71 protein-coding genes and 1 pseudogene (1 of these 72 running past the window's edge) are annotated in these 53,528 nt (G+C 47.7%); 18 read left to right on the top strand and 54 right to left on the bottom strand.

The window, feature by feature from the left end; all coding sequences use genetic code 11:
* Both crtA and ACKFKF_RS13675 read left to right on the top strand, forming a co-directional pair.
* On the top strand, nt 1-40 hold the final stretch of the coding sequence (gene crtA, locus ACKFKF_RS13680) for a cyanoexosortase A (RefSeq protein ID WP_446868207.1). Its footprint begins 773 nt before the window's first position; the window shows 40 of its 813 coding nt (coding positions 774-813); its start codon lies beyond the left edge, outside the window; the stop codon is at nt 38-40.
* Nucleotides 30-686: a cyanoexosortase A system-associated protein gene (locus ACKFKF_RS13675; protein WP_446868206.1), complete on the top strand. Its 657-nt coding sequence runs from the start codon at nt 30-32 to the stop codon at nt 684-686. Before crtA ends, ACKFKF_RS13675 begins: the two co-directional genes overlap by 11 nt.
* A 73-nt stretch (nt 687-759) precedes the next feature.
* On the opposite strand, the gene ACKFKF_RS13670 is transcribed toward ACKFKF_RS13675, so the two are convergent.
* Both ACKFKF_RS13670 and ACKFKF_RS13665 read right to left on the bottom strand, forming a co-directional pair.
* Nucleotides 760-1,257, bottom strand: coding sequence for a transposase (locus ACKFKF_RS13670; protein WP_446868205.1), 498 nt, complete (start codon nt 1,255-1,257; stop codon nt 760-762).
* Nucleotides 1,258-1,956 (bottom strand): transposase, encoded by a 699-nt coding sequence (locus ACKFKF_RS13665; protein WP_446868204.1) that lies wholly within the window; start codon nt 1,954-1,956, stop codon nt 1,258-1,260.
* A gap of 293 nt (nt 1,957-2,249) precedes the next feature.
* Here ACKFKF_RS13665 and ACKFKF_RS13660 point away from each other — a divergent pair, with 293 nt between their 5' ends.
* The gene (locus ACKFKF_RS13660; RefSeq protein ID WP_446868203.1) at nt 2,250-2,540 is read left to right on the top strand and encodes a nucleotidyltransferase family protein; all 291 of its coding nucleotides are present in this window, start codon (nt 2,250-2,252) and stop codon (nt 2,538-2,540) included.
* Between the two features lie 29 nt (nt 2,541-2,569).
* Here ACKFKF_RS13660 and ACKFKF_RS13655 read toward each other — a convergent pair whose 3' ends face one another.
* Nucleotides 2,570-2,929, bottom strand: a complete 360-nt coding sequence (locus ACKFKF_RS13655; RefSeq protein ID WP_446868202.1) for a hypothetical protein — start codon at nt 2,927-2,929, stop codon at nt 2,570-2,572.
* On the opposite strand from ACKFKF_RS13655, the gene ACKFKF_RS13650 reads away from it, so the two are divergent.
* From ACKFKF_RS13650 to ACKFKF_RS13640, 3 genes are read left to right on the top strand one after another with little or no spacing between them, the layout of a single operon-like run.
* Nucleotides 2,929-3,210 (top strand): ISAzo13-like element transposase-related protein, encoded by a 282-nt coding sequence (locus ACKFKF_RS13650; protein ID WP_446868201.1) that lies wholly within the window; start codon nt 2,929-2,931, stop codon nt 3,208-3,210. The two genes, ACKFKF_RS13655 and ACKFKF_RS13650, sit on opposite strands and share 1 nt — an antisense overlap.
* A gap of 22 nt (nt 3,211-3,232) precedes the next feature.
* Complete coding sequence (locus ACKFKF_RS13645) at nt 3,233-3,550, top strand: DUF6464 family protein (RefSeq protein WP_446868200.1); 318 nt, start codon at nt 3,233-3,235, stop codon at nt 3,548-3,550.
* On the top strand, nt 3,516-4,598 hold the full coding sequence (locus tag ACKFKF_RS13640) for a tocopherol cyclase family protein (RefSeq protein ID WP_446868199.1): 1,083 nt from the start codon (nt 3,516-3,518) through the stop codon (nt 4,596-4,598). Before ACKFKF_RS13645 ends, ACKFKF_RS13640 begins: the two co-directional genes overlap by 35 nt.
* Before the next feature lie 239 nt (nt 4,599-4,837).
* Here ACKFKF_RS13640 and ACKFKF_RS13635 read toward each other — a convergent pair whose 3' ends face one another.
* The 6 genes from ACKFKF_RS13635 to ACKFKF_RS13610 all read right to left on the bottom strand — a co-directional run bounded on the left by ACKFKF_RS13635 (nt 4,838) and on the right by ACKFKF_RS13610 (nt 9,673).
* Nucleotides 4,838-5,620, bottom strand: coding sequence for a DUF3598 family protein (locus ACKFKF_RS13635; RefSeq protein WP_446868198.1), 783 nt, complete (start codon nt 5,618-5,620; stop codon nt 4,838-4,840).
* Nucleotides 5,621-5,665: 45 nt separating this feature from the next.
* Nucleotides 5,666-6,025 carry a hypothetical protein gene (locus ACKFKF_RS13630; protein ID WP_446868197.1) on the bottom strand — a complete coding sequence of 120 codons (360 nt, stop codon included), beginning with the start codon at nt 6,023-6,025 and terminating at the stop codon, nt 5,666-5,668.
* Nucleotides 6,026-6,505: 480 nt separating this feature from the next.
* Complete coding sequence (locus ACKFKF_RS13625; RefSeq protein WP_446868196.1) at nt 6,506-6,952, bottom strand: nuclear transport factor 2 family protein; 447 nt, start codon at nt 6,950-6,952, stop codon at nt 6,506-6,508.
* 79 nt (nt 6,953-7,031) lie between these two features.
* Nucleotides 7,032-7,643, bottom strand: coding sequence for an FMN-dependent NADH-azoreductase (locus ACKFKF_RS13620; RefSeq protein ID WP_446868195.1), 612 nt, complete (start codon nt 7,641-7,643; stop codon nt 7,032-7,034).
* An 80-nt stretch (nt 7,644-7,723) separates the two neighbouring features.
* A complete protein-coding gene (locus ACKFKF_RS13615) occupies nt 7,724-8,608 on the bottom strand; it encodes a helix-turn-helix transcriptional regulator (protein ID WP_446868194.1) in 885 nt (294 codons plus the stop codon).
* Nucleotides 8,609-8,710: 102 nt separating this feature from the next.
* A complete protein-coding gene (locus tag ACKFKF_RS13610; protein ID WP_446860293.1) occupies nt 8,711-9,673 on the bottom strand; it encodes a helix-turn-helix transcriptional regulator in 963 nt (320 codons plus the stop codon).
* A 138-nt stretch (nt 9,674-9,811) separates the two neighbouring features.
* Between ACKFKF_RS13610 and ACKFKF_RS13605 the strand changes: the two genes are divergently transcribed.
* Nucleotides 9,812-10,720, top strand: coding sequence for an SDR family oxidoreductase (locus tag ACKFKF_RS13605; RefSeq protein ID WP_446868193.1), 909 nt, complete (start codon nt 9,812-9,814; stop codon nt 10,718-10,720).
* 152 nt (nt 10,721-10,872) lie between these two features.
* Here the strand turns inward: ACKFKF_RS13605 and ACKFKF_RS13600 are convergent, their stop codons facing one another.
* From ACKFKF_RS13600 to ACKFKF_RS13560, 9 genes are all read right to left on the bottom strand, one after another.
* A complete protein-coding gene (locus tag ACKFKF_RS13600) occupies nt 10,873-11,355 on the bottom strand; it encodes a cupin domain-containing protein (RefSeq protein ID WP_446868192.1) in 483 nt (160 codons plus the stop codon).
* 258 nt (nt 11,356-11,613) lie between these two features.
* The gene (locus ACKFKF_RS13595) at nt 11,614-12,111 is read right to left on the bottom strand and encodes a cupin domain-containing protein (RefSeq protein ID WP_446860297.1); all 498 of its coding nucleotides are present in this window, start codon (nt 12,109-12,111) and stop codon (nt 11,614-11,616) included.
* 36 nt (nt 12,112-12,147) lie between these two features.
* Nucleotides 12,148-12,588, bottom strand: a complete 441-nt coding sequence (locus ACKFKF_RS13590; RefSeq protein ID WP_446860298.1) for a VOC family protein — start codon at nt 12,586-12,588, stop codon at nt 12,148-12,150.
* Between the two features lie 48 nt (nt 12,589-12,636).
* Nucleotides 12,637-13,065, bottom strand: a complete 429-nt coding sequence (locus ACKFKF_RS13585; protein WP_446868191.1) for a VOC family protein — start codon at nt 13,063-13,065, stop codon at nt 12,637-12,639.
* A 161-nt stretch (nt 13,066-13,226) separates the two neighbouring features.
* The gene (locus ACKFKF_RS13580) at nt 13,227-13,412 is read right to left on the bottom strand and encodes a hypothetical protein (protein ID WP_446868190.1); all 186 of its coding nucleotides are present in this window, start codon (nt 13,410-13,412) and stop codon (nt 13,227-13,229) included.
* 3 nt (nt 13,413-13,415) lie between these two features.
* On the bottom strand, nt 13,416-13,577 hold the full coding sequence (locus ACKFKF_RS13575) for a nuclear transport factor 2 family protein (RefSeq protein WP_446868189.1): 162 nt from the start codon (nt 13,575-13,577) through the stop codon (nt 13,416-13,418).
* 93 nt (nt 13,578-13,670) lie between these two features.
* Nucleotides 13,671-14,285 (bottom strand): DUF2808 domain-containing protein, encoded by a 615-nt coding sequence (locus ACKFKF_RS13570; protein ID WP_446868188.1) that lies wholly within the window; start codon nt 14,283-14,285, stop codon nt 13,671-13,673.
* A 32-nt stretch (nt 14,286-14,317) separates the two neighbouring features.
* Nucleotides 14,318-14,761 (bottom strand): RICIN domain-containing protein, encoded by a 444-nt coding sequence (locus ACKFKF_RS13565; RefSeq protein WP_446868187.1) that lies wholly within the window; start codon nt 14,759-14,761, stop codon nt 14,318-14,320.
* 59 nt (nt 14,762-14,820) lie between these two features.
* Nucleotides 14,821-15,189 (bottom strand): SDR family oxidoreductase, encoded by a 369-nt coding sequence (locus tag ACKFKF_RS13560; protein ID WP_446868186.1) that lies wholly within the window; start codon nt 15,187-15,189, stop codon nt 14,821-14,823.
* A 14-nt stretch (nt 15,190-15,203) separates the two neighbouring features.
* Between ACKFKF_RS13560 and ACKFKF_RS13555 the strand changes: the two genes are divergently transcribed.
* A protein-coding gene (locus ACKFKF_RS13555; RefSeq protein WP_446868185.1) for an IS3 family transposase occupies nt 15,204-16,408 on the top strand; the annotation gives its coding sequence in 2 pieces (ribosomal slippage) (nt 15,204-15,468 and nt 15,468-16,408; 1,206 coding nt in all).
* Nucleotides 16,409-16,474: 66 nt separating this feature from the next.
* On the opposite strand, the gene ACKFKF_RS13550 is transcribed toward ACKFKF_RS13555, so the two are convergent.
* From ACKFKF_RS13550 to ACKFKF_RS13515, 8 genes are all read right to left on the bottom strand, one after another.
* Nucleotides 16,475-17,023, bottom strand: coding sequence for an SDR family NAD(P)-dependent oxidoreductase (locus ACKFKF_RS13550; protein WP_446868184.1), 549 nt, complete (start codon nt 17,021-17,023; stop codon nt 16,475-16,477).
* A 29-nt stretch (nt 17,024-17,052) separates the two neighbouring features.
* Entirely contained in the window at nt 17,053-18,156 is a 1,104-nt protein-coding gene (locus ACKFKF_RS13545; RefSeq protein ID WP_446868183.1) for an alkene reductase, read from the bottom strand.
* A 57-nt stretch (nt 18,157-18,213) separates the two neighbouring features.
* Entirely contained in the window at nt 18,214-19,233 is a 1,020-nt protein-coding gene (locus ACKFKF_RS13540; protein ID WP_446868182.1) for a zinc-dependent alcohol dehydrogenase family protein, read from the bottom strand.
* 14 nt (nt 19,234-19,247) lie between these two features.
* Nucleotides 19,248-20,357 (bottom strand): alkene reductase, encoded by a 1,110-nt coding sequence (locus tag ACKFKF_RS13535; RefSeq protein WP_446868181.1) that lies wholly within the window; start codon nt 20,355-20,357, stop codon nt 19,248-19,250.
* Nucleotides 20,358-20,546: 189 nt separating this feature from the next.
* Nucleotides 20,547-21,395, bottom strand: a complete 849-nt coding sequence (locus ACKFKF_RS13530; RefSeq protein ID WP_446868180.1) for an NAD(P)H-dependent oxidoreductase — start codon at nt 21,393-21,395, stop codon at nt 20,547-20,549.
* Between the two features lie 48 nt (nt 21,396-21,443).
* Entirely contained in the window at nt 21,444-21,677 is a 234-nt protein-coding gene (locus ACKFKF_RS13525) for a tautomerase family protein (protein WP_446868217.1), read from the bottom strand.
* A 36-nt stretch (nt 21,678-21,713) separates the two neighbouring features.
* Nucleotides 21,714-22,328, bottom strand: a complete 615-nt coding sequence (locus ACKFKF_RS13520; protein WP_446868179.1) for an FMN-dependent NADH-azoreductase — start codon at nt 22,326-22,328, stop codon at nt 21,714-21,716.
* A 30-nt stretch (nt 22,329-22,358) separates the two neighbouring features.
* The gene (locus ACKFKF_RS13515) at nt 22,359-23,297 is read right to left on the bottom strand and encodes an EamA family transporter (RefSeq protein ID WP_446868178.1); all 939 of its coding nucleotides are present in this window, start codon (nt 23,295-23,297) and stop codon (nt 22,359-22,361) included.
* A gap of 104 nt (nt 23,298-23,401) precedes the next feature.
* Between ACKFKF_RS13515 and ACKFKF_RS13510 the strand changes: the two genes are divergently transcribed.
* Entirely contained in the window at nt 23,402-23,857 is a 456-nt protein-coding gene (locus tag ACKFKF_RS13510) for a MarR family winged helix-turn-helix transcriptional regulator (RefSeq protein ID WP_446860313.1), read from the top strand.
* On the opposite strand, the gene ACKFKF_RS13505 is transcribed toward ACKFKF_RS13510, so the two are convergent.
* On the bottom strand, nt 23,806-24,498 hold the full coding sequence (locus tag ACKFKF_RS13505; RefSeq protein ID WP_446868177.1) for a GNAT family N-acetyltransferase: 693 nt from the start codon (nt 24,496-24,498) through the stop codon (nt 23,806-23,808). The two genes, ACKFKF_RS13510 and ACKFKF_RS13505, sit on opposite strands and share 52 nt — an antisense overlap.
* A 91-nt stretch (nt 24,499-24,589) precedes the next feature.
* Here ACKFKF_RS13505 and ACKFKF_RS13500 point away from each other — a divergent pair, with 91 nt between their 5' ends.
* Nucleotides 24,590-25,009, top strand: coding sequence for a transposase family protein (locus ACKFKF_RS13500; RefSeq protein WP_446860315.1), 420 nt, complete (start codon nt 24,590-24,592; stop codon nt 25,007-25,009).
* A 125-nt stretch (nt 25,010-25,134) separates the two neighbouring features.
* Here the strand turns inward: ACKFKF_RS13500 and ACKFKF_RS13495 are convergent, their stop codons facing one another.
* Both ACKFKF_RS13495 and ACKFKF_RS13490 read right to left on the bottom strand, forming a co-directional pair.
* Nucleotides 25,135-25,518 carry a hypothetical protein gene (locus ACKFKF_RS13495; protein ID WP_446868176.1) on the bottom strand — a complete coding sequence of 128 codons (384 nt, stop codon included), beginning with the start codon at nt 25,516-25,518 and terminating at the stop codon, nt 25,135-25,137.
* 414 nt (nt 25,519-25,932) lie between these two features.
* The gene (locus ACKFKF_RS13490; protein WP_446868175.1) at nt 25,933-26,223 is read right to left on the bottom strand and encodes a hypothetical protein; all 291 of its coding nucleotides are present in this window, start codon (nt 26,221-26,223) and stop codon (nt 25,933-25,935) included.
* A 356-nt stretch (nt 26,224-26,579) separates the two neighbouring features.
* Here ACKFKF_RS13490 and ACKFKF_RS13485 point away from each other — a divergent pair, with 356 nt between their 5' ends.
* Nucleotides 26,580-27,275: a helix-turn-helix domain-containing protein gene (locus ACKFKF_RS13485; RefSeq protein WP_446868174.1), complete on the top strand. Its 696-nt coding sequence runs from the start codon at nt 26,580-26,582 to the stop codon at nt 27,273-27,275.
* A gap of 202 nt (nt 27,276-27,477) precedes the next feature.
* Here ACKFKF_RS13485 and ACKFKF_RS13480 read toward each other — a convergent pair whose 3' ends face one another.
* Both ACKFKF_RS13480 and ACKFKF_RS13475 read right to left on the bottom strand, forming a co-directional pair.
* Nucleotides 27,478-28,524 (bottom strand): FecCD family ABC transporter permease, encoded by a 1,047-nt coding sequence (locus ACKFKF_RS13480; protein WP_446868173.1) that lies wholly within the window; start codon nt 28,522-28,524, stop codon nt 27,478-27,480.
* The gene (locus ACKFKF_RS13475; protein WP_446868172.1) at nt 28,521-29,540 is read right to left on the bottom strand and encodes a FecCD family ABC transporter permease; all 1,020 of its coding nucleotides are present in this window, start codon (nt 29,538-29,540) and stop codon (nt 28,521-28,523) included. The genes ACKFKF_RS13480 and ACKFKF_RS13475 overlap by 4 nt, the downstream gene beginning before the upstream one ends.
* A gap of 189 nt (nt 29,541-29,729) precedes the next feature.
* Here ACKFKF_RS13475 and ACKFKF_RS13470 point away from each other — a divergent pair, with 189 nt between their 5' ends.
* Nucleotides 29,730-30,692, top strand: coding sequence for an Rpn family recombination-promoting nuclease/putative transposase (locus tag ACKFKF_RS13470; RefSeq protein WP_446868171.1), 963 nt, complete (start codon nt 29,730-29,732; stop codon nt 30,690-30,692).
* Nucleotides 30,693-30,761: 69 nt separating this feature from the next.
* On the opposite strand, the gene ACKFKF_RS13465 is transcribed toward ACKFKF_RS13470, so the two are convergent.
* The 12 genes and pseudogenes from ACKFKF_RS13465 to ACKFKF_RS13410 form a co-directional block, all read right to left on the bottom strand.
* Nucleotides 30,762-31,232: a TetR family transcriptional regulator C-terminal domain-containing protein gene (locus ACKFKF_RS13465; RefSeq protein WP_446868170.1), complete on the bottom strand. Its 471-nt coding sequence runs from the start codon at nt 31,230-31,232 to the stop codon at nt 30,762-30,764.
* Nucleotides 31,216-31,437 carry a TetR family transcriptional regulator gene (locus ACKFKF_RS13460; protein ID WP_446868169.1) on the bottom strand — a complete coding sequence of 74 codons (222 nt, stop codon included), beginning with the start codon at nt 31,435-31,437 and terminating at the stop codon, nt 31,216-31,218. The genes ACKFKF_RS13465 and ACKFKF_RS13460 overlap by 17 nt, the downstream gene beginning before the upstream one ends.
* Nucleotides 31,438-31,560: 123 nt before the next feature.
* Complete coding sequence (locus ACKFKF_RS13455; protein ID WP_446868168.1) at nt 31,561-31,962, bottom strand: MAPEG family protein; 402 nt, start codon at nt 31,960-31,962, stop codon at nt 31,561-31,563.
* Between the two features lie 36 nt (nt 31,963-31,998).
* Complete coding sequence (locus ACKFKF_RS13450; RefSeq protein ID WP_446868167.1) at nt 31,999-32,757, bottom strand: SDR family oxidoreductase; 759 nt, start codon at nt 32,755-32,757, stop codon at nt 31,999-32,001.
* 97 nt (nt 32,758-32,854) lie between these two features.
* Entirely contained in the window at nt 32,855-33,772 is a 918-nt protein-coding gene (locus ACKFKF_RS13445) for a helix-turn-helix domain-containing protein (RefSeq protein ID WP_446860325.1), read from the bottom strand.
* 414 nt (nt 33,773-34,186) lie between these two features.
* The gene (locus ACKFKF_RS13440) at nt 34,187-34,789 is read right to left on the bottom strand and encodes an NAD-dependent epimerase/dehydratase family protein (RefSeq protein WP_446868166.1); all 603 of its coding nucleotides are present in this window, start codon (nt 34,787-34,789) and stop codon (nt 34,187-34,189) included.
* A gap of 17 nt (nt 34,790-34,806) precedes the next feature.
* Nucleotides 34,807-34,944: pseudogene (locus ACKFKF_RS13435) on the bottom strand (NAD-dependent epimerase/dehydratase family protein); the annotation flags it as partial.
* Between the two features lie 86 nt (nt 34,945-35,030).
* Nucleotides 35,031-35,546 carry a DUF1579 domain-containing protein gene (locus ACKFKF_RS13430; protein WP_446868165.1) on the bottom strand — a complete coding sequence of 172 codons (516 nt, stop codon included), beginning with the start codon at nt 35,544-35,546 and terminating at the stop codon, nt 35,031-35,033.
* 67 nt (nt 35,547-35,613) lie between these two features.
* Complete coding sequence (locus ACKFKF_RS13425; RefSeq protein ID WP_446868164.1) at nt 35,614-36,024, bottom strand: VOC family protein; 411 nt, start codon at nt 36,022-36,024, stop codon at nt 35,614-35,616.
* 61 nt (nt 36,025-36,085) lie between these two features.
* Nucleotides 36,086-36,439, bottom strand: a complete 354-nt coding sequence (locus ACKFKF_RS13420) for a YciI family protein (protein ID WP_446868163.1) — start codon at nt 36,437-36,439, stop codon at nt 36,086-36,088.
* A gap of 3 nt (nt 36,440-36,442) precedes the next feature.
* Nucleotides 36,443-36,934: a VOC family protein gene (locus ACKFKF_RS13415; RefSeq protein WP_446868162.1), complete on the bottom strand. Its 492-nt coding sequence runs from the start codon at nt 36,932-36,934 to the stop codon at nt 36,443-36,445.
* 46 nt (nt 36,935-36,980) lie between these two features.
* Nucleotides 36,981-37,553, bottom strand: a complete 573-nt coding sequence (locus ACKFKF_RS13410) for a dihydrofolate reductase family protein (RefSeq protein ID WP_446868161.1) — start codon at nt 37,551-37,553, stop codon at nt 36,981-36,983.
* A gap of 237 nt (nt 37,554-37,790) precedes the next feature.
* Here ACKFKF_RS13410 and ACKFKF_RS13405 point away from each other — a divergent pair, with 237 nt between their 5' ends.
* Nucleotides 37,791-39,065 (top strand): RNA polymerase sigma factor, encoded by a 1,275-nt coding sequence (locus ACKFKF_RS13405; protein WP_446868160.1) that lies wholly within the window; start codon nt 37,791-37,793, stop codon nt 39,063-39,065.
* Here ACKFKF_RS13405 and ppsA read toward each other — a convergent pair.
* From ppsA to ACKFKF_RS13365, 8 genes are all read right to left on the bottom strand, one after another.
* A complete protein-coding gene (gene ppsA, locus ACKFKF_RS13400) occupies nt 39,007-41,685 on the bottom strand; it encodes a phosphoenolpyruvate synthase (protein ID WP_446868159.1) in 2,679 nt (892 codons plus the stop codon). The two genes, ACKFKF_RS13405 and ppsA, sit on opposite strands and share 59 nt — an antisense overlap.
* A gap of 35 nt (nt 41,686-41,720) precedes the next feature.
* On the bottom strand, nt 41,721-42,173 hold the full coding sequence (gene aac(6'), locus ACKFKF_RS13395; RefSeq protein WP_446868158.1) for an aminoglycoside 6'-N-acetyltransferase: 453 nt from the start codon (nt 42,171-42,173) through the stop codon (nt 41,721-41,723).
* A gap of 7 nt (nt 42,174-42,180) precedes the next feature.
* Nucleotides 42,181-42,690 (bottom strand): GNAT family N-acetyltransferase, encoded by a 510-nt coding sequence (locus ACKFKF_RS13390; RefSeq protein ID WP_446868157.1) that lies wholly within the window; start codon nt 42,688-42,690, stop codon nt 42,181-42,183.
* 149 nt (nt 42,691-42,839) lie between these two features.
* Nucleotides 42,840-43,232 (bottom strand): VOC family protein, encoded by a 393-nt coding sequence (locus ACKFKF_RS13385; protein ID WP_446862603.1) that lies wholly within the window; start codon nt 43,230-43,232, stop codon nt 42,840-42,842.
* A gap of 69 nt (nt 43,233-43,301) precedes the next feature.
* Nucleotides 43,302-44,141, bottom strand: coding sequence for a DUF6597 domain-containing transcriptional factor (locus tag ACKFKF_RS13380; protein ID WP_446868156.1), 840 nt, complete (start codon nt 44,139-44,141; stop codon nt 43,302-43,304).
* A gap of 37 nt (nt 44,142-44,178) precedes the next feature.
* Nucleotides 44,179-44,772, bottom strand: a complete 594-nt coding sequence (locus tag ACKFKF_RS13375) for an AAA family ATPase (RefSeq protein ID WP_446868155.1) — start codon at nt 44,770-44,772, stop codon at nt 44,179-44,181.
* Between the two features lie 144 nt (nt 44,773-44,916).
* On the bottom strand, nt 44,917-45,666 hold the full coding sequence (locus tag ACKFKF_RS13370; protein ID WP_446868154.1) for a class I SAM-dependent methyltransferase: 750 nt from the start codon (nt 45,664-45,666) through the stop codon (nt 44,917-44,919).
* A gap of 54 nt (nt 45,667-45,720) precedes the next feature.
* The gene (locus tag ACKFKF_RS13365) at nt 45,721-46,614 is read right to left on the bottom strand and encodes an aminoglycoside phosphotransferase family protein (protein WP_446868153.1); all 894 of its coding nucleotides are present in this window, start codon (nt 46,612-46,614) and stop codon (nt 45,721-45,723) included.
* Between the two features lie 127 nt (nt 46,615-46,741).
* On the opposite strand from ACKFKF_RS13365, the gene ACKFKF_RS13360 reads away from it, so the two are divergent.
* From ACKFKF_RS13360 to ACKFKF_RS13340, 5 genes are all read left to right on the top strand, one after another.
* Nucleotides 46,742-47,248: a GNAT family N-acetyltransferase gene (locus ACKFKF_RS13360; RefSeq protein ID WP_446868152.1), complete on the top strand. Its 507-nt coding sequence runs from the start codon at nt 46,742-46,744 to the stop codon at nt 47,246-47,248.
* An 87-nt stretch (nt 47,249-47,335) separates the two neighbouring features.
* Nucleotides 47,336-47,773: a LuxR C-terminal-related transcriptional regulator gene (locus ACKFKF_RS13355; protein ID WP_446868216.1), complete on the top strand. Its 438-nt coding sequence runs from the start codon at nt 47,336-47,338 to the stop codon at nt 47,771-47,773.
* Between the two features lie 400 nt (nt 47,774-48,173).
* A complete protein-coding gene (locus ACKFKF_RS13350; protein WP_446868151.1) occupies nt 48,174-48,560 on the top strand; it encodes a DJ-1/PfpI family protein in 387 nt (128 codons plus the stop codon).
* A complete protein-coding gene (locus tag ACKFKF_RS13345; RefSeq protein WP_446868150.1) occupies nt 48,535-48,765 on the top strand; it encodes a hypothetical protein in 231 nt (76 codons plus the stop codon). The genes ACKFKF_RS13350 and ACKFKF_RS13345 overlap by 26 nt, the downstream gene beginning before the upstream one ends.
* Nucleotides 48,766-48,779: 14 nt before the next feature.
* Entirely contained in the window at nt 48,780-48,908 is a 129-nt protein-coding gene (locus ACKFKF_RS13340) for a hypothetical protein (protein WP_446868149.1), read from the top strand.
* 122 nt (nt 48,909-49,030) lie between these two features.
* Here ACKFKF_RS13340 and ACKFKF_RS13335 read toward each other — a convergent pair whose 3' ends face one another.
* The 3 genes from ACKFKF_RS13335 to ACKFKF_RS13325 form a co-directional block, all read right to left on the bottom strand.
* On the bottom strand, nt 49,031-50,005 hold the full coding sequence (locus tag ACKFKF_RS13335) for an iron-siderophore ABC transporter substrate-binding protein (RefSeq protein WP_446868148.1): 975 nt from the start codon (nt 50,003-50,005) through the stop codon (nt 49,031-49,033).
* Between the two features lie 7 nt (nt 50,006-50,012).
* The gene (locus tag ACKFKF_RS13330; protein WP_446868147.1) at nt 50,013-52,538 is read right to left on the bottom strand and encodes a TonB-dependent receptor domain-containing protein; all 2,526 of its coding nucleotides are present in this window, start codon (nt 52,536-52,538) and stop codon (nt 50,013-50,015) included.
* Between the two features lie 143 nt (nt 52,539-52,681).
* Nucleotides 52,682-53,428 (bottom strand): helix-turn-helix transcriptional regulator, encoded by a 747-nt coding sequence (locus ACKFKF_RS13325; protein WP_446868146.1) that lies wholly within the window; start codon nt 53,426-53,428, stop codon nt 52,682-52,684.
* Nucleotides 53,429-53,528: the final 100 nt, after the last annotated feature.

Here is a 53,528-nt window from a genome sequence, read left to right as displayed (position 1 = left end):
ATTCTGCAATTTTCTGATCCCGCAATCTGATGAACACTGACAAATTTCGCACTGGATTATTAATTTCCCTTCTGGGAGGGGTTCTTTTTGTGTTGGGTCAGTCTATTTTTAACCCTAATCAACCCAGAGCCGCCGCAACGCCTTTTGTGTTTCCAGATGTGATCGCTTTACCAGGATGGAAGTCAGCAGGCAACCGTTCTCTAGCTGATCATCCCGTTCGTCGTAACTTCATTGCTGGAAAGGTCTATCAGTATTCTCAAAATCAATCTATTGTTGATGTCGAAATTCGCTACTTAGTCGATACCGATGGCGATGTAGAACACTATCTCAGAGACTATCAAAAGAGTACTACCCACAATCGTTCCAGCATTCGTCATCAGCCTGGAATCGGATTCTACCAAGTATTTTCTGACCAAAATAAAGCTTATCTGAGCGTCTGCATCAATCCCCAAGGCGGCAGCACCGTAACAGGAATTCAGTTTCGGGACAATCGCAATGCTCATGACTTGAGAATCGATCGCATTGCTCCCTGGCTATTTGGGCGCTCAAACCTTCGCGATTTTCGTTGTCTCTGGACTCATCTCTCCACGCCCTTAAAAAACTCTCCAGAAGAAACGTATGCGACTTTGGAATCTGCCTGGACTGTCTGGTACTCATCGTGGCAGTTGCGCTTTCCACAGGAATAGCAAAGCTTTTAACTTCTTCTTTTGGCTTCTTGTCTAATAGACCTGTTGCTTTAGATCAACACTCTGGACAGAATTAGGCAGTGATAACGCCGTATGAGCGAAGACTCTGGTAGTTAGGATGAGATTTAATCGCTTTTGGGGACAGCGCTAACTTTGAGATAAAGAGGTTCAGCAAATGGTCGTTGAGTGCCCGTCGTTTGAGACTCGCCATCGAAAAGACCAGGGGTTGCTTGCCAGCGTCCTGCTGATGGGCATCGAGTTTGGCAAGATTCAGGACGGTAAAGCTGGCATTGAAATGAAAATCGAGCTTTTTGACATCTCGCGCTTGGCAATCACTCAATCCGGTGAACTGCTTGGCATCCCTAAAGATGAATTCGATTTGAAAGCGTAACTTGTAGAAGCGATAGATTTGCTCGGCGGCTTGATGCACATCGGTTGAGAACAGCACGACGTAGCTGGGCTTGTGAGGTTTGCGGGTGTCTTTGAGATAAGCGAGGCGAATTTGACGCTTGAGCGAGACGTGCCAGACGACTTGGGTGTAGAGGTCAAACCCCGGTTGCAGTTGGCACACCTAGGTGAACCGGGTTGAGTCTGCTAAATCGACTTTGCCGTCGTATTTGCGTTTGGCACCTCGTGCCTTCTGCTGCCCCTCAAACACAAAGCGCAGGTTCGCATCGCGCCGCAGGCGACTAATCACCTCCAGCTTCAGCGCCACGACTCCGGTGATAAACGGTTGATTTGCATACGCGCCATCGACCGCAAGATAGCGAATTTGCTCAGGTAGCTGTGGGCGCACTCGCTGAAGTTGATCCAGGTAATAATCCATTCGCGTTAGTTCAGGAAACATCGCCTGCTCAAAGGTCTGCTCGGCTTGTACGCTGTACCCCACTTCTGTCTCAACATTCACCACCGCCACCAACGACACCTCTAACCCTTTTTCGACTCGACCGTGGCTGCCGTTGTAAAACTGATCCAACCCAAAGGTCTGCTTCCCGCTCTTGGCGATGAACGAGCAATCCATCAGGGCGATCATCGCGCCATCCTCTCGCATTGCTGCTCTAATCACTTCCAGGTTGAACCGGGTAAACGGGAACGACTGCTGGAATCTGCGGCGATACGTCTTTTCGCTCAACGAACTGTAGCGGCTCAAATTCGTAAAGTTCACTTTTCCACAGACAATGAGGACGGTGGCGAACAGCGTGGTGAGTCCCTTGATTTGGGGTTTGCTCAACCCGCCCATTTTCTCCAGTAAACTTTGTACAATTTGCATACAGCTATCGGTTTGGTGCTTGTTTTTTCTGATCAGCACCCTAAGGGATCGATAGCTTTCTTGTCTATCCCCTCACCCAAAAACTGTCCGAACCATTGTTATAAGGAAGACTTCCTGAATTTTTTACGCCATACGATTGCGACAGGGCAAACCGCCCAGTTCTCTGATCGTCTGCTGACCCAAGCTCTACTACAGCAACTACAGCCGAGGCATAGCAATGCCTGAGCCGCCTTCAAGAATGCAGCGATCGCAGTACGATGATGGGATAATTAAGACAAAATGGAAAGTTGCTTATGAACATTGGGGCACAGTTGCATGAAAAACGGGAAGTGATTTTAGCAACAGCATCAAAATATGGTGCCTACAATGTTCGCGTCTTTGGCTCTGTGGCACGGGGCGAAGCTGACGCAGACAGCGATGTGGATTTTCTGGTGGAAATGGAGGCAGAACGTAGCCTGCTTGACCTCGGTGGTCTGCTGATGGAACTACAAGACCTGCTGAATTGTCCGGTGGATGTTGTCACAGAAAAAGGACTGCGACCCAGAATCCGCGATCGCGTCCTGAGCGAAGCGATACCCCTATGAGAGACGATCGCAAGAAACTGCAAGATATTTTAGTGGCAAGCAGGCGGGTTAGGGGGACTGTTTAAAGCACCGGGACGGGGGCAAGGTAATCGAGGGCGGTGATGGTCAGAGAGCCAGCAGCGTCGATCGTCGAAGTGAAAGGAACAGCAGCCGTAGCAGTGACGGTGCCGGGTAAACACTGCATAAGCACCGCCTAGATAGTCCTTGGGTAGGTAACGCACCGATCCATCAGCACCCACCGTGACATCTACAGACAAGGTAGCGGCCATGTTAGCGGTTCCGTCGTCGCTAGAGAAAGTTAGAGAGATGTTGTTTTTGGGAGTGATGCCAGGGTTGGCACCGTTGCGCGCTTTTTCAGCCGCATCAACCAACAGAGCCGCTTCAACCAATGCATCCGCCCTATCATAGCAAGTACAATTCGATTGAGCGCTGTTGGGGCATCCTCGAACAGCACTGGAATGGAACGCAACTGAGTGACGTACAAACGATGCTCTCTTGGGCAGAAAGTATGACTTGGAAGGGCATTCACCCGACAGTAATGCTGAACACCCAGACTTATCCAACAGGCATTTCGCTATCCAAAGTAGCAATGCGTGAAGTTGAGCGTCGATTAGAACGCAATCCAGAGCTACTAAAATGGGACATCTTAATTCGACCGCTGAACGGGTAAAATCATTGCTGGAAGTCGCCTTATGCTTGAGATCATTTTGGTTCTGACGATCGGGCTGGCTCCCCCTTTACTGTCTTTTATTTTCTTGCGTCGAGCCGAGGCGCGGGCACAGATTCGTCTACGATCTGCCATGAGAGCGGCGGAATACCGTCAACTTCAGCGGCTTTTGGCGCTCCCCTCTGATCAGCGCTACGTTGAAGGCATGGGGTCTCTAATAGGGGATTTCACCTGTCGATTTAACGCGCGATCGACTCATATTCGCTGTGCTGTTAATCCGTTTGGCCCTTGCAAAGAATGCACCTACTATGAACCAATTTCATCCTTTACAGACCCCTCATAGCGGCTATCACTGGAATGGAAGCAGCCGCAATTTTTTTGAAGGTTGGTATTACCGAGTGACGGTGCCACAGGGTCAGACGTTTGCATTTATGTATTCGATCGAAGACCCCACAGGCAAGCAACCATACAGTGGCGGTGCAGCGCAAATTCTCGGTGCTGATGATGAATACCTCTGTCGTACCTTTCCCGATGTGAGTCGCTTTTGGGCCTGGAAAGACGCGCTGGGGTTGGGTCACTGGGGCAAAACAGATTTGAGTCAGCCTGAATATTTGGAGCGGGAAGGGTTCGATCGTCACGTTCAGGAAGGCTATCAGGCGACGGCCACCTGGCATCAAGGCAAACTGCACGAACCCAACGGCAAGTCTGCGGAATGGCAGTATGAAATTCAGCCTGTATACGGGTGGGCGAGTTCGGGCAGTCCGCAGCAGTCAACGGCGGGTTTTCTGTCGTCGCTGCAAATCTTTGAACCGGGCTGGCAAATTCTCATGGCGCATGGATTAGCCACTGGTTGGATTGCTTGGAATGGGAAGCGATATGAATTCGTGAACGCCCCGGCGTATAGTGAAAAGAATTGGGGTGGAGCCTTTCCGCAAAAGTGGTTTTGGCTCAACTGCAACCATTTTGAGAATGAGCCAGATCTAGCATTAACAGCAGGCGGCGGCAGACGAGGCGTATTGTGGTGGATGGAATCGGTGGCGATGATCGGCATTCATCACAAAGGAAAATTTTACGAATTTGTGCCCTGGAATTCTCAAGTCAGTTGGGACATTCAACCCTGGGGCTACTGGAAAATGGAGGCAAAAAACGCCCAGTACACAGTCACCCTCACGGGCACCACCGACCTACCCGGAACGCCGCTACGCGCCCCCACTGCCACGGGCTTGCGCTTTGCCTGCCGCGACACCATGTTAGGAAATCTAACGTTAGAACTGAGACATCGCTGGAACAACGAATTAATTCTCAAAGCCACCAGCAGCCAGTGCGGACTCGAAACCGGAGGACAACCCTGGGACGAAATCTGGAACTCAAGCTGCGGTTTGAGTAAGTAGAAGTCAACTGCGATCGTCAGCATCACCAGCCAACCGCTCAGTTTACCGATAGTATCAATCATGCGATCGATGTTAGCTGAGAGATTGAGGAGTTGACGAATCTGAATAGGTTTGAGGATAGACAAGGCTGCGTTCTCCCGCAAATTTATTGTGTGTTACACAGTTTCGACAGACTTGCTTCGTGGGTGCATTTTACGACTCAAGCAGCTAGTTTATTAGACCAGCTACCTCAGTCGAGACTAAGATTGTAACGTTGCAGAAACCAACTGCGTGAACGAACCTGTAGTATCATAGTGAGCCGCAAGAAACTGTAATTGATCGTCTGCTATTTGGTGACCTGCTGCAAGCTGAATCGGTTGATTCACATCGACGCTCTCAGAAAACTTGACGATCGTGTTGCCGGGAAGGCGAATGATTTTGTCAGGGTCACTGGTTTGATCAAAGGAGACTTGAGTCTCTTCTTCAGATGAAATGCTCAGGTCAGGAGTCATGCAGCGTTTCTTTCCAATCCAATTTCCTGAAAGTTCTGATAGCTCTTTGCTCAGGAATTGATCAGAGAAGCCGCCCCGGTGTTCTCGAATGTGTGTAATCCGATCAAGCTGACCATTTTCTCCATAGACGATCACAACACTCGATCGCCATTCGTGATTTCCAAAGAAAAGTTCTAGACCACAGGCGTTTCCGAGGCTGAGTTTCTGTGAAAGCCAAGCCGTCGCACCTGCTCCAAATGACAACGTTCGCATTGAGGATGCGGCAGGATGGCTCACTCCATTCGGCTGGTTACAGGTTTCTCGATCGATCTGCCAGCTTGTTTTATCCACAACATTTCCATCATCATCCAGATAGCGGTTGGTGTGAGTAATGACTGTATTATCTACATTCGATCGAAAACTTCTGATTACCTGTTTGCTCTTGATCAACTCCTGCTCAGGAGAGTACGAATTCCACTGCCCATACCAAGCAGTCTCATCGGTCGTATATTCTCCGAACAGGTTGTTCCAATTTCTATCTGAATGATTCATCAATTTATTCCTCTCGTTCCAATAGTGTCGGCACGACTCATTTATCTAATGGGTACTGCGATAAATTTTTATGCAGAAACTGCTCAAATCAATCAGAAATTGTTTGGAGAAATTTCCTAACTGTAGACGCTTGTAGCCGTTTATCGTCAGATTCAACAAACGCCGTATTCCATAGCCCACAATTTCCTGAGCGACGCTACTCGGTTCCTGTGGTTCGCCTACTCTGTTGTTGCGAATGGAAGCATCATGGATCGCCACTACCAAATAGCTTGACGGATCAGCGAGAAGGTCTGGGAAAGTGAGGTCAAATGCCTGCGGGTCAATCACAAATGTTGTCGCTAATCCTTGAGCAAGGGTCAATACAGCCTTCGCATCAATGAGTTGTGCTAGTCGAATCGTTGTCATTTGAAGATCCTACGCGACGGGCAACTTTCTAGGGCGTTGCTGATTGGAGGAATGAATCTGTGGGAAGTGTCCATCTTTTCGCCCCCTAAATCCCCCAAAATTGGGGGACTTTGAACCTTGGATTTCCCGCCGCTTTGGGGCAATTCATCCCCTGATTCAGCAACGCCCTTTCTAGTCAACGTCCCCCAATTTTGAAGGGGGATTGAGGGGGGATCTCTGGCTGTGCCTCCGACGGTGTGATCCCCCAACCCCCTTAAAAGGGGGCTAAGAAAAAGTTGCACATCGCGCGATCCTTCTACCCGTTGTAATTGCATCCTACTTTAATTCCTACTTTAATATTGGTGTTGAGCAATCGCGACTCAATTCAATTCGGAGAACTCCAGAAGAAAACAAGACTGCGAGCAGTTGGCACTGTTGAATCAGTTGATGCTGAGGTTGCGAGAGAAAAGATTAATTCTGTTTCTCTCCCAATCTGCCAATTTAGGGTTTGCCTGCTAAAAATTGCGCGGTTCCTTCGGAGTTGCACAAAAAAGCGCTAATCGCAACTGTATCCGAGTAAAACATTTGGGACTCAATGATTTTTGCATCCCGCATTTTATAAACGCTGACCACGGGCGCATCTAGTGTTCTACCACTACTCGCTTCTAATCCTTTGAGCCGCCATAGCACGACGACGTACTCGCCTGCATCCAGAAACACACCATTCATCTTTCTAGCGGCTTCCGGTTGAAGATGGTTCCAGGCTAGAGCCGCCCCTTCAACGTGTTGTTTTGCTCCTTCTAGACCGTGATGAATGCCACCATAGGGGAGAGATGCAGCATCGTGGATGACAATCTCAGGATCATAAGTGGCAAGCACTCCAGCGACATCGCGTGTTTCAACAGCTTTGAATAGACGACGAGCGGTTTCAATATTCTCATGAGACATGATAATTCCTTCCTTTCGTACAAGTGTTAGTAGTCATGTTTTACAACAGGCACGATCGCCTAAAGAATGTTGTCGTTCCTTACCATTGAGTTGCAAGGGATTGAAGACTTGCTTGAGCTGCTGAAATAGACTGTTCTCGATCTTTGAAAATCAGATTACCTGCATTGACAAACTGAACATCCTTGATTCCAAACGATTTAAACAGCGTCCGAAGATACGGTTCCTGATGATCCTCACCAAAAGTAGAACCCGGAGCATAATTACCAGCGCAGCTCGTAATAAACAGCGCCTTCTTTCCATGCACCAGCCCTTTAACCCCTGCTTTAGTGACCTCATAAGTTCGTCCAAGCCGAATCAAATGTTCAAAGTAGGCTTTTAAAGTTGCCGGAATTGTAAAGCCATACATTGGCACTCCAAAAACATAACCATCAACCGACAAAAACTCTTCTAGCAGTGGATTAGACACTTCCAAAGCTGCAATCATTTCAGGTGTAAGAATTTCGGGTGACGAATGAGTGGCGGCAATCCAGGCTTCGTTAATGTAGGGAACTGGAAAATGCCCTAGATCTCGGTAGAGAACGGCAGCTTCAGGGTGAAGCTTCTTCCAAGCTGTGATAAAGTCATGAGACAAAACTCGTGATACCGATCGCTCCCCACTGTAGCTCGCGTCAATATGAAGGATGTGTTGCATCAGCGAACCTTGAAATCAGCTTATGCACTCAGTATGTGGCAATGTACAACTGCTTTTCTTCAAGGTTCTTGCGATCGTTTTCAACGTTCTTGCGAGCGCATATAAAAAACTTTGGGCGTTACACCCATCAAACGTTTGAAGTGATAGGTGAAATGTCCTTGACTGGCAAAATCAACCATCTGAGCAATCATTGCAAGTGACAAATCTCCCATCCGCATCAATTGTTTAGCCCGTTCAATCCGGCAATAAATTAGGTATTGATGAGGTGATGTATTCGTTGACTTCTTAAACAAATGCGCGAAATGATAAGGACTTAACTGCACGATCGCAGCTAACTCAGTTAGGCTAATATTCTGATCCAGGTTTGCATCAATAAAACTAGAAATTTGCCTCCATTGCTGCTGAGTAAAGCCACCTATGATGGGTTTGATTTGACGGGAACTGCTTGAATATCGGCATAAAAGATGAACAACGAGTGCCTGTGCCATTGAATCAGCATAAAGATTGCTGTTTTCTCCGTCAATTTCCAAAGATGTTTTTAACGCAAACCCCATTTGTTGAAGAAATGGATCGAACAATGCTGCGAGGTGAGGAATGAGTTCGATGCGATCGTTCCCAAATACGTCATACCCAACTTGAGTCAGGAATGTTGGCTCTAAAAACAGATTGAAAAACTCAGTTTCTGTGTCCCAGCCGAACGCCTGAGTTGCATAAGCTGGATAAATCGCTAAATCTCCTAGCACTGAGTCAACGGTTTCTTTTTGTCCATCGACGGCTTGTTCCAGTCGAACGGGTTTACCCGCATTCATACAAATGACATGAAAAGGCAACACCTGCTCCGGCACCTGACAAGGAGATTGCCGAAAATGGGCGAATTGAATGTTTTTCCAGTTCGCGCCATCACTTGCCAGAATTGGCGGCTGAGGAAGAACGAGAGGTAGCTTGTTTTGAGCAGAGTCAGTCATCGTTCCCTTGATGCTCGATCGCTTTGCTACACGGGTACGTGTTCGTCTGCTTAAATTCTATGCCAATCTTGCAAACAGATAGCATCATTGATCCGAGTTGATTCAACGTTCGGTGTAGAACGCGATCGCTTCCTTAGCGGCTTGCAAAACGCGATCGCGTAACTCTAAAGGTTCGATCACTTCCATTTGTGCGCCAAACCCCAATACATACGCACAAGCTGCTTTTTCGATATCAAACCGCAGCAAGACAGGAATCCAGCCTTCAGCATCGGGAGCATCAATCCGTTCAATTCGAGCAAAGTAACCCCCATACCGCAACCAAGACATTGCTTCTGGAGCAACCCGCACTGTCACACGGTAGGCAGGAAGATTTGCCTGGAATTCCACCATCGATCGCTGCCAATAGTCGGCTAAATTGAATTCTGTTGGACGTACACAGTGAAAGTCTGTCAAGGCAGCATTTTGCACTCGTGAAATCCGGTAAGAGCGCACTTCTTCCTCTACCGCTGCGACTAAATACCAGATGCTCCCTTTGGCAACTAATCCAAGAGGATTGACTAATCGTTCAACTTGCTTACCATTGCCGCGCTCATAGCTCAAGTAAACTTGTCGTTCTTGCCAAATTGCAGATTGCAGAACCGGAAAGGCTGACATCTCTTCTTCCCAGTGATGCCATCCGGTTGGGTCAACATGAATCCGTTGGCTCACCACTTCTGCTTGCTGACGATTAGCGGCAGGCAATGCGGCTAGAAGTTTGAGTAATGCGGCTTCAAACGCCTGACTCCAGCCTAAATCGGCTAATAAATGTGTGGGTTTCGGCAAAAACAACGCCTGAATTTCTGCCAGGTTGAGTCCGGTTAATGTAGTTTGATAGTGTTCCATCAAGCCCCAACCTCCGCTCTTGCCGCGTTCTGCTACCACTGGAACCCCCGAACTGCTGAGCGCATCCATATCCCGGTGAATAGTGCGCTCAGACACTTCCAATCGTTCTGCTAGTTCGCGTGTGGTTAACCGAGAATGAACTTGCAGCAACATCAAGATAGAGAGGAGTCGATCGGCGCGCATCACAATTCTCCAAACGCTCGCAACTACTTTCTACTCTATTGCTGAAATATGACAAAGGGTGTCATGAAATGACCTTTATGCTGTCAGTATCAGCGGACAAGCAAGTGTCATTGTCCAGAACAATTTTGAGGAGGCATTATGCAACCATTAAAAGATAAGATTGCGATCGTCGCTGGTGGCACTCGCGGCGCAGGTCGAGGGATTGCGGTCGAACTTGGGGCAGCCGGAGCAACGGTTTATGTGACTGGACGTAGTACTTCTACACAGCGATCAGAATACGATCGCCCTGAAACCATTGAAGAAACAGCAGAGTTGGTGAATCAGGCAGGTGGAAAAGGAATTGCAATTCAGGTGGATCATCTCGACCCTGAACAAGTGCGATCGCTCATTACACGCATCAAACAAGAGCAAGGTCATCTCGACATTCTCGTTAACGATATTGGTGGAGAACATTGGACAGAGTTTAACCAGCCCATGTGGGAGCTTTCTCTAGAGAAGGGATTGCGACTGCTAAAAACCGCGATCGACACCCATTTGATCACAAGTCATTTTGCTCTGCCGCTCTTAATCCAGAAGCCTGGCGGCTTGGTGGTTGAAGTAACAGACGGAACGGCAGACTATAACCAGCAGAACTATCGGCTATCGCTGTTCTATGATCTTGCCAAAACTTCGATTATTCGGATGGCATGGGGATTATCGCAAGAACTTCGACCCTATCAGGGTACGGCAGTGGCGTTAACACCAGGATGGCTACGATCAGAACTGATGCTCGACCATTTTGGCGTGAGTGAAGCGAATTGGCAGGAGGCAACCGCAAAGGAACCGCATTTTGTGATTTCGGAAACGCCGCATTATATTGGGCGGGCGGTTGCCCATCTCGCAGGTGATCCAAGGGTCGATCGCTGGAATGAACAAGCGCTTTCCAGTGGTCAACTGGCGCAGGTTTATGACTTTACTGACATTGATGGCTCTCAGCCGGATGCATGGCGCTATATCCAAGAAGTAGAAGCAATGGGCAAGCCTGCGGATGCAACTGGGTACAGATAAATCAACTTTGCATCGGTGCCTGCGGCTCACGCGAAGGGTGTTCGCCCAACCACTTTATGAGTTGCTCTGCCTTGCCAAACGATCAACATAGCAATGCACCCTAGAAACAGATTAGCTATCACAAAAGGTCGCAGGCTCCCTGCATTCTGGGGTTATGTTTCTATTGGTTCAAAGGGTTTCGCATCGGAGAAATCATAAATTTCGACGGTTTCTCCCTGTCGAAGCATTCGTTTTTTCAGCCGAGGAAAATCAGCAATTTCGACATCCAGATTTTCTCCTCCTGCTAGATACACTAAATCTTCGTTGCCTGTGTTTCTCAAATGATGAGCAACAGAGGGCGTTGGAAATCCCATAAAATCGCCAGCACCAACTTCAAATTCTACTTCATCAATTTCTGCAATGCCAAACCCTGATAGGATGAAAATCCATTCTTCTTCGCGATGATGGGAATGATAGATAAACGATTCTTTACCAGGCGGCACTCGGATGAAATTGACTCCTGTGCGCTGTAGCCCGACTTTATGCCCCAGTTGAGTTCCTGATAGTTCAGAGTTCGAGTTCCAGGGGTGAGAAAAGCTTTGTTGATCGGCAGCAATTTGCTCGGCTCGTAAGATGAAAGCGTTTGGGTTTGTCACGTTGATCATTCTCCAACGATTTTGTGTACCATGTTTTGAGTAGAGTCAGTCACAGTTCCCTTGATTTCGATCGAATTACCAGACTAGAGGAAGAAGTCTACACTTCACTTTGGTTTTGTACGCTTCGTACCCTTCTAATTCTTCGACTAACATCTTTTCTTCTCCAAAAATCCTCGCGACTAGCAGCAGCGAAAAGATAAAAAAATTAGTCATCGATCCACGCTTCAAGTGACACCGTTGCCATATTTCATTGAACAGTCATGGCTGAGATTTCAAGATAGGGGGATCAGGTTCATCCGTCCAGTAATCGGTGTTCTCGAACTTGCCGACTTTCTCGATCGAACTCACCATCCATTTGTCCGAGTCTGGGTAATAACACACCTCGTGCGGCAGATTTTCGCCCACCATAAGAATGTCTACAGGCTCATCGGTGTGATTGTAGAACTGATGAGCCACTCGTTCTCCGCGTGGAAATGAAATCGCATCCCCTTCTTTGACTTCGATCGTTCGATCACCATACCGAAGTGTCGCTTTGCCTTTGAGAATTAGACAAAATTCGTCTTCGTGCATATGGTAATGAAAAGGACAGGAGAGCGTTTTAGGACGCAGCCGATCGACTCTCACCCCAATGTGACCTCGATCGCGATCCATCGCAGGCGAAGATAGTCGCTTTGACCAACCCGTGTAATGTTCAGAGTAATTTTCCTCCTTCCATTCCAGAGCGTTCATGTGGATAATGTTGGGAACGTCAGACATACAACCTCCAAGACTGACTGAAATGACGAAAAGAGTTTAGTGTGACTGATGTGCGAAAACTGCTTCTCGCCTTGCCAATTCCTCTGAAGATAAATCTTCCAAATGAGTGGCAATATACCAGTGATTGCCGACAGCATCTTTCACAGCAGCGCCCCGCTCACCGTAGTACATATCCGTTGGTTCTTGTAGTGAAGTTGCACCTGCTCGAAGTGAGCGCTGATAAACCGCATCAGTGTCGCTTACATAAAGGTGGATCGCTCCAGGCATCGGTGTCCATTCTGCCTTTGCCTCGGATAGTTCAATCATCGAATCACCGATCTTCACTGCTGCATGTCTGATCGTGCCATCCGGTTGTTTCATGCAGAGAATTTCCTCAGCATCAAAGGCAGTCTTCATAAATTCAAGCAGTTGATTCGCGCCTTGGACGGTGAGATAAGGAGTCACGGTATGAAAACCATCAGGAATGAATTTGGTCATAGTTAATTCCTCTTTTACAAGTTGAATGGAATTGTTTAGTGGTTCAGCTTACGCAGATTTGCTGGAGTTCAGTTCTTGCTCAAGTTGTTCATCCCAAAAAGCAGCTTCTACCTTATGTCCATCTGGATCGCGCACAAAGCAACCGTAGTATGGCTCACTGTAGTCGGGTCTGCTACCGGGCGCACCTTCGTCTCTGCCACCTGCTGCGAGTGCTGCTTCGTAGAAGGCATGGACAGCTTCTTTCGTGGGAGCGATGAAGCCGATATGAGTGCCATTGCCAACGGTTGCGGGCTGTCCATCAAACGGGGTTCCCACCCAAAATTCGGGGTACTGTTTGCCATACGCAATCGCACCTGGATGTTCCATCAGTCGCTTGCAACCGAGTGGGGACAAAACAGCATCGTAAAACGCGATCGCTCGTTCAAAGTCGTTGGTGCCGATCGAAACGTGGGAGAGAATACTGGGATTGTTGTCCATGTCTGAACCCTCCATAAGTTGATTTGAAAGCGGGCAGATTAGATTTAGAGCGGTACTTTAATTCAGCTTGGCTGGGAGACGATCATATAATAGCAGTGCAATTGTACTAAATCAACTTGGTTCCTTTTGCCTTTTGTTAAGCTGCAAGTTCGCCACTCAATCTACTGGTCAATTGACTGGATTTCCATGCGCTTGATTAAACCCTGTTCGATCACATACACATGCTGAACCCTTTGATCCACAATCACATTGCCGTCCAAATCACACACCACTTGATGAACATCAACCACCGTTTGCCCTGTCTCATCGGCTGTGAAGCGTCGCGGCTCAACGTGTGGATCAATCAAACTTCACTGACGATTCCAGTAATCACGCACTTCAGCATGTCCATGCACATACCCACCTTCCATGCCATTTGCCCAGGCAACATCCGGATGCAGGAGAGATAGAACGGTATCAATATCACGGGTGTTAAAGGCTTGATATGCCTTGCGAGGAAGATTGTCATTCATGTCAGTTTTACCTCCTGTATCACCGACTCTAGAGCGTTGATCCATTCAAGGTTCAGGCGATGTCGATCGACATCGAGTTTTGTCCAGAACATTTTACTGATTCGAGTAGAAGCTGAAGCGACCAAATCCTAGAAACTGTCCCATCGGATTGCTTCCAGTCGGATAGGCGGTAACACCAATGAGGTAAATACCTTGGCTGGGATTGCGGGGAACATCGATCGCGATCGTCACCGTGTTTCCTGGTTGAATGGGCGGATCAAAGGCAACAACCGTATCTTTAGCATTCGCAGGCTGATTTCCTCCAACTTTTGCCAGTGTTAGTGCTTGCCCTTTCGCTCGATCTCCTGCATAAGCGTGAATATTGTTGACATCAAACTGAACCGGAATCTGATCATCTGAAGACAGCTTGACTGCTTGTAAAGGAGCGCCTGCATTCGCGGAGATGCGGATGGTGAAGGTGTATTGAGATGGCATCGCCTGCTGAGAATAACTTGCTGAAGCCTTGACTAAAGAAGGGGGATTTGTGAAAGCGGTTCTACCATCCATCAGTGTTACTGCGATTCTTTCGGACTTGCGCTCTGCGCTAATCGCATCTTGTGGCAGTTCAGCCGCAGCATTCGGAATTGAGATCGCTCCTAGGAGTAGACTCAGAAACGCAACTTGTACTCCTAAGCCTTGTTGCATTGAACAAAGGATGATTCTAAACATAATTTCACCTCGATTGAATGTGAGCGACATTATCAGCGCCACTTTTGGTAATCGCCGCCGCAAGGATGGGTGTAGACTTGGCGAGCAGCATTGCTGTCTAGACAAAACTTGGTTTGCATATTCCTGAACACGACTGCATTGCCGCGGCGAATGACCTCCCACTTCTGGTAAGCGCCACCGTTACATCCATGCGTGTAGACTCGCCGATTGTCATCGCTGTCCAAGCAAGATCTGGTTGCGACACTCTTGAGGTTCCGCACGTTTCTGCCTTTGGGAATGACCTCCCACTTTTGGTGTTCGCCGCCGCAGGGATGGGTGTAGACTTGCCGAAAATCATTGCTGTCTAGACAAAATTTGGTTACAGCATTCTGGTATGTCTCTACTCGGTTTGCAGCAATAGATGCGGCGGCGATCGCTAAGACGGATGCGGTAATAGCAGAGCCACCGAGAGCAAAAAACTTTCTCGATCGATACATTGTTTTCTCCTATGCGTTAAAAAATTTACGGCAGGCGCTTGAGTAATCAACAAAACGCCTCATTCCTGACTGCGTAAACCCGAAAGCATTGATTCAGACGAAAGAGCATTGTGGGCTATGTCAAGTCTTGTGACAAGCTTAAGGTTGCTAGTTCCATCACCACCCGCAGCAACGCCACCATCAACCGGAAGAACTACGCCAGTCACCCAGTTTGCATTCGCTAGATATAAAACGGCATCAGCAATATCTTTGGGTGTGCCCACTCTTCTAAGCGGTTGTTGCTGTTTCAAGCGAGCCAGTGCTTCATCATCCACATCACCCAATAAGGGAGTCAGAACAATGCCAGGAGCGACAGCATTGATTCGGATATTGTCTGAAGTGGAACCAAGAAACTGGACAGGTGAATAAGCTCTAAACCGCCAACCCATGATAGGAGTGGAAGATGAGCCAAAATAAACGCAAACAGCATAGCGCCCAATTCAAAGCGAAAGTCGCGCTTGAAGCGATCAAAGGAGAGAAAACCATTGCCGAGATTGCGAGTCAACACAGTGTGCATCCGACGATGATCCACGGGTGGAAACGACAGCTTTTAGCGGGCGCGAGTGAGTTGTTTGAGCGTGGGGGCAAAGTGAGCCAAATCGAACCAGAAACGAGCGCTCAGATCGACGAGTTGTATCGGCAGATCGGGCAGTTAAAGGTGGAGCGGGATTTTTTAGTCAACAGGTCGGCACGCTTGGGATTGCTGAGCGAAAAGCCCTGGTAGATCGCTGTCATGGCGAGTTAAGCATTGCTAGCCAGTGTGAGCTATTACAGATTGCAAGCGCTCTTCGAGATACCCGCAAGGAGTCGAGTTTCTATTACCAGGCATTGCCGCCCTCAGAAGAAGAATTAGCGATCATGCGGTTGCTGGATGAGCAGTACCTGGAAACGCCCTTTTACGGCAGCCGCAAGATGACTGTTTTCTTACGATCATGCGGATACCAAGTGAATCGAAAGCGAGTTCAACGCCTGATGCGGCAGATGGGGTTGTTTGCGATCTACCCCAAACCAAACACGAGCAAAGCGCATCCCGCGCATCGGGTCTATCCTGATCTATTGAGAGGACTTGCCATCACGAGCGCCAATCAAGTGTGGTGTACCGACATCACTTATCTTCCGGGAGCCAAAGGGCATTTCTACCTGGTGGCAGTGATGGACTGGTACAGTCGAAAGGTTCTATCGTGGCGCATCTCCAACACGCTAGACGTGGACTTCTGTGTCGAGGCGTTGAGTGAAGCCTTATCGGGCTATTCCTGCCCAGAGATCTTCAACAGCGATCAAGGGGCACAGTTTACGGCAAATGTGTTCACCGACTGCCTGAAAGCAGCGAATGTCCAAATCAGCATGGATGGACGAGGGCGCTGTCACGACAACATCTTTATTGAGCGGTTATGGAGGAGTTTGAAGTATGAGTTGATTTACCTGAAGTCATCTGAGAACGGGCAACACTTGACACAGGAAGTGAAACAGTGGATGAATTGGTATAATCAAGTGCGTCCACATCAAGGATTAGAATACAAAACACCAAACGAAGTGTATTGTGATAATCTAAAGAGTGTGAACACCAATGAATCGAAAGATCGAATAGGTTCTAGATTACCAACGTGATGGATTCATGACCTAGATCTGTAGCTTATTCCCCATCTATCTTTTGTCCAACCCTACGGGCCCACTTCAGTCTGCGGCTAGCTCGATCGCCAAGTTTTTGACCATCGCTGTGATTGCTGCTTTCGCCATGATTGGTGCAGAAGAAGGCAGAGCCTTAATTCCATTGAAAGCAAGAATGGTACTGATGTTGATAATGGCTCCCCCCTCACCTTGCGGTTCCTTCGGAGTTGCGCTTTGCGCTAATCGCATCTGTTTGACGGTTTCCTGAGTCAGTGCATAGGTGCCACGAACGTAGGTCAGAAATTGATCGAGTTCATCGATCGTATAGTCAGTAAAGTGCTTGCTGGCGAATATACCTGCATTATTAACCAGGACATCGACTCTACCAAATCTAGCAACGGTCTTAGCAACAAGCTCAGACGCAAATGCAGGCTCGGTTATGTCACCTGCAACCTGGACGCGATCCACCTGATTCAGTTTCTGGGCTGCAATTTCGAGCTTTGAGAATGTTCTACCATTCAGTACTACGTTCGCTCCAGCGCTGAGAAAACTTTCAGCAATTGCGTAGCCTAAGCCAGTTGCGGCACCTGTAATAATGACAGTTTGAGAAGACATAATTCATTCAGTTTTTCTAGTTTGGAATGTCATGAGTAAGTCGGGAAATCGGTGTAGCCTGCTTTATCAAAGGAGAACCAAACACCGGGGTCGGCGGGTGGATTTAAAGACCAGCCATTGGCAAACCGCTCAACCAAATCTGGATTGCTGATCATCGGTCGCCCAAAGGCAATCAAGTCAGCATTGCCATCTTTAATAGCGGCTGAGGCAGTCTCTTGCGTGTAGTCACCATTCGCCATGATTGCACCCTGAAATACGTCACGAAATTCGCCCGTCACCATCGGTTCTCCTAGCTGATGAAAGCCGTTGAACTCCAGTCCATCGATCAGAGCCAGGTAACTTAGACCATACCGATCCAACTGCTGAGCAACATAGAGAAACGTTTCTCGGAAATCTGGAGAACCCATGTCGTTATAAGTACTGTTTGGAGACAGCCTCACTCCCACTCGGTTAGCAGGAAACACTGTGAGAATCGCCTCGACAGTTTCTTTGAGGAAGCGGTAGCGATTCTCTAGACTACCTCCATATCGATCGATGCGATGGTTGGTTTTAGATTGCAAAAACTCATCGATCAGGTAGCCATAACCTGCATGAATTTCCACTCCATCAAAACCAGCATCTTGAGTGTGCTGAGCAGCCTGCCGATAATCTTCCACGATCAAAGAGATTTCGTTCGTTTCCAGAGCGCGGGGCGTTTCATAGGGTTGCTTGCCAACTGGAGTATGAATGTATTCATCTTTAAGTCTGATTGCAGAGGCAGAAACAGGTAATTGACCATTTTCCTGAAAGCTACTGTGAGAGGCTCGTCCAGTATGCCAAAGTTGCAGAAAAAATGGCGCACCTTTCGCGTGAACTGCATCGACAACTTGTTTCCAGGCTTGCGCCTGTTCCTCTAAGTAAATTCCAGGACTATTCAACCAACCATTTGCTTGTTTCGAGATGGTAGCCCCTTCAGAAATGATCAAACCAACTGAAACTCGTTGAGCATAGTACTCTGCCATCAAAGCATTGGGGAGGCGCTCCTTGCCTGCTCGTCCACGAGTCAAAGGAGCCATGACCACGCGGTTTTTCAGCGGCAGCCCTGCCAAATCAAAGGGACTTAGTAAGGTTTTAGCAAGTGTTTGAGCCGTCATGGGTTTTCACCTAAAAAAGATGCAAGAATCGGGGTTTCGAGAGTTTTTTGAGGTGTGTCAGACTGAAATCACAATTTTCCCCAGTTGCTCGTTCGACTCCATGTATCGATAGGCATCAACAATTTGATCGAGGGTGAATCGTTTTTCAGCAATTAGCGGACGAAAAGCTCCTGACTGCAATCGCTGGTTGACATAGCGAATTCCTGCCTGCAACCGCTCCGGGTAAGCGGTGACATGATAGCCCAGATGAAAGCCTTGTACCCGAAAGCCCTTGACGATCGCAGCAACCACTGGAAAGACGGGCGTTCCTTCAGCCAGCCAACCATATTCCATAATCAGACCTTCCGGTGCAACAATGTCCGCTAATTTTTCCAAGTAAGACCCACTCACAGGGTCAAACACAATCTCTGCACCCTTGCCATTTGTGATTGTATTGACCTGCTCAACCATATCTTCTTTGTCAGTAATGACGACATGTTGAGCACCTACCTGAATTAGTCTTTCTCGCTTGTCTGCCTTGCGGGTAATTGCAATACTTGTTCCTCCAGCATCGTTAACCATTTGAATCGCAGCGATACCCACACTGCTACTGGCTGCGGTAATCGCAACGACATCGCCTTGTTTGAGTTTGCCAAATTCAACCAGTGCTCCGTAAGCAGTCAGATACTGCATCCAAATGGATGTCCCTTCCTCTGGCGAGAACTGTTCTGGATATCTGGCGATGCGAGTCGCTGGCACGATAGCAACTTCACCTGCTACACCGTATTGATTCAGGCTGAATCCGGGGATGGTGCTGACGCGCGCTCCTACGGAGATACCGCAAGGGTCGCCCACCTGAAACTTGGTTACTTCCTCCCCGATCGCATCCACAATGCCTGCTGCTTCGTAGCCAATGCGAGACGGGAATTGGGCTTGCTCAGGGTAACTATTGGTGCGATACATCACCTCGGCGCGGTTAAGACCCAATGCCTGCACCTGAATGCGGACTTCTCCCGCTTGAGGTTGGCGGAGTGGTTCTTCTTCGAGCTTCAGAACATCAGGTTCACCAAATTCATAGAACTTGACAACTTTAGGCATGATTAGATTTCCTCTTAGGATGCGCGATAGGTGGGAAAGTTGGTATAGCCTTCTTGATCGAAGGAATACCAAACACCGGGGTCGGCGGGTGGATTTAAAGACCAGCCGTTTGCAAACCGCTCAACCAAGTCTGGATTGCTAATGATGGGTCGCCCAAAGGCAACCAAGTCAGCGTTGCCAGATGCGATCGCAGACGAAGCGGTTTCTTGGGTATAGCCACCGTTCACCATCATTGGATTCTTGAACACGTTCCGAAATTCGGACGCAACCATCGGCTCTCCTAGTTCATGAAAGCCATTGAATGACAGACCATCGACCAGAGATAAGTAGCCCAGACCACACGTATTCAAATGCTGAGCGGCATAGAGAAAAGTCTCCCGAAAATCTGGAGAACCCATGTCGTTAAACGTGCTGTTCGGAGACAGTCTTACGCCCACTCGGTTAGCAGGAAACACTGTCAGAATCGCTTCTACGATTTCTTTGAGAAAACGATAACGATTCTCCAGGCTACTCCCATATCGATCGGTGCGGTGGTTAGTTTTTGATTGTAGAAACTGATCAATTAAATAGCCATTCGCTGCATGAATTTCCACACCATCAAAACCAGCATCTTTTGCGCGCTGGGCAGCCTGACGATAATCTTCAACGATTAAAGGGATCTCGTTTGTTTCTAAGGCACGGGGAGTTTCAGCGGCTTGCTTGCCAGTGGGAGTGCGAATCTCTTTTCCGTTCAGTTTGATGGCAGAGGCAGAAACAGGTAATTGACCATTTTCCTGAAAACTACTGTGAGACGCTCGCCCACAGTGCCAGAGTTGGAGAAAGAATGGTGTCCCTTTCGCATGAACAGCATCAACAACCTGTTTCCAGGCTTGCGACTGCTCCTCCAAGTAAATTCCAGGACTATTCTGCCAACCGTTCGCCTGTTTAGAGATAGCAGTCGCTTCAGCGATAATTAATCCAACTGATGCTCGTTGAGCATAATACTCTGCCATTAAAGCGTTGGGGAGGCGCTCCTTGCCTGCTCGTCCACGAGTCAGAGGAGCCATTACTACTCGATTTTTAAGGGGCAACCCTGCCAAATCGAAGGGACTTAGTAGCGTTATTGTCAGTGTTTGAGTTGTCATGTGTTTGTACCAGAAAGATGTAGCTAGAAGTCAGACAAATGACTGAAACCAAACAGTCAACTCCTGCCTATGAAGGTGAATTGTTGCAGCGTCCACTTTTACAGATGTTGGAGTACATTCACGAATATCTAGACCAGGACTTTAAGCTTGCAGATTTTGCAGTGTTACTGAGTATGAGCCAATTTCACTTCACCGCCATCTTGCTGCGCTCTCGCCTGCTTGACGGTTTCTTGGGAGAGGACGCTGATCCGCAACTTCGTCTGGTTGGAGCAGATGTAATCGTAATCCACCTTGTCCGCTGCCAAACTCAGATTTGAGAACTTGCCGTTCATCGTAGTGTCCACCGTTTTGACTGCGATAGGGAATGGGTGCATCTGTGAACAAGTTTTCCAGTCGTTGTTGATAGTCCTGAGCAACGGTTTCATACTGCTCTGCGGTCAGGCGATCGGCTTGATAAACCACAAAGGGTGGCAGTACATCCATGCCGGGATACCAGAGGATGCCGTGATGGATTGGGAACAGCAAATCTTCCATTGCACCATTGACTCCCCGTTCGATGTAGTGCGGTAGTCGTCCACCTACTGTAATCGAAAGCATGGTGCGTCTTCCCATCAGTTTGCCTTCACCATATCGATCGCCCCAGCGAGTTCCCTCATGAACACCGACCCCATAAGCAAATCCGTAAGCATACACCCGCTCAAACCAACCTTTCAAGATAGCAGGCATGGAAAACCACCACATTGGAAACTGAAAGATAACAGCATCTGCCCACAGTAGTTTCTGCTGTTCTACTTCAATGTCAGATGTTTGTGTATGCGCAGCAAAAGCGTGTTTAGAGGCATGAATGTAACTGAAGCGATCGTGGGTTTGCGCGTGCAGAAAGTCTTGTTCGTCGGCAACCGCTTTCCAGTTCATACGATAAAGATCGGAGACTTGAACGTGATGTCCTTGATTCGCCAGAACTGAAACTGCCAGATCTTTTAGAGAACCATTCAAGGATTTAGGTTCAGGATGAGCCAGAACAATGAAGATGTTCATAAAAAATTGACCTTTGACATAAATGTAGCGTTAGCTAGTACTTCCAATTCAGGTCAAAGATTTGTCTCTAGTTTGAGGAGGTTTCTCAGCCTGGTTATTCTGAGTTTGCCGCAACGCCTGAACTGACATTCCAGTAACTCCCCAGTCTTCAGTCGCAACCTCATCGATCAGCACAAATGTGATTGCTGGATCTTTATTCAACACCTGAACGAGAAGCTCGGTTACTCCCTTAATCAGTTCAGCTTTTTGCTCAGACGTTGTTCCTTCTCGCGTAATTCTGATATTGACGTAAGGGCATGGTTGTACTCCTTTTATTTCTCACCAACTCGTTGCTAATGCTTTTAGTTGCTCGCGTGCCTCAACGAGAGATTGTTCTCGTAATTCAGTTCTCAATCCATTGGCATTGACAAACTCAATCTCTGTAATTCCAATGAAGTTAAAGGCTGTTCTCAAAAAGGGTTCTTGGAAATCCGATGCAGCAAGGTCAGAGCCAGAACGAAAATCACTGCCGCGAGCCGTGATCACCAACATCTTTTTGTGTGTGACTAATCCCTTAAATCCGTTAGCACTGACTGTAAAAGTGCGTCTTGGTCGAATAATGTGATCAAGGTAGGATTTCAGCACTGCCGGGATACTGAAGTTGTACATTGGAGTCGAGAGAACATAGTAATCTGCCGCAAAAAGCTCATCAATCAGTTTGTCTGAAAGCTCGATCGCAGTTGCTAATTCTGGCGTATATTGCTCTGGTGATGTGAACTTTGCTTGTATCCAAGTAGCATCAATGTAGGGAATCGGATTCAACCCTAGATCCCGGTAAGTGATGCTTGCATCTGGATGAGAAAATCTCCACTTTGCTACAAATTCTTGAGCCAGCGATCGCGAATGGGATTGCTCTCCACGCGGACTGGTATCGAGATGCAAAAGATGAGCCATGATCAAACTCCTCGAAGGTTCTACAAAGAGTTAATGCTTGAGTAAAGTTGAGCCTGAAGATTTAAACTGCATCCAGGTGACAGCGAACACGATTAGAACTCCACCTGTAATTTGCATCAACGTCAGGGATTGATCGAACCAGACCCACGCCAGTGCAGCCGCAGCGACAGGTTCAAGGGTAGCTGTGATCGCAGCTTGCTCTGCTTGAACTCGTTGAATACACCAGAAGAACAGCAAGTAGGGTAACAATGTTCCGCCAATGCTGATGAAGAACACTTTAGGAAAATTCTCTGGTGTTAGCAGGCTGCTAGGAAATCCTTGAGTGAACTGATACGCTAACCAGACGAGACTGGCAACTGCCGAAGTTTTGAGCATCACTCCGATCGGTTCGCGAGTTGTACTGAGATTCTCACTCAGAACGATGTAAGCCGCAAAGAAAACTGCTGTCGATAAACCAATAACCAGACCGAACCCGTTGATCTGTTGCCGATCGCTGGTGAGTAAGTTAGAAACTAAGATCACTCCCAACACCGACAACAACAGTGCGACTAACAGAGATCGAGAAGGCGCAGTTCGAGAACTAAAAGCTGTCCACAGCACGACCCAGATCGAAGCAGTATAGAGCAGGACGATTGCGATCGCGACTGGCAAGCGCTGAATCGCTAAGAAATCTGCACCCACTAAGCCCACCCGAACGATTCCTAATCCCAACTCTCGCCCGTTGAGTTTTTGAGCCTGGGTTCTGCCAAAGAAGCTGTCGAGAATCGCGAATCCGAAGGTAGCGATCATCGTGGTGACTCCCGCTAACTCAAAGGGAGAGACCCCAACTAGAAACAAGCTGTTGGCAACATTGGCAGCGATTGCCCAAGCTACAACCGTCAGAATCATCGCCAACAGCCCTAGCAGCTTTGCAGGAGATGGATAACAAACTAGAGGTTTGCAGGCAGAATGAGGCGATTTGAGTGCCATCGTTTTAACCCTGTATTTCAATTTTGGATAATTGAAATTTCAACTAAATTGAAGATAACACCCCTTAGTTGAAATTTCAACTACTTTTTTGCGATAATCTTGGTATGACTTCTCAACCGGAACTGGACAATCAACGCAACTCCCTTTGGCGGCTTTTTATTACCGCGAATGCCAAACTGCTCGATCGCATCGGCGAAAAGTTCTCTCAAGCAGGACTACCCAGCATGGATTGGTATGATGTGCTGCTCACGCTCAAAGAATCCCCAGATCACTGTTTACGGTTGAGTGAGGTCGCAGAAAAAGCACTGTTAAGTCGAAGCAATCTGACGTATTTGCTTGATCGCATGGAAAAAGCTGGATTGCTCTATCGAGAACGATGTTCCGACGATCGACGAGGGACGTATGCAGTGCTAACAGAAGCGGGATTAGCGATGCAGCAGCAGATGTGGTCTGTCTACTCTGAAGCGATCGTAGAATACTTTGGCGCTCACCTCAACGAGGAAGAACTTCAGATAATGCAGCAAGTCCTAGAACGAATGTTAGCTGGAGCTTGTAAGTGAAAACGAACATTACTCACCTCTACTTGAGGAGAACAATGCGCTGTTTCATCTTCATCCTGCCAGTCTTGTCGAAGCATTGCCCATAACTTCGCATCTTCAAACACTCCCCATTTTCGGACTCGTTGGCGGAGTATCCCTTCTTGAGTAAATCCATTCTTCTGGAGCACTTTGCCTGAAGCTGGATTTCGCATTAGGTGATAAGCATAGAGCCGATTAAGATCTAATGCTTCAAACCCGAAACGAAGCGCAGGTTTTAATGCTTCGCTCATGTACCCTTGTCCCCACATTTCGATCGCTAACCAAAAACTCAGTTCTGCCTGAGCATGTTCTCGCTCAATAGCTCGAATCTCAATCAGTCCGCAAAATGCTGTTTCAGATTTGCGCTCAATGATAAATGTGGTAGACTGCCCTGCTTCAAATTGTGCAATTTGTCTGGATACGTATCGCTCTGCTTCGTCATCAGGATAAGGATGGGGAATCGAGATCATGGTATCGGCAACTGCACGCATACTTGCAGCGTTTTGAATTGGAGGAACATCTGCACGAGTGAGTGGACGTAGAAACAATCGATTGGTTTCTAAATGATATTGTTGAGCGGTTCCGCCAGAGTTGCGCTTTGCGCGAATCGAACATTGCTGCATTGCTTCACCTTCACATCAGTTGATGAACTAGAATCAGTAGACCTCCTGCATGAATCCTGAGCAGTGATTAGGGGGGATTCATGAGACCAGCGTGGAGCGCATTGTTCGCAAGATTGAGAACATTTTGATCCAGTCCAGGGAGTTCCGATTGCCGGGTCAGAAAGCTCTGTACTCGTCGGAACCCGAATGGAACATCCTACTGGTCGATGTCAGTGAGAGTCCGATAGAACGCCCAAAAAAACAACGACGCTACTACAGCGGCAAGCAACGCTGGCACACCCTCAAAGCGCAAGTCGTCGTAGACTATCTCAGCGGCATGATTGTCTGCACTACCTTTGGCAAAGGACGACAGCATGACTTCCGACTATTCAAGGATTCGCAACTTCCGACTCAAATTGAACAGCTTTGGGTCGCAGACCGAGGTTACCAAGGCATTACCAAATTTCATGCTTACCGTTGTACGCCCTACAAAACGTCAACAAAAGTAAGAGTTGAGTTCAACTTTTGTTAAGCAGGTACTGGTCTTCTAGTTTGTGGTAAAGATGGTTAGTATCCGTAATCATGATATCGGCATATTTGCACGCTCACGAAATTGTTGATTCTACCCACTACTAATTAAAAGACCAGTGATTGTCCTTACCAATTTACGTTTCCGCTGGCACTACACTTAGTATTATTCCAGCGTGGTTCTTGGCATCTTAAACGAAGCTTATATGTACGCCTTGCAAGTGTAGTAGCGGTTTTTGATACAGTGCCTTGATCTTTGATTGTTCCATTTGCAACAACAGTTTTGTCTCCTTGATCAATTAAATCGTATCCGACATTTAGATTGTTGTGATTACTAATGTCAACCCTCACAACACGATTTCCTGGTCTCAGAGAGTCAGAAAAAACTGGTCCACTACCACTCAAAAAAGTAACGCCGTAAGCCTTCTCCGAAAGGGCTTTCTGACAAATGATTGCAGATAATGATGCTACAAGCAATGCGGCTGGAAATACAAACATTTTACGTACTTTCATAGCTCTCCTTTGTTGGATTCTACAAATCTCTTGGTTCAAAGCTGAAGCTGACGAACCTACCCATTACCCTGTGATTCATCCCTTGAGTACAAGTGTTGTTTGCTCGACTTCAGACAGATCACCCACTGGGTCTCGTCCATGTATCCCAAACAGATAAATTTCATGGTTGCCTCCAAAATTTGCTCAGAAATTGTCGCCTGCATCTAGTAGTCGTTTGGTGAAGCGACAAATCGACAGCCTCGCAAAAAACTTTTTCAGCCCAATTCGTGCAGGCGTTTTTCAAGGAACCTTCGCTCTGGTTCCTGTTTCACGATCGCGAGTGCCTGCTGATAAGCTGCTCTAGCTTCAATGTGTAATAGATGCGCTATACTTTCTCCTGATCAATCACGATTTCAAATCGAACGAACAACCTGTCTAACGACAATAAAATCGTTGCTCTAACCATTGACGCAGTTCTTGCTCTGAGTGAAGACTGGCAGAGCAACGAGTAGCGGGGTCATACACCTGAAAGTAGGTTTGACCAAAGCGATCGCGGCGCTGTCGGACTTGCGGTTCACTCAATGATGATGCAAGGTTCCAAATCAAAGATAGAACTGACTTCAATTTGACAGCGATCGCTAACATCATTCTTTTCAGACGCTTGGAAATAGAGAAAGCTTTTACACTCTTTTGGTGTCGTAAGTTATGAAAGTCGCAGTGATTCATTGAAAACTCCTTGCAAGACTCATAGTTAAGTCATCACCTTTTTAGTTTAGATAAACGCTTTCCATCCGACTATCGGATTCTTGTGCCAGTATCAGGATCTTGCGATCGATTTTTAGAATATTGCTGGAAAATTTTGTAGAACTGAATACAATTGAAGCTATACAAATTGGGTTTGCATCATGAAGATAACCCCTACTCAGCTCCCTAAAAGTCCTTGCTTGCCCCGCTTGTCTAGCCAAAATCTGGGGTGGGAAAACATTTCGGTTGATCAATATCAGTATCCGAACGGTGAGACAACGTGTCATTCTAGTCATGAGCATATTATCTGTTTGTCCCTTTCAGCTCGCCCAGTTCACTTGCTACAAACGAGGGGAGACAAGACTCGTCAGGGGAGGTTTGGAAAAGGCGACATTTCCATTACGCCTGCAAAGACCCCGTTTTATGATCGCTGGGAGGGAGAAGATCATTACTTAAAAATTCGCCTTGCGTCTCGTTTCATTGAGCGCGTTACTAGAGAAACCCTTGCGAGTAATTCTGATCAGCTTCAACTTCGCCTTGAATTTCGGACTCGCGATCCGCAAATTGAAGCGATCGGCAGGATGCTGCTAACTGAACTGCAACAAGAAAATCTAGGTGGCAAGCTGTACGCTGAATCTCTGGCAAATGTTCTAGCTGTGCATTTACTTAGACAGTATGCGACTACCCAAGCTCAGATTCCCGTCTATGTCGGTGGACTTCCCCAGCGTCAACTTTTGCAAGTGCTAGAGTACGTAGATGCCCATTTGCATCAAGAAATTCAACTTGCCAATTTAGCCCAATTGTTGGAGATGAGTCAGTTTCACTTCAGCCATTTGTTTAAGCAGTCGATCGGCATGGCTCCCTATCAATACTTACTTCAACAAAGAATAGAACGAGCAAAGCAATTGTTGAAACAAACAGATCGCTCGATCGTAGATATTGCTTTGACCTGTGGGTTCAGCAGCCATAGTCATCTGAGTCAACAGTTTCGTCAACTCACAGGCATGACCCCGAAAGCCTACAGAACGAATTAAGCAAACGCACCCTTCAACAAACGACTGAAGAGATTGACGTGAACGGGAAACTCTTGACCAAGATTGGGTAAAAGCTTATGACCTGCTGTCTTTGAGAATGAGAGTGATGAAGCGCCAAATTTTCAGAAACGTCATGTCCTCCTAAAGCCGATACAAGGGGGCGAAGCGGACTGGAACGGAGCGACAAAAATCTGTTCATGACTCATTTAGGATTGCTATATAAAGATCGACGATTGCGAATCAGCAAATAGAGAAAGAACGGCGCACCGATCGCGGCTGTGATGACTCCACAGGGAAGCTCAATCGGCGCAAACACTGTTCGACTGACAAAATCGGCGAGTACAACTAACACGCCACCGATCAAAGCTGAGATCGGCAACAGTCCCTCGTGTCGATTGCCAACAATCTGCCGTCCTACATGAGGTGCAATCAAACCCACAAAGCCGATCGTGCCCGCAGTTGCAACTGATGCTCCTGCTAACCCCACTGCGACCATTACAAGCAATCCGCGCTGCCATTCGACTCGGCTTCCCAATCCTTTCGCCATGTCTTCTCCTAAGTTCAGTACATTCAGATGTCTTGCTAACCCAAATGCAGCAGGCACAAGTACAATCAGCCAGGGCAAAAACGAAACCACTTGTTCCCAAGTCCGACCGTAAACACTGCCTGCTAACCACACTAAAGCCTGACTGACATCGTAAATTGAGCCAAAGGTAATCAGTAAACTGGTGAAAGCACTCGCGATCGCAGACAATCCAATCCCCATCAAAATCAACAAAATCGGTGAACTACCTCCATTCCAAGCCAATCCATAGATTAGGGCTGCCATCACTGCCGCACCTCCAAAGGCAGAAAACGGTAGCGCGTAGACTGGAGCCTCTGGAAACAAGACAATGACCGAAACGGCTGCAAGACTAGCTCCAGTATTGATGCCAATAATGCTAGGGTCAGCGAGTGCATTGCGGGTTAAGCCTTGAAAGATAGTTCCTGAAATCGAGAGTGCAACGCCCACCATGAAGGCAACCAGGGTTCGAGGCAGGCGTAATGTCTGGATCACAAACGCATGATCAGGATTGCCTGTATTAACGCCGAACAATGTTTTTACAATGTCTAGAACTGCGATCGGGTATTCCCCTCGTCCAACATTGAGAACAATCGCCGCAAATCCGACTGCTAATAAGAAAGCCGCGATCGCAGGGACTCTTTGATCGAGCCGAAACGAAAGGATAGGAGAACGCCAATCGCTCATTTTTTTACCTTCGATTTTGCAAGATAGACAAAGAACGGCGCACCGACGATCGCAGTCATTACGCCAACGGGAAGCTCTTGAGGTTTTAATAACACGCGCGCTGCAATGTCTGATACTAAAAGTAGAATTGCACCAAGTACGGCTGAATAGGGCAAAATCCAGCGGTAGTCTGTTTTGATAAAGAATCGCACCACATGAGGAACGACTAAACCCACAAAGCCAATCGGGCCTGCGATCGCAACCGAACTTCCTGCAAGTAAAACAATGCTAATTGCCGTCAAGATCTTAATCCAAACAGTCTGCTGTCCCAAACTTGTTGCAACATCTTCCCCTAAACTAATCGTTGTGATTTGACGACCCAGCAAAAATGCAATCAACAATCCAGCACCGAGAAACGGTAAGACCTGCAAGAACAAGCTAAAATCGCGCCCTGCGAGTGATCCTGCCAACCAAAAGCGAATCTCCTCAAAGGTGCGCTGACTGACGATTAGAATTGCTGTCGTGATTGAAGAAATCAACGCAGATATGGCGGCTCCTGCAACCGTCAAATTGAGCGGAGTTGCGCCTCCTCGTCCAAGAGTACCGAGAAAATAAACGAGGATTGCTGCGATCGCGGCTCCCAAAAATGCAACTCCCGCATAAACCGTTAGCGAGGAACTACCAAACAGAAACAAGCTAATTACAACCGCCAGTGCTCCGCCTGCTTCAATCCCTAAAATTCCAGTTTCCGCAAGTGGATTACGGGTTAAGCCTTGCATTAATGCACCTGAAACCGCGAGGGCAGCACCGACTGACATTGCGATTAGCGATCGCGGTAATCTCACAGTTTGGATCACCAGATGATCGAATGAATTGTCAAATGTTGTGAATGATCCCAAAATTGTCGGTAATGGAATGTCTCTTGCACCAAGAGTGACACTGTAGATTAGGACGAGGAGTAATGCGATCGCACCTAAACCGAGTCCTAATATAGGCGAAATGGCAGGTTTGAAGACTCTAGGTAGAATTGAAGTCATCGCGAAAGAAAGCGCTTAATGCAAATAAGTCCCAATTGTACCGTGTTGTTTGCGAAAAATCGTTTGCAAAGATGCAGATTTAACGATTTGTCGATCTGAGCCGTTGTGATGCAGTGTGGAAACTGGATATCGATCACACCTGAGATCGGTTCTATAATAGAGCTATCGACCTGTTGTCTCCTGAGTCCTATGGTGTTTTCTCTACCAGACCGATATATCAGCTTACTCACCGACTTTGGTTTTAAGCGGGTCTTTGGTACGGAGCCAAACAAGCATTTGCTGACCGATTTTCTCAATACGCTGCTGCCTAAATACCATCAGATTCGCGATCTGACGTTCAAGAATTCAGAGAAGCCAGGCAACACAGCGATCGACCGTAAAGCGATCTTTGATATCTATTGTGAAGCCCAGAACGGCGATCGCTTCATCGTCGAAATCCAAAAGGCAAAGCAGAATTTCTTCAAAGACCGCAGCGTTTACTATGCCAGCTTTCCGATTCAAGAACAAGCGGAAAAAGGCGAATGGAACTACGAACTCACCTCGGTCTACACGGTCGGCATACTAGATTTTATCTTTGATGATCACAAGCATGAAGAGACGTTGCTGCACATTGTGGAACTGAAGGATCAGCACTGTCGCGTGTTTTACGAGAAACTCAAGTTTATTTATATCGAGTTACCGAAGTTCAAGAAACCGTTGGAGCAGTTGGAAAGTCATTTTGATAAGTGGTTATTTTTATTTCGGCATCTGGCTCAACTAGATGCACCGCCGCCATCGTTGCAGGAGGAGGTGTTTGAGGAGTTGTTTGAGGTGACGGAGATTGCCAACTTCTCGCCTGATGAGCAACGTAGCTATCAGAGTAGTTTGAAGGCTTACCGAGATTGGTATGCGATCGAGATGACGGCACGGCAGGAAGCGATGGAGCAAGGGCGAGAACAAGGGCGAGAACAAGGGCGAGAAGAAGGACGGGAAACACAGACGATCGCATTATTGACCCGTCTTTTAACCCGGCGACTCGGACAGGAACTCTCTGAAGAGACAAGATCGCGCCTTTCCAGTCTGCCGCTCCCCGTTCTCGAAGACCTCAGTGAAGCGTTGCTAGATTTTTCTGAAATCAGCAATTTGGAAATATGGTTAGCCGCACACGAATAACCTCATTATTCCGCCTTTCCGGTGCGTTGACGGGGTATTTTTTGGGGTCATCGAAGATAGTACAATTGCTCAAGTGCTCAAGTTGTTTGAGTTCAGGCAAGATGCGGCATGACCCAATTTTGGCGTTGCTGAATAGGGGCATTGCTGAGTCGTGGGATGAATTGCCCCAAAGCAGAGGGAACGTAAGTGGGCGATCGCTTGCTGCAAGTGAATCGGATCGTGATGGAGTTTGCTCAACATCAATCCGCCTTCTAAACAGATAATCAATAGCGTTGCGGCTGCCTTAGCATCGACGGTCGAATTCATTTCACCGCGTTTGATGCCTCTTCGGATGATGCGAACAATCCAACTGTGCCAGTGTTTCATTTCTCGACTTGCCTGTTCTCGCAATCCCAGCAAGGCATCATCAGATTCGATCGCTGTATTGAGTAACGGACAGCCACTAGGAATGGGAGGATCGCGAAAAAACTGCTGAAAGACGGTCATAAAGGCAAGTAGTTGACTAGGTGCAGAATCATGACCCTTATAATGCCGCTGCATAGTGTTGACGCACTAGACGCACCGAATAATTGAATGTTTCCAGAGCTAATTGCTCTTTACTCTCAAAGTGGTTGTAGATTCTTCCTTTCTGTAATCCTGCGGCTTGCATGATAGCGGCGATCGAAGCCCCCGCATAGCCTTGTTGATTGAAGATCGGGGCTGCCTGTTGCAGAATATCAAGTTTTGTTGTCTCGCCTTTTCCCATAGAAGACCGATCTGTCACTTTAAGCCTAAGACTAAGAGAATGGGTTGAAGAAGTCAAGCTGTTGAGATCCAACAGGCTAACTTTTTAGTTAGCGCAAAGCGCAACTGCGAAGCAAACGCACAATTAAAAAACAGCTAAAGTCGTCAAGGCAATTAAGCAACTAAACTGAATCACTAAGCTCAAAAGCCGCAATCTTGGATCGAGACCTGCAATGTGGATCACGGAGTGTAGCATCCGACATGCAATGTAAATCCAGATTAAGATATCGATTCCAGTTCCAGAGGTTCCTTGAACAGTCAGGAGAAATACGACTCCCAGGTATAAAGGTAAGTTCTCGACTAAGTTGGCGTGTACCCGGTAAAGCCGCCAAAGCAAGCTTTCATCGTTTGGGATGGCGAAGTCTTTGATCGAGCCACCCGTTGCTAGATGCCGGATTCTCACGACGATGAGCAGAACCGCGATCGCAATAGTCCATAGAATAAAAGTCACTAATCCCCAAAGTGGAGCAGTCATCTCGTTTAACATTTGCATTTCCTCTTCTGTAACTAGCGGTCAATCTTCTTAACTCCTACCCAATTCAGTCCAACCGCCGTCCACAACCAGTTCTTCTCCCAGCACAAAGGAAGCTTCATCGCTGGCTAAAAATAGCACTGCTTTGGCAATCTCTTCCGGTTGTCCGAAGCGTTTGAGCGGAATTGACTGCTGAAGTTTTGTCGTCACTTGCTCTAACTGTTCTTGAGAAATTCCAGTTTTGCTGATAATGGAGGTTTTTACTGGGCCTGGACTTACTGCATTGACTCGGATACCCTGTTCAATCAGTTCGGCGGCTAACACGCGAACGAGAGACCGTAGTGCAGCTTTAGAGGCAGCATAAATACCTGAATAGGGCATCCCTATCTGATTGTTGATTGAGGTGTTGAAGACAATGCTGCTGTTTTTGGACATCAAAGGAATGGCTTTCTGTACTGTGAACAATGCCCCCTTAAAGTTAATGTCCATCGTTTCGTTGATAAATGCCTCATCTACATCGAGTAGTGAACTGAATTTAGCAATTCCAGCATTAACAAATAAAACATCCAGTCTGTGCCAGCGTTCTTCAATCTGAGCCAATGCACGGTCTAAATCAGTGGGAGATCGTACCTCCGCCCGAATTGCTAAAACCTCTGTTCCAAGAAGTTTAGAAGCTTGTTCCAATCGCGCTTGATTTTGACCGATGATGGCAACCTTGGCTCCTTCTTGTAGAAACAGTTGAGCCGTTGCCAGCCCAATTCCACTGGTACCACCCGTAATCAGAGCAATTTTTCCATTCAATCGAGACATACAAGCACTCACTTTCAATCGCAACTGACAACAGCTTAGGAAGCTTGCGGTTGAGAAGGCTAGAAAAAAGTTGCGGGATTTTGGGATATTCTTGCGCTCACGCTTGCTGGAATTGTCTTGGAGTCACACCCAAGTTCCGCTTAAAGCATCGGGTCAGATGGCTTTGATCGCAAAAGCCGACTCGACTCGCAATCTCTGCAATGCTGAGTTGACTGTGTTGGAGTAGGAATTTAGCTTTCTCAACCCGGCACTGCAAAATGTATTGATGCGGCGTGAGATGTGTGGATTGCTTGAACAGACGTAAAAAATGGTAGGGACTCAATTGAGCAATTTCTGCCAGTTCAATCAGCTTGATGTCTTGGTGAAGATGCTCATTGATGAATTCCCTGATTTGTTGCACTTTTAGTTTCGATAATCCATCCGCACCACTCGATAACTTTGGTTGGATTGTGCAGTAGTTCCGCAGCAGATGAATGGCTAAAGTGGTTCTGAGGCTATCGATCAACAACTGCCCTCCGATTTTACTCTCCTCCACTTCTTGTCTCAACGTAGAAACAATGCCTTGAATGAGGGCATCTTGCTGAGTCATGAAGTAGGGAATGAGTTCAATGCGATCGGGATTCACCCAATCTTGACCCACTTGGTGAAGTAGCGCAGGGTCGATTGCCACGATCGTAAACTGGGCGGTGATGCTCCAATTACATCGCTGCGAAATGCCTGCGGGGATGATAGCAATGTCTCCGTCGTAGCGGGCTTCTCGTTTCAGTTTGCCGTCTAGCCATCGCTCTCCCAATCTCATTTCATCATCTAGAGAGATTGTGCTCGGCGGACAGTAAGCAATCACATGCCAGTTTGCTTCATGCTCAGGGGTATCGAATTGGGGTTGGTGATGATGTTCAAAATGGATCTGCTCCCAGCCGCAGCTTTTGAGCACCGCAGGACGCGGCAGCAGAAAATCGGAGGTCTGTTCCTGGCTAAAGTCAATGTTCTCGATTTCTTGCTCTGTCATTCTCATCGTGAACGCCTCCCAACTTGTTGAACTCCCTTAACATTAGACTTCCTGCACGAATCATAGATGCCCTCCGACTAAAGTCGGGGCTACAAGAGCAAAGTGTGCCTTCGCACACTAAAGAGGCGATTTTAACCGTTAGTCCACGGAGGTGGACTTTGTTCTGATAGCAGCGATTTCAATCGCCAGGTATTCATGCAGGAAGTCTATTTAAGTGAATGCTTAATTACTCTGGAATCAGTTAAGCATTTACTTAATCATTTTACATAAGCCGACCCAGTGCCAGCGGGAGCATCCCAACTGTGCAAATCTGAATCGGATGGCATAAAGTGAACGGGTTCTCATTTTAGGAGTAGAGGCAATGACTCCCGACCAACAAGCCCGACTGAAAGCCTACATCCGAGAAGCGGCGAGCATTCTCTACGAAGTCAGGGAACAAGAGATGCAAACGATCGGGGCATTCGTTCGTAAATTCCATAGGCCATGCGGGGTAAAAGGGGTGGTTGCACTGATAATATAGCGACCAAAGCCGATCGCTGGAGCTTTCTCAAGGGCAAGGAGATGGGCACTCGCCACGTCTTCTAGATCTACTCTGCAATAGAGCAATTCGTTTGCCTTGATGTTACTATCCGGGTAAGCCAGTCGCGTTTCTAGGTGATTGTCTTCTTCTGGAAAAAACCGCGAGGTTCGTAGAACGAGACAAGGGAGACGTTGATTCCGGTAAACCAGTTGGCACAAATCTTCTGCGGCAGTCTTGGTCACACCATAGATGTTTTTGGGAATAAGCATCACGTCCTCGGTAATCCAAGCCGTAGGCGCATCGGCAGGCGGTGTGAGCGCGCTACCCAAGGTGCTGGTTGTGCTAGTGAAGATAAAAGCTTGTACACTGTCTGCCACAGCTTCTTCCAGAAGATTGAGCGTCCCTGTGATGTTAGTGTCCACAAAGCTTTGGCGACTATGGGTCGAGACATGAGGTTTGGTAGAGTCGCGGTATGAAGGACGGCATCCACCCCTTTCAGGCATTGTTTGACCCGATCGCGATCGCAGATAGAACCAATGGTACGGGTAAAGTCCGTCTTGATCAGATCAATGCCAACGACATCATGCTGGGTGTTTTGTAAGGTACGAACCAACGCTTCACCCAAATGCCCCGCACTGCCTGTAACCAAGATTTTCATACCCATACCAATTCGTTGTCGTGGATTCACGCTGCGATCGTCAATATTCTGTGTGCCTCAGTTCACTTCTTCTAAGGTGGCTTGCGCTATCGTTGCCGCTGATGGTTTATGGTCATGAAGTGATGCCACTGCCCGTCATCGCTCAATGCATGAGAAGTCATGATCCGATGATCGTCGCTTTTGAATTCGATCACATCTTTGTATTTTGCCATCTTTCCATCGCCCGTCATGGCTGGGCCCTCGGAATAGAGCGTGAGCATCGTTTCATCTGCGCTCAGTTCACCTTCGTACTGCCAAAGATAAGTCATCATTGACCCAATCCAGGTGCCCACGTATCGCTGTTGCTGCGGGTCATAACCAAGCGTCACTAGGGTTGTCGCATGACCACATCCTGGCATCTCACCTTGCCCCTCAGCGAGTACCCAAAGTCCACCGATCGATCGCACATGCTCAGTTCCCGTTGCTTTTTCGGGAGGCTGATCTGATCCCATTGTTACTTCGGTTTCATACGTCCACTCGCCGACAAGTTTTTGAAGCCACTGATGTTCCTTTTGTGGTTCATTATGCAGGGTTGAGTCTTGTTGGGTTTGAGTTGTCTCCATCGTTTTATCTCCATTTAATGAATCATTGTGGAGGTGCAATCCACCTCAGTTCCTAAAAGATGACGAGTCAAGCATCCTTCTCGCAGTTCACCATCCACGGCGTACCAAATTGATCGACTAACATCCCGAATCGAAATGCCCAGAAAGTTTGCTCAAAGGGCATCCTGACGATCCCGTTTTCTGCTAGAGCGTAAAAAATCCGTTCTGCCTCAACAGGTTCGTCAATGCTGATCTGCACATAGAAGCCTTGAGGGGGTTCAAAATAGCTCGGTGGACTATCTGATCCCATCAAGAGACGCTCACCTAAATCGAGGCAAACGTGCATGATCTTGTCGTGCCATTCAACGGGCACCTGTTCTGCTGAGGGGGCTTCCTTGTGAGTCATCATCATGACAATTTTGCCGCCGAAACAGTGTTCATAAAACTTGAACGCTGCTTCACAGTTGCCGTTGAACATGAGGTAAGGATTGAGTTTCATGACGTACTCCTTTTGATTCAGGAATTGGATTAAGAACTGAGTGTGAAAGCGGCTTGAGATGTTAGTTTGGCAAGCCTGCAACCTCGATGACAGGACGAATTTCGACCGTGCCGACTTTTGCTCCAGGAATCTGAGTGGCGATCGCGATCGCTTCATCAAGATCCTGGGCATCAATCAAGAAAAACCCGCCGAGTTGTTCGCGCGTTTCAGCAAACGGCCCGTCAGTCACAAGACTTTTACCGTTGCGAACCTGGACACTCGTGGCTGTTGCGATCGAGTGGAGCGGGGCAGTAGAGAGAAACTGTCCCTTAGCATGGAGGGCTTGAGCAAGCTGTGCGGATTCTACATAACAGCGTTCTCGTTCGATTTCACTCAAAGCATCTTCTGCCATGTAAATTAGCAGGATATATTTCATCGATTAATCTCCCTCGTTCTGGTTGTAGGCTTGCTGCAAGCGAGCAATATCAATCTTGTTCATTGTGAACATGGCTTGCATGACGCGGGTTGCTCTGTCGGCATCCTTGTCCTTGAGCATTTCCGTGAGCGATCGCGGCACGATTTGCCAAGACAGTCCGAACTTGTCTTTCAGCCAGCCACATTGACTTTCACTTCCCCCTGCGGACAACTTGCTCCACAGCGTGTCAACTTCTTCTTGTGTTTCGCAGTCCACACTGAGGGAAATGGCTTCGGTGAATGGAAATTCTGATCCGCCGTTGAGTGCCTGAAACTGCTGCCCTTCAATCTCAAAGAGCAGGGTAAGCACTTTGCCTTTGTGTTCGGGCATGGCATCGCCGTAGTGCGAAACCTCCAAAATCTTGCTGTTCTTGAAAATGCTCAGGTAGTAGTTGACTGCTTCTTCCGCATTAAAGTTAAACCAGAGGCAGGGGGTGATTTTCTGTGTGGTTGTCATGATGATTTCCTTTTTTAGCAGGATGGAAATGGTTTCACCAAAAAGGCTATTGGGGTTCGTAAGTGTTAACCACAATGCCGTCTGTGTAAGCAGTAGAGTTTGTTAGCTTCAGAGGCTCGCGACCTGTGAACACCCGCATCCCGTTTCCGATCGCCACAGGGTTGACAAAGAGATTCAACTCGTCAATTAACCTGTTTTCGAGCAGTGAGGAAACAAACGTTGCGCCGCCATACACGAGGATATCTTTGCCCGCTTGATTCTTGAGGCGGTTGACCGCTTCAACGATCGAACCATTTTCTACTCGGACATTCTGCCCATCCACCCGGTCAACAGTCTTACTGAACACCACTTTGGGAATGCTCACCATTTTTTGAGCGAACGAGTACTCAGGGCTATTTGGTTGAGTTGTCACCTGCTCCCAGTACTTGATAAAACCCTCGGTCATTTTCCTGCCGAGCAAAATCGTGTCGCTCGTATCCGTGAGATAGTTGATGAAAGAATGGAGTCTTTCATCCGAGGTCGAATCCAACTGACCTAGGGCCATCCAGTCTAACTGACCCTCCGAGCCTGCAACAAAGCCGTCAACGGTAATTTGCATTTGCAGTTTGAGTTTTCTCATGATTCCTCCAGGGTTGATTTGTCTCGTTTCATATCAATTGCCCCTTTTGTGTTCCTCTATCAGTGAGTCGAACGGCGTTGACTCAGATCGACACCTTACAGAAAACTTTTATCATCGAATGCGATCAAATGTACTATATAGTACGATCAAGTTTCACCTCCGTTGCTTCCCTTTGTCAATCAGTCGAACGGAGACTGCTCAGATCGACACCTTGCCCAAAAATTTTGATGATTCGGTATGAACTCAAACGCAAAGTCAGATGTCACCCAAGCAATCACCTCCGTTTATCGTGCTGAATGGGGTCGAATTATCGCCACGCTGATCCGGTTATTGGGGGATTTCGATGTGGCTGAAGAAGCGGCACAGGAAGCCTTTATCGCCGCTGTGAATCAGTGGCACTCTAGCGGCATTCCAGATCTTCCTCGTGCCTGGATCATCCGAACAGCCCGCTACAAAGCGATCGATCGCCTCCGCCGCCGAACCCGACTGACCGAAAAACTAGAATGGTACGCAGCATCGGGGTTAATTCCCTCAAGCGAGGAACCGACCTACGATAGTGATGAAATTCTCGACGATCGCTTGCGGCTGATCTTCACCTGCTGTCATCCGGCATTAGCGGTCGAGGCTCAGGTGGCGCTGACGCTGCGAATGTTGGGCGGACTGGAAACCGATGAGATTGCCCGCGCCTTTCTTGTACCCCCAACAACGATGGCACAACGGTTAGTCCGTGCCAAGCGCAAGATTCGAGATGCAGGGATTCCATACAGTGTGCCAGATCTGTCTCACCTGCCTGAGCGAGTTGATGCAGTGCTGACGGTGATTTATTTGATTTTTAACGAAGGGTATGTTGCGACAAAAGGCGAACTGGTGAGAGCCGATCTGTGTGCCGAAGCCATCCGGTTGGGGAAACTGGTGCGGAAATTAATGACACCGCAACCGCCCGCAGGAGTGACCGCACTGGTCGCCCTCATGCTGCTACACGACGCTCGCCGCGATGCCCGTCTTGATGCGGCAGGCGATCTCGTTCTGCTCGAAGATCAGGATCGCTCTCGTTGGAATCAACGCCAAATTGGTGAGGCACTCCCGCTAGTTGAGGAAGCGCTGCGGGGCGAACCGAGTCCGTTCGCTGTACAAGCTGCGATCGCTGCCCTCCATTGTCAAGCCGCACGGGCAGAAGAGACGGACTGGGCGCAGATTGTTCGGCTCTATGATGTCCTGGAGCGCTTACAACCTTCTGCGATCGTGTCCTTGAATCGGGCGGTTGCGATTGCCTTCAGCAACAGCGAAGCTCCCGCGATGGTCGAGAGTCCTCAAGCGGCACTGGAACTCATTGATGCACTTGCCCCTGAACTCGACGATTACCATCTGTTTCACGCCGCACGAGCCGATTTACTGCGTCGGGTTGGAGCCTTAGAAGCCGCCGCCCAAAGCTACATGCAAGCACTCGCACTTGTCACGAATGAGAGCGAACGTCGGTTTCTCGATCGTCGGCTGCGCGAAGTTCAGTCTTAACGTCTTGAGTTAGGATTTCTACATACCCTTCTGTTCCCTGTACACGGATTCGTTGCCCATCTTTGATCAGTTTGGTCGCATTTTCGACTCCCACAACGGCTGGTAAGCCATATTCACGGGCGATCACTGCTCCATGTGTCATCAGTCCACCCACTTCGGTGACTAAACCTTTGATGGATACAAATAAGGGTGTCCAGCTAGGGTCAGTGAAGGAGGTAACTAATATATCTCCATCTTCTAGATCGGCATCTTCCATGTTTAAGATGACCCGTGCGCGTCCCTCGATCACTCCGGCAGAAACAGGTAGACCTACAATCGCTTTAGCTGGGAGATTTTCTCGTTTGTACTCCCCTGCAATGATTTCGCCATCAGACGTGATTACCCGTGGGGGAGTTAGTTTTTCATGTAGTTTGTACTCGTCTTTTCGTTTGTTGATGATTTGGTGATCCAGTTTATTTGTGAGTACGACTTCGCGAAGTTCTTCAAAAGTGAGGTAGTAAATATCTTCTTTTTCAGGAATCACGTTTGCTTGTACGAGTGGTTCAGCTTCTTTCAGTAAAGCCTGCTTATAAACGAAGTAGCGATTAACCATGCCGTATTTTGGATATTCCCGATAACCGATGAAATTTCGGATGAGGCGGATCATTCGTTTTGTTTCTTTGACTTTTTGTTCACCCTCCGGTAATAGCTGCAATCGTTCTAATAACTCCTGTTCTTTGCTCAAAGCCTGCTGTCGTCCTTGCTCAAATTTGCGATCGCTTTCACTAGGCTCAAAGTTTTTGATATGACTGAGAATGATGGGGATGAGTGTCGTTGGTTTCTCGCTCCAACGGGTTCTAGTAATGTCGATCTCACCTGCACATCGCATTCCGTATTTGTTGAGAAAAGCAGCGATCGCGTCCCTGGTCTCCTGTCCACCCTCAAACTCAATCAGTTCATCCAGAAAGTTGTCATCTTCTACACGTTGTAAATACTCCATTACTTCTGGATAAGGACGAATCACATCTGCGACATCCAATAGCGCCAGACCCATTTTCGAAGTGATATTGTTTGGCACAGATTGAGAAAGTGTGTCTGCTGCATTTTTCTCACCTAACCATTCGTTCATTTTTTCATTGATCCATGATGAAGCATTCATAGCAGTCATGATCACACCAAAACTTTGTGGATCAGACAGTATCTTCTTTAATTGCTGGATATCTTCCAGAATAAAATCAAATAAATCTGATCCTGATTTCGATTGGATATTTTGTTTTAACGCTGCTATTGATGTTTGACTACGCTGAATCAAATCAGCAACGATCGCTGGATCGTATTCGTTTAGTGTTTGAAAATCTGCAACCGACCTCCCTTGATTGCTTTCACCAGCACTCTGTTCTTGCTGATCAGGCAACAATTTGATAAAATCTCCTCGCTCTATGAGGGTCGTCAGTGCGTCTTTGATGAGCGGATCGGCTTTTCCCAGGACATTTAATATCGTTTCTCTGCCAGCAGGTGAAGCCAGCATATCTGTAACATCAACAAACAACCTTCCACCAGCGTTAAACATGGGTCGCGCGGCTGTTAACTGCCACAAAGAGATTCCCAATGGTTTCATGGCATCGGTCATCATTTGTTGGTGACCGACAGAGACATAGACATGATTTTCTCGATCGTTCGCTTCAGGAATCGGAAATAAAGTCGTGATTGGACGACTCTGAACAATGTAAAACGTATCATTAACCAAACACCATTCGATGTCTTGGGGACAGCCAAAATGTTCTTCGATCTTTCTGCCGATGCGCTCAAGCTGTAAAATCTGCTCATCCGTCAGCGCTTGCCGATTCTGTCTCTCAGGTTCAATCTCCTGTTCTTTCGTACCGCCATCTTTTAAGGCATAAATCGCCAGTTTCTTGGTGGATATCCTCTTATCGATAACCTTGCTGTTACACACTTTATAGTTATCAGCATTCATCAGCCCAGAGACCAAAGCCTCACCCAGTCCGAAGCTGGCATCAATGGATAACACTTTCCTGCTACAAGTGACGGGATCGGCTGTAAACAAAATTCCTGATGCCTGCGGGAAGACCATCTTTTGAACAACTACGGACATCTGAACTTTACGGTGGTCGAAGCCGTTTTTCAGGCGGTAAATGATTGCTCGATCGGTAAATAGTGATGCCCAGCACTTGCTGATATGCTTTAGGATTGCCTCTCTTCCGATAATGTTCAAATATGTATCCTGCTGACCTGCAAAGGAGGCGGTTGGTAAATCCTCGGCAGTTGCGCTGGATCGCACTGCATAGGCATTTTTCTCACCCATCCTGGAGAGGGCGTGGGTGATCTCTCTATTAATGTCTTCAGGGATGGCTATTGCTTCGATGACCCTGCGAATCTCACCACTCAGTTCAGCGATTTTATCCCGGTCTTCCACCTTGAGAACCAATAACTGATCCAGTAATTCGTGAATCGACGGCGTTTCCCCAATGATTCTTTTAAAAGCTTCAGTAGAAATACAAAAGCCATCCGGTACACGGATTTCTTCAATCTTGGAAAGTTCTCCCAGGTTTGCGCCTTTACCCCCAACGACTGTGAGCTTCGTTTTATCAATATCTTGAAAACGGAGCACAAATGAACTCATCAGGTTCCCTCCTTTGGCAATTCATACTTTGATAATTAGTTGGGTAAACCAACTGACTTAATGAAAAATACAACTCGTTCCACTTCTCGAAATCCGACTTTTGCATAGAATTCATGACTTGCAGGATTATCTAGAAGGGCATCCAAAGCAAGTTCGATACATCCCTGTTCACGCGCCCACTGCTCGGCATACTGAATTAGCGTTCTACCGACATCTTGATTGCGGTATTCAGCTTTGACATAGATTCCTTCTATGTAGGCTACAGGGCTTTTAGTTGCGTCTGGAACATAATCAGAGCGTAGCGATAGATTCATAAACGCGATCGCACAGCCCTGCTCATTCCTAACCAGAACGGCTTGTTCTCGATCAGAATGCAGAAGACTGGTGAGACTAACTTCCATTTCGGCAGAAGAGTAATCCGACCATAGCTCCAGTGCTAAGTTTAGCCACTCTTGAAAACTATCCTGAGTAACTTTGCAAATTTCCATTTTGAGATTATTTTTCCTTTGCTTGTCGATCGCGGAACATCTCCATCAAAAAATTGCGAAACCCTAGCTTTGAGTAGAAAGGAGCATTCCAGGGAATATCTCGAAAGGTTGATAACGATACGATCGCATAGCCCTGCTGTTTTGCCCAAGCACACACCGTATTCACTAATGCCGAGCCAATCCCTCTCTGCCCGTGTTCAGGGGTAACATCGATTTGCTGAAGGTAGAGCGTGCCATCCACTTCACAAGCGATCGCATACCCAACGACTGCTCCATACTGATCCACCGCAACCCATACCCGTCCTGCTTGAAATTGCTGCTGCACAACCTCTAGTGGTAATGGATCAGCATCCACCAAAAAGGCATAGGGCGTATCCAGAAACAACCTAGCGGCTGACCGTTCGATGTGAGACAGCAGTATTAATTCTTCAGCGCGAGCAGAGCGGGTGTGATAGCCCGATTCAAGAGCCATTGTGGGCAATTCGCAAATATGATTCTGATCGCGTCTAATGTTCATTGAAAATCTCACTTTGTCGATCGCGGGTAAAGCGTTGCCATCCCTTGTGGTTCATGCACATACTTACCCGCCTGTGAAGGTTGGTAAATCTCTATGTTTGATGTTTTGTCCATAAAAAAGTTGTGCTTCATTCTAGCGCTTTTAAATGGTTAGGCAACTGGCTTGGTTATCCATTGGACGAGTTGAATGACAACACCGTTTGGATCTGTGACTTGAAAGAACCGCTCTCCCCAGGGTTCTGTTTCGATCGAGGTTGTAATTGCCACACCTTCTGCTTGGATTCGGGCGTATTCCGCATCAATATCATCCACGACAAAAACAATGAGTAGCCCATCCACTCGATGTCCGCACATATGAATCGGTTTGAAGGTTTCCAGTCCAGTGCGGAGAAAGATCAGGTTAAAGCCAGCATCCGGTCTAGAGAGCGATACAAAGCCATCGGCGGACATCTCTTCATAGAAGCCAAAATGTTGCTTAATGAAGGTCGCCGATGCGGTGACATCATCGACATTGAGTGAGATCGCGGAAGCCGTAATCTGCATAAATTACCTTGGTACAAACTAATAAATTATGATGCAGGATTGATCGGCAAGGATTGTAAAAAAATGACCTTAATCAAGCAAAACCACATGGCAGGGATGAAAGCCACGTTGTGCCAGGTATTCAGTGGGCGTGCAATTAGCAAACGTCCGAAAATCATGAATAAAATGTGACTGATCGAAATAACCACAGGCGATCGCAATGTCCGCCCAATCAACCTGATCTTTGCCGGATGCTAGGTCAAGGGCTTGCTGTAAGCGCCGAACCCGACAAAATAGCTTAGGAGTTAGCCCCACTTGATCTCGGAATAGTTGGTTGAAATGGCGGGTACTGAAGCCAATTTTATCGGTGACTTCGCTCACTCTGGTGGTTGGATCTCTCCTAAACTCTTGCAATGCCATCGCGATCGCGGCATGTCGATCAAGCGGTTTCATCACCATCAGCAAAAATTGCTCCAAAACCTCAAAGCGGCTTGCTACGGTTGGCAATGCTAGAAGGCGATCACGCAGTTCAGTCGCCCGACCCTGCCATAATTCATTTAATGAAATTCTCTGGTTGTGCAACTCCCCCGCAGGCAACGTAAAAAATGGGGCATTGCCTCCCGGTTTGAAATGTACGCCCATCATCGATATCTTGCTGTCATTGTTGATAATGAAGCTTTCAGAATGGGTACCGCAAATCATCATGCCGTTGGTACTGCCGATTTGCGGTTGCCTTCGGCACAGCAAAGCTGAACGACGATCGCGATCAAATAGTGGAATCTTATCTTCATGTAGATTGATCACCAATTCCATCGAACCGATCGGCAACAATCGAGACTGCGCTTTAGGTAAGTTCTCACCTTCTCGACTCCAGAGCAGTTCAACAAATTGCGAGAGCGGCGGTCTCACTTGGTAAGTCTGATAAATCATATGGTTTTGCCAGTCGATCAACACTAACAGATGATCTTTAAGCTACCGTACCAACCCAAAAATTGAGTCGCACAACTATCCGCTTTAGAGGACGTAAGAGCGGATGCCAAGGAGGTGAGAGAGCAAGACCTGTGGAATAAGCAATTTCCTCTGCAACCGCTTCAATCGGTTTTCCCTCGGTATTGAGATGATCTGCGAACTTTTCGTCTGACAAAGCGTTCAAGCATCGATCCAGGTGACGCGCACCCCAAGAGTTGCTGCCATCACCGCGCCATCGCAACCGACGCAGAATCGTCTCGCGAGAAGCCAATAAAGTAAAGTGATACACCTGTAGTCCCTCTAGACGCAATGCCCCGACGATTTGCTCATAGTAGAGCGGATTGACGACTGTCATCGGAACAATGATGACTCCTGAGAAGTTCTCAGCAACGTATCGCAAACTTTTGTAAGTAAACTCACGCCAGACGGGATGATCCTGGAAGTCTCGATGCATTTCTAACGGCACAATTTTGCGAATAGAGAAGCCAATTTGCTCAGGATCGAACACAAAGCTACCCGGAATGCGGCTGTGTAGCTCAAAGGCAGTCTGGGTTTTGCCAACTCCGAAGGCTCCATTCAACCAAATAATCATCAGCAATCGCAATCTTCCTGATCGACTACAACCTAGCACTAGTTTGATATTGAGTCACGCAAACCGACGCTCTGAGAACATTGCCTCGATCGCCAAGAGTAATCTCGAAACGAGCCACTACCTCTGAGAGATTTTGAGTCTCTGTTATCCGGCACTACGACGACCCACAACGATGGGTTGATGCAGAATTCCATCCAAACGCTGAACATCTGTAAAGCCGACTTCTCGAAAAAGAGCCATCAGCCGATCGACGGTAATTGCATAGTAGCGGGACAAACCAGCCGTAACACGAGCAGGAACGCCTTCTCTGATTTCCCGCACGAAGTACATAGCAACATCGTAAGCATCGCCACTCCAATCCCGCGTTTGAAACACAAAGTAACGATCGCTGCCGTCATAACGGAACCCATAAGACCACATTTGGGGGGACGATCGATCTTCATTCGTCCGATAGTCGCGGAGGCTCACGATCGCCACGCCATCTTGCCTCAAGCACCTGTAGAACCCCTGGAGCGCAACTCGGATCTCATCTTCGCCAGGGAGATGGGGCAGGGAGTTGTCAGCACTTAACACGACATCAAATCCAGAACCATGAATTTCGGCACAGTGACGCATATCTGCTACTTTGAACGTCACGTCAAGTCCGCGTGTTGCTGCTTCTTTGCGCGCCCGATTAACCGCTGCTGCTGATAAATCAGATGTCGTTACCTGATGTCCGAGGGCTGCGAGTCCCAGGGTTTGCGTCCCGATGCCGCAGGAAACATCAAGAATGGAGAGGGGTGCTGAACCGACGAAATTGCTAACGACCCCGTTCAATGCTTCCGCCTGCTGTTTGATGGCTTCGTCCCAATTCGGGTAAACCAGGTGATAGAGACTGGCAATTTCGTCGTACATACCAAAATTGACTCCGACTGGACTAAGAACTGTAACACGTTGTCTCTGAGGATTTTATGCAAGTGCTGTGTATCCCAGGTCAGTCAGTACCTCTTTGATCGTGCGTTCCGCGAGTGTGACCAATCCAGGGTTTGTCTCAGCATAGTACGGAATAATCAACACGGCTTGGTGGAGCGCATAACCTCGCGCTCGATTCCAGGTATCGTCGTCAACGTCGAGCGCAGCACGAAACACCGATCGCCCAATTGGATTGAAGACACTCCACGCAGCAATAATATCCGCAGCCGGATCACCCACACCGATGCCGCCAAAGTCGATCACCGCCCATAGCCGTCCGCCTTTCACAAGCAGATTCGATCGCAGCAGGTCTGTGTGTATCCAGACGGGTCTTCCGTCCCAGAGTGGCGTTTCAAGGGCGCTCTTCCAGGCGAGTGCAACTGCATTGCTGTCAATTACGCCCCGTGATGCTTCGATCGCCGCGCAGGTCACTGCATTGAGTTCGCGGAGTGGTCTACGTCCAGTTCGCGGTGCGCCGAGGGGATCAATGCAGCGGAGTTCGATGAGGAATTGCGCCAAATCAGCAGCAGCCTGACGTTCATCCTGAATTAGGTCATCTCGATATGAATGCCCCTCAATCCAGCGGTAAATTGCCCAAGGAAAGGGATACTCACCCGTCGGCTGACCCTTTGCAACTGGCTCAGGAACATGCAGCGATAGATGGGGAGCAAGCTTCGGCAGCCAGTCCCACTCTTTCTCGATGTCTCGCGCCCATGACTCCAGGAGCGGGAATCGCGCACAGAGGTGGTTGCCGAGCCGATAAATCGCGTTTACCGTTCCTGTAGACTGGATTGGATGAATTGGCAATTTGGCGAACTGGGGGAACTGTGCAGCCACCAACCGTTTGACGAGAAACTCATCAATATCGACCTCCCCCTCATGCATCTTCATAGGCTCAAGCATCAATTAGAATGCCATTGATAAAAACACATTGTATTATGTTTGTAGTATGGCACGGCAATTCTAACTTGACATTGATTGACTTGTTTCTAGGAAGCCAACGTGATGTGCTGGATTTTTGGCATCAACTGGAGTGGATATGGAAGTGCAGATTGAACCTTATGATGCTCAACACCTCGATGCTGTCATTCAGCTTTCGCTGCGAACCTGGACTCCAGTGTTTGAGTCGATTCAGAACGCGATGGACGCTGAAGTATACCGAGCATTTTATCCCGATGGTTGGCGGGTAAGCCAGCAAAAGGCAGTCGAAGCGGTCTGTACTGCGGAGGATACTCATGTCTGGATTGCGATTGATGCAGAATCTCCGGTAGGCTTTATCGCCGTTAAACTCCACTCAGAGGACAGCATGGGTGAAATCTATATGGTTGCAGTCGATCCAGACGTTCAAGGTCAAGGCATTGGCAGTGTTCTGATCGAATTCGCGCTCTCCTGGATGAAAGAAGCTGGAATGTCGATCGCAATGGTCGAAACCGGAGGCGATCCCGGTCATGCTCCCGCCCGTCGTACCTATGAAAAAGCAGGCTTTGGACTGTTACCGATCGCTCGATATTTCAAGAAGCTTTAGCTGTCGATCGCACTCAATTTCGATCGGTTAGCAAATTTTTGAATTTGTTAGCTTGAAGAGAAAGAGCAGCATTCATCACCCGCTCAACTGCGAGATGCAATGAGATTGCTGACTCGATTGCAGAAATTTACTCATGCGGGTGGACGAACCATTCGGGTTATGGAAACATTGCTTTTACAGGCGTTGGTTTTACAGGCTCAAGGCGATCGCACGCGATCGTTCGATTTCCTCCATCAAGCCCTGAACATTCCTAGTCAAGGAAAATACATTCGTCTATTCTCGGATGAAGGGAAACCGATGGCAGAGTTATTGCAAATAGCTGTCTTTCAGGATATTCATGCTGATGCAGCCAAACGTTTGTTAACGATATTTAACTCAGTTGAAGAGAAAGAATCAACCATCATTCAACCGTTCGTTGAACCATTAAGCGCACGTGAACTCGAAGTACTCCGCTATCTGGCAACTGGGATGTCGAATCAAGCGATCGCAGACCAACTGTTTGTCAGCCTCGCTGCTGTTAAATAGCACGCTCGCAACATCTATGGCAAATTAGAGGTGAACAATCGAACTCAAGCAGTCGCGAAAGCCAGAGAATTAAGACTTTTACCTTAGCAGAAATCTCTATGCCAAGACCTATCCTTTTGGCTAGTGAACCTCTGAAGCAGGCGCACCACAATACATCCAGATGCGAACTCCTGAAATGGGAGGTCTGACAATGAAAAAACAAATTGTTCATCTTTTTGTATTCAATACCTTATACCAAATCAATCTGTTAATGCTACAGATCCTTCGCCCCCTAAATCCCCCATTCTGGGGGACTTTGAAACCTAGAAAAGTCTTGACCTCTGGGGAACTCCTACATTCAAAGTCCCCCACTCGTGGGGGACTTAGGGGGCTGCAAGATCTGTAGCGTTCAAAGATCAATTTGGTATTAGCTGACTGGGAAACAGGTTTTGCGATCGCTGGAATCAACAACCCAGACATGCAAAAACATCCCGGACGTTACCAGGTACAAACAGTTGGTTTGAATGCTGAGCCTATCACAACGATCGGCGGTGTAACGATTCTTCCCGACATTACCCTTGCCGAACTCGAACCTGGAGCGATGCTGATTTTACCGGGAGGTGAAGCTTGGGATGCAGGCGAAAACTCGGAAATTCTGGAATCAGCCAAAGCACTCCTAGCAGCAGATATTCCTGTTGCAGCGATTTGTGGTGCAACCGTAGGACTCGCCCACGCCGGAATTCTAGATGATAGAACCTCACACCAGCAATGCTCTAGCGTACTTGCAAGCGACCCGCTATCGAGGTGAAGCCCTTTATCAAGACCAACCTGCGGTTACGGCTGGCAATGTGATTACGGCAAACTCAACCGCGCCGATCGAGTTTGCTTACCACATCTTCAAGAAGCTAGATCTCTATGAGCCTCCAGTTCTGAAAGCCTGGTATGGACTGTTCAAGACTGGAGAGGCTTCGTACTATTTCAAGCTGCAACAATTCACAACCTCGCCCAATTGATAGTGGAGGCAAAAATGAAAGCCATTGTACAGGAACAGTTCAAGACTGAACTTAGTAAAGCGAAATCGGCGATCGCGGCACAAGAGTTTGAGACGCTAAATCCCCCATTCTGGGAGACTTTGAAACTGGGGAATGGGTCTTGAAATCTAGGAAGTCTCTCGGCTCAAAGTCCCCCAACTTTGGGGGATTTAGGGGGCATGATCAAGTCTGCATTTCACGAGTGATTTGGGATTGCTATAGTGTGGATCTCGCTAGAATTCTGGGTTCACTTTTGAGGGATGGGAGCTAACTGCTGTAACAAATCATTTAGAATTTGTACTTCAGCAAGGGGTCCGCGCACCATTGTCAAATAAGCATCCATAAAATAAACCTGTCCAGTTTGAGAGATTGGCAGTGTCTTTAACAATGGAATTTGATTCCATGCTTGTTGTAGTTGTCGCCAGTCTAGAGGACGCTCATCCGCATCATTTTCGTTCCATCCGATCACAATTAAAATATCAGTTTCGATCTGGGGCAAAATCTCGATCGAAATCTGAGCATCTGCGCCTCCGAATCGGGAGTCATCTAAGCGAACATTCCTAAATCCTAATGCTTCAATCAAATCGGTATAAACACTGCGCTCCTGCCCAAAGGCATAAAAACCACTCGCTAGATCTCCAGAACTCAATAACAACACGCGGGGGTGAGTGTTAGTTATCGCAGCTAATTTCTCACGCGCTTTTGTAATACGCTCCTTTCGCGCAGCCATCAGCAATGGGATGACGGTTGCTCGATCGATCACTTGAGCAACTTGCTGAAGTGGTTTTTGCCATCCGTGTTGATCGTCGAGTAGAACGGTTGGCGCAATTTGGGTTAACAGGTCATTCTTGCCTTGAGTTCCTTGCCATCGTTCACCCAGGATCAAATCCGGTTTGAGCAACGCGAGTGCTTCTAAAGAAGGTTGAGAGCGATCGCCCAAATTAATTGGCTGCGTCGTCACGCGATTGCCTAAAAAAGGGATTTGCTCGATCGGGCGATTGAATGGTTGCCGACTTGCAGAAACACCTGCATAGGCAGCAGGCTGCTCTCCTAGAGATAGCAGAAGATCTAATCCATAGGGGCTGAGGACGGCAATTTTTTGAAGTTGATCCTTCGGTGCCTCGCGCATCGGGATCGGGGGAACACTTCTGCTACAGCCCCAAACGAGCAGAACCGTTAGTGCAAAAATGGTCAGAGCGCGAACCCATTGAGCAACTATCATCGAACTGCTACCAAGTAAAACGATAACCGACTGTAATAGTTCTTCCCCTAGAAGCCGTGTTGAACGTTTCATCAAAACCACCCAGGATTTGATTTTTCACATTGATGTATTGATTGTTGAATAAGTTTTGAATCCCAATATTCAATGTACCAGAGCCGAGCTTAATGCTACTGACTAAATCGACCAAGAAGTAACTATCGATTCCAACTGGATCAATGCTAGCCGTGAAAGCGCGATCGCGGCTCCCAATATAAAGCGCCTGCAATCGATTTCGCCATCCCGGTAGCGTTTCGTTCTCTACATAAGCCGTTAGTTTAATCGGCTGGACATCAAATGAACTGAGGGCAACGAAACTCCCTTCATCGTTTTTCAGATCGCCTTCGACCCAACTGATTGATCCTCCCAATTGCCAGGTTTTTAAGGGTTGCCAATCAAGCGCCAACTCTATGCCATAGTTTCGCTGCGGTGCCCGTAATAATTCCACAGAAGTCTCTGTCAATTGAGTTAATGCCCCCAATTCAGAGAAGCTATAAAACGCGGCTAGAGAGGCTTGAACATTTCGCCAGTTACCGCGCACTCCAATTTCATAGTTATTCACCTTTTGCGGAGCCGTTAGGATCACATCGCGCGTGAAATCAAACCCTTCGGGAGGACGGACTAAAGCACGTCCAATCGTCGGCAGTGAGAAGCCTTGAGCAAAATTAGCAAACAAACTAATCTGTTTTGTTGCCTTATACACAGCACCTGCATTGAACACAAAATCATCAACGGTTTTATCACCTCCGAATGCGGTGACATTGTTCTCCCCTGCCACAAACTGATCAAGTACCGACACTCCAAACCGCTCATATCGGACTCCGCCGCTGAGATTAACGCGATCGCTAACCTGCCACTGCGCCTGAGAAAAGATTCCTAAGTTATTGATTGTGAATTTTGGAAAGCGAATCACACTCCTGGTTTTCCGAGCCGTTACCCGCCTACTGGCATCAAACTCATCCGCATCGAACACATCATAATCGGCGCGGTTAGCGTCACTAGAAGCATCTACCCCCCAGAGTAAGCTCAACGTTTTCGAGAGCGGCGTATCAAACTGGACTCTGCCCCCAATGCGTTCTGCTGTCGCCACCGATCGAGCAACGCCCAAAGGGGTTTCTGGATCAAAAGTGCGTGCATCAAACAACACATCCGCAGTTCTCGTGCGACGGTAGTAGAGTTGTGCTTGCAGTTTGCTGTTGAAGACGTTGTTATGGGTGTAGTCCAAATTTGCGATCGTACCCAGGTTAACAGGATCGGTGGTATCAACGAAATTAATGGACTGATCGAGCGCCCGCGCCTTTTGAATGCCAGGAATGTCTAGCACAATCGGATCATAGTTATCAGATTGCTTATAGCGATCGTCAAACTGATTCACGCTAACTTGCAGGCGTTGTTCTGGGCTAAGTTGGAAGCCTACTTTTCCTAACGCATTGAGTGTTCTACCATCAGTAACAAAGCTTCCTGCTGCGGGAATCAGATCGCCTTCAGCATCAAAAGCTTTCGCAAGACTGTCTACAGAGAATGAAAACAGATAGTCTGTTCCGTTTTGAGTTCCTGAAATCGCTTGGCGAACAAACGTGCTAAAACTACGCGATCGCAAATTGTCAGAGTTGACGCTCACTTCTGTTTCTGCCTTGAAACCTGCTTCAGGACGACGAGTAATCAGGTTAATCACGCCCCCCGATGCACCATCGCCATAGATAGCACTTGGCCCTCGAACGACCTCAACTCGCTCGATCGCAGATGAATCCAATCGTCGCAAATCGGCTCCTGTGCTATCGGTGTTGACGTTGGAAGTAATGGGTACACCATCAACCAAAACGAGCGGGGTTCGTCCTCGCAGGGATTGACCAAAGTTGCTGGTATTTTCGGTGCTAGCTCCAAGTCCTGGAATCGTCTTGCTGAGAATCGTTTGCAAATCGCGATTGATGCTGGTTTGCTGCTCAAGTTGGGCGCGGTTTAGAACGGTGGTGGAGCGAGGCACATCTGCGGGACGTTCTGCGGTGCGGGTTGCGGTGACTACGACTTCCTCTTCATCTGTCGCCGGAATCACACTTAGCGTCAATCCTGATTGAGCCGAGACGATATCCAGTTCAGGTGGACGATCGGTTCCGACAACGCGAACTTGCAGTTGAGTGGGGTTGATCTGTCTAACAGTGACGGTTGCGATACCTGCGATCGGGTTTGACGCTTGAAAGGGTTGAGTCAGGACAGCACTATTAATCTCTGCAACGATCGCGTTTCCTTCACGGCGTTGGTTCTGGGCTTTAAGAACAGTGCCATCAGCCGTAGTAAAAATAAGTTCGATGCCGTCCTGTAGGCGTTCTAGCTCAATCTCAGTCACCTGAGTCGGAGCCTGTGCAAGGAGAGTTTGAGCGCTGGTGGAAACGGCTGGGCGGTCTTTAACAGTTGAAATTTCATTGGCGTGGACACCCTCTGACACGATTGCGCTCAAAGCACCCCCGATAACGATCAAGGAACTCAAGTAGACTCTCATGATTTCTCCTCACATCACACGGCAACCCTGCTTGTTCAGAATTGCAATTCTTTCTCAATAGAGTACAGCGATCGATGAGGCAATTTAAATCACATTATGTCCTTTAACCGGACTTTTTCTGTCTCCGAGCGGGACTTTTTTGATCAATCGTATCTGGGGCTGGTTCCAAACTTTTTCTTAAATGCTTTGTAGAATGCGCCTCGGCTGGTGTACCCAACTTGTTGTGCAATCTGATTAACGCTGATATGTTTGTTCATAAGCAATTGAGCCGCCTGCTGCATTCGATACTCATAAAGGTATCCGAATACAGTTGTACCAAACACAGATCGAAACCCTTGTTTAAGCTTACGATCGTTTAATCCTACCTGCCGCGCTAATTCAATCAGCGAGGGCGGACAAGCAACGCGCTGAATCAGAATGTCTCTGGCTTGGTGAATGCGATCGCGCTCGTCCGATTTTAACGAAGGAGAAGATAGCTGAACCTCTGAAAGTTGATCAAGCTTTAGCGCAATCAGTTCTAAACACTTACTTTCTAGATAAATTCGCTTGGTCAATCCCTGAAAAGGACAGTTAAAAATCTGCTCGATCGCCAGTTTCATACTGGGTGTTATTGTTCCAGATGCGCTGTAAGTCGCTGAATGAATTTGGGACACTAACTGACAAAATTCTGACGGAAATTGGCTCAAATCGTCAGGGAGAAACCTTCGCAGCAAATCAGACGATTTGAGGTGAATATCGACTTTCTGAATCGGAACCCGTCCTGAGATATGGCTTACAATCGCTTCGCTGACTTCTCCTTCAGGTGTCCAATCTAGAAAATTTACCTTTCCTGATCGTCCTGAGTATTCCCCAGATAGATTGAAACCAAATTCAATCTCGTTACTGGTCACAGTCTCATCGTATTCAACTGACAAACCTTGATGAAACGTCTTCTGTATCAATAGTCCGGACGATTTTTAGGAGAGGGAATCGACAAGAAAGCCATCGATC

The sequence above is a fragment of the Phormidesmis sp. 146-12 genome (assembly GCF_052939495.1).
The sequence above is the reverse complement of the archived record's forward strand: the minus strand, read 5'-3'. Positions and strand labels throughout refer to the sequence as shown.

Excerpts from the sequence above, each read along its gene's own strand:
- ACKFKF_RS13675 (WP_446868206.1), top strand. The coding sequence starts at position 30 with ATGAACACTGACAAATTTCGCACTGGATTATTAATTTCCCTTCTGGGA.
- ACKFKF_RS13665 (WP_446868204.1), bottom strand. The coding sequence starts at position 1,956 with ATGCAAATTGTACAAAGTTTACTGGAGAAAATGGGCGGGTTGAGCAAA.
- ACKFKF_RS13660 (WP_446868203.1), top strand. The coding sequence starts at position 2,250 with ATGAACATTGGGGCACAGTTGCATGAAAAACGGGAAGTGATTTTAGCA.
- ACKFKF_RS13650 (WP_446868201.1), top strand. The coding sequence starts at position 2,929 with ATGCATCCGCCCTATCATAGCAAGTACAATTCGATTGAGCGCTGTTGG.
- ACKFKF_RS13645 (WP_446868200.1), top strand. The coding sequence starts at position 3,233 with ATGCTTGAGATCATTTTGGTTCTGACGATCGGGCTGGCTCCCCCTTTA.
- ACKFKF_RS13640 (WP_446868199.1), top strand. The coding sequence starts at position 3,516 with ATGAACCAATTTCATCCTTTACAGACCCCTCATAGCGGCTATCACTGG.
- ACKFKF_RS13635 (WP_446868198.1), bottom strand. The coding sequence starts at position 5,620 with ATGAATCATTCAGATAGAAATTGGAACAACCTGTTCGGAGAATATACG.
- ACKFKF_RS13630 (WP_446868197.1), bottom strand. The coding sequence starts at position 6,025 with ATGACAACGATTCGACTAGCACAACTCATTGATGCGAAGGCTGTATTG.
- ACKFKF_RS13625 (WP_446868196.1), bottom strand. The coding sequence starts at position 6,952 with ATGTCTCATGAGAATATTGAAACCGCTCGTCGTCTATTCAAAGCTGTT.
- ACKFKF_RS13620 (WP_446868195.1), bottom strand. The coding sequence starts at position 7,643 with ATGCAACACATCCTTCATATTGACGCGAGCTACAGTGGGGAGCGATCG.
- ACKFKF_RS13615 (WP_446868194.1), bottom strand. The coding sequence starts at position 8,608 with ATGACTGACTCTGCTCAAAACAAGCTACCTCTCGTTCTTCCTCAGCCG.
- ACKFKF_RS13610 (WP_446860293.1), bottom strand. The coding sequence starts at position 9,673 with ATGCGCGCCGATCGACTCCTCTCTATCTTGATGTTGCTGCAAGTTCAT.
- ACKFKF_RS13605 (WP_446868193.1), top strand. The coding sequence starts at position 9,812 with ATGCAACCATTAAAAGATAAGATTGCGATCGTCGCTGGTGGCACTCGC.
- ACKFKF_RS13595 (WP_446860297.1), bottom strand. The coding sequence starts at position 12,111 with ATGTCTGACGTTCCCAACATTATCCACATGAACGCTCTGGAATGGAAG.
- ACKFKF_RS13590 (WP_446860298.1), bottom strand. The coding sequence starts at position 12,588 with ATGACCAAATTCATTCCTGATGGTTTTCATACCGTGACTCCTTATCTC.
- ACKFKF_RS13585 (WP_446868191.1), bottom strand. The coding sequence starts at position 13,065 with ATGGACAACAATCCCAGTATTCTCTCCCACGTTTCGATCGGCACCAAC.
- ACKFKF_RS13575 (WP_446868189.1), bottom strand. The coding sequence starts at position 13,577 with ATGAATGACAATCTTCCTCGCAAGGCATATCAAGCCTTTAACACCCGT.
- ACKFKF_RS13570 (WP_446868188.1), bottom strand. The coding sequence starts at position 14,285 with ATGTTTAGAATCATCCTTTGTTCAATGCAACAAGGCTTAGGAGTACAA.
- ACKFKF_RS13565 (WP_446868187.1), bottom strand. The coding sequence starts at position 14,761 with ATGTATCGATCGAGAAAGTTTTTTGCTCTCGGTGGCTCTGCTATTACC.
- ACKFKF_RS13560 (WP_446868186.1), bottom strand. The coding sequence starts at position 15,189 with ATGGGTTGGCGGTTTAGAGCTTATTCACCTGTCCAGTTTCTTGGTTCC.
- ACKFKF_RS13550 (WP_446868184.1), bottom strand. The coding sequence starts at position 17,023 with ATGTCTTCTCAAACTGTCATTATTACAGGTGCCGCAACTGGCTTAGGC.
- ACKFKF_RS13545 (WP_446868183.1), bottom strand. The coding sequence starts at position 18,156 with ATGACGGCTCAAACACTTGCTAAAACCTTACTAAGTCCCTTTGATTTG.
- ACKFKF_RS13540 (WP_446868182.1), bottom strand. The coding sequence starts at position 19,233 with ATGCCTAAAGTTGTCAAGTTCTATGAATTTGGTGAACCTGATGTTCTG.
- ACKFKF_RS13535 (WP_446868181.1), bottom strand. The coding sequence starts at position 20,357 with ATGACAACTCAAACACTGACAATAACGCTACTAAGTCCCTTCGATTTG.
- ACKFKF_RS13530 (WP_446868180.1), bottom strand. The coding sequence starts at position 21,395 with ATGAACATCTTCATTGTTCTGGCTCATCCTGAACCTAAATCCTTGAAT.
- ACKFKF_RS13520 (WP_446868179.1), bottom strand. The coding sequence starts at position 22,328 with ATGGCTCATCTTTTGCATCTCGATACCAGTCCGCGTGGAGAGCAATCC.
- ACKFKF_RS13515 (WP_446868178.1), bottom strand. The coding sequence starts at position 23,297 with ATGGCACTCAAATCGCCTCATTCTGCCTGCAAACCTCTAGTTTGTTAT.
- ACKFKF_RS13510 (WP_446860313.1), top strand. The coding sequence starts at position 23,402 with ATGACTTCTCAACCGGAACTGGACAATCAACGCAACTCCCTTTGGCGG.
- ACKFKF_RS13505 (WP_446868177.1), bottom strand. The coding sequence starts at position 24,498 with ATGCAGCAATGTTCGATTCGCGCAAAGCGCAACTCTGGCGGAACCGCT.
- ACKFKF_RS13495 (WP_446868176.1), bottom strand. The coding sequence starts at position 25,518 with ATGAAAGTACGTAAAATGTTTGTATTTCCAGCCGCATTGCTTGTAGCA.
- ACKFKF_RS13490 (WP_446868175.1), bottom strand. The coding sequence starts at position 26,223 with ATGAATCACTGCGACTTTCATAACTTACGACACCAAAAGAGTGTAAAA.
- ACKFKF_RS13480 (WP_446868173.1), bottom strand. The coding sequence starts at position 28,524 with ATGAGCGATTGGCGTTCTCCTATCCTTTCGTTTCGGCTCGATCAAAGA.
- ACKFKF_RS13475 (WP_446868172.1), bottom strand. The coding sequence starts at position 29,540 with ATGACTTCAATTCTACCTAGAGTCTTCAAACCTGCCATTTCGCCTATA.
- ACKFKF_RS13470 (WP_446868171.1), top strand. The coding sequence starts at position 29,730 with ATGGTGTTTTCTCTACCAGACCGATATATCAGCTTACTCACCGACTTT.
- ACKFKF_RS13465 (WP_446868170.1), bottom strand. The coding sequence starts at position 31,232 with ATGCAGCGGCATTATAAGGGTCATGATTCTGCACCTAGTCAACTACTT.
- ACKFKF_RS13460 (WP_446868169.1), bottom strand. The coding sequence starts at position 31,437 with ATGGGAAAAGGCGAGACAACAAAACTTGATATTCTGCAACAGGCAGCC.
- ACKFKF_RS13455 (WP_446868168.1), bottom strand. The coding sequence starts at position 31,962 with ATGTTAAACGAGATGACTGCTCCACTTTGGGGATTAGTGACTTTTATT.
- ACKFKF_RS13450 (WP_446868167.1), bottom strand. The coding sequence starts at position 32,757 with ATGTCTCGATTGAATGGAAAAATTGCTCTGATTACGGGTGGTACCAGT.
- ACKFKF_RS13445 (WP_446860325.1), bottom strand. The coding sequence starts at position 33,772 with ATGAGAATGACAGAGCAAGAAATCGAGAACATTGACTTTAGCCAGGAA.
- ACKFKF_RS13440 (WP_446868166.1), bottom strand. The coding sequence starts at position 34,789 with ATGCCTGAAAGGGGTGGATGCCGTCCTTCATACCGCGACTCTACCAAA.
- ACKFKF_RS13430 (WP_446868165.1), bottom strand. The coding sequence starts at position 35,546 with ATGGAGACAACTCAAACCCAACAAGACTCAACCCTGCATAATGAACCA.
- ACKFKF_RS13425 (WP_446868164.1), bottom strand. The coding sequence starts at position 36,024 with ATGAAACTCAATCCTTACCTCATGTTCAACGGCAACTGTGAAGCAGCG.
- ACKFKF_RS13420 (WP_446868163.1), bottom strand. The coding sequence starts at position 36,439 with ATGAAATATATCCTGCTAATTTACATGGCAGAAGATGCTTTGAGTGAA.
- ACKFKF_RS13415 (WP_446868162.1), bottom strand. The coding sequence starts at position 36,934 with ATGACAACCACACAGAAAATCACCCCCTGCCTCTGGTTTAACTTTAAT.
- ACKFKF_RS13410 (WP_446868161.1), bottom strand. The coding sequence starts at position 37,553 with ATGAGAAAACTCAAACTGCAAATGCAAATTACCGTTGACGGCTTTGTT.
- ACKFKF_RS13405 (WP_446868160.1), top strand. The coding sequence starts at position 37,791 with ATGAACTCAAACGCAAAGTCAGATGTCACCCAAGCAATCACCTCCGTT.
- ppsA (WP_446868159.1), bottom strand. The coding sequence starts at position 41,685 with ATGAGTTCATTTGTGCTCCGTTTTCAAGATATTGATAAAACGAAGCTC.
- ACKFKF_RS13390 (WP_446868157.1), bottom strand. The coding sequence starts at position 42,690 with ATGAACATTAGACGCGATCAGAATCATATTTGCGAATTGCCCACAATG.
- ACKFKF_RS13385 (WP_446862603.1), bottom strand. The coding sequence starts at position 43,232 with ATGCAGATTACGGCTTCCGCGATCTCACTCAATGTCGATGATGTCACC.
- ACKFKF_RS13380 (WP_446868156.1), bottom strand. The coding sequence starts at position 44,141 with ATGATTTATCAGACTTACCAAGTGAGACCGCCGCTCTCGCAATTTGTT.
- ACKFKF_RS13375 (WP_446868155.1), bottom strand. The coding sequence starts at position 44,772 with ATGATTATTTGGTTGAATGGAGCCTTCGGAGTTGGCAAAACCCAGACT.
- ACKFKF_RS13370 (WP_446868154.1), bottom strand. The coding sequence starts at position 45,666 with ATGTACGACGAAATTGCCAGTCTCTATCACCTGGTTTACCCGAATTGG.
- ACKFKF_RS13365 (WP_446868153.1), bottom strand. The coding sequence starts at position 46,614 with ATGAAGATGCATGAGGGGGAGGTCGATATTGATGAGTTTCTCGTCAAA.
- ACKFKF_RS13340 (WP_446868149.1), top strand. The coding sequence starts at position 48,780 with ATGAAAGCCATTGTACAGGAACAGTTCAAGACTGAACTTAGTAAAGCG.
- ACKFKF_RS13335 (WP_446868148.1), bottom strand. The coding sequence starts at position 50,005 with ATGATAGTTGCTCAATGGGTTCGCGCTCTGACCATTTTTGCACTAACG.
- ACKFKF_RS13330 (WP_446868147.1), bottom strand. The coding sequence starts at position 52,538 with ATGAGAGTCTACTTGAGTTCCTTGATCGTTATCGGGGGTGCTTTGAGC.